General features: G+C 40.1%; 60 protein-coding genes (1 of these 60 running past the window's edge). 9 read left to right on the top strand and 51 right to left on the bottom strand.

All coding sequences use genetic code 11. The features are described 5' to 3' along the window. From cheY to fliS, 35 genes are all read right to left on the bottom strand, one after another. Positions 1-125: the beginning of a chemotaxis response regulator CheY gene (cheY, locus tag ABWV45_RS08265; RefSeq protein ID WP_502914671.1), read on the bottom strand. 250 nt of this gene lie to the left of the window's left edge; the window shows 125 of its 375 coding nt (coding positions 1-125); its start codon is at positions 123-125; its stop codon lies beyond the left edge, outside the window. 143 nt (positions 126-268) lie between these two features. Further along, positions 269-1,015, bottom strand: a complete 747-nt coding sequence (locus ABWV45_RS08260) for an RNA polymerase sigma factor FliA (RefSeq protein WP_502914670.1) — start codon at positions 1,013-1,015, stop codon at positions 269-271. Positions 1,016-1,018: 3 nt separating this feature from the next. After that, positions 1,019-1,831, bottom strand: a complete 813-nt coding sequence (locus ABWV45_RS08255; RefSeq protein ID WP_353350552.1) for a MinD/ParA family protein — start codon at positions 1,829-1,831, stop codon at positions 1,019-1,021. A 126-nt stretch (positions 1,832-1,957) separates the two neighbouring features. Next, positions 1,958-3,418 (bottom strand): flagellar biosynthesis GTPase FlhF, encoded by a 1,461-nt coding sequence (gene flhF, locus ABWV45_RS08250; protein WP_353350550.1) that lies wholly within the window; start codon positions 3,416-3,418, stop codon positions 1,958-1,960. A gap of 69 nt (positions 3,419-3,487) precedes the next feature. Next, positions 3,488-5,698: a flagellar biosynthesis protein FlhA gene (flhA, locus tag ABWV45_RS08245; RefSeq protein ID WP_353350548.1), complete on the bottom strand. Its 2,211-nt coding sequence runs from the start codon at positions 5,696-5,698 to the stop codon at positions 3,488-3,490. 136 nt (positions 5,699-5,834) lie between these two features. Then, positions 5,835-6,962 carry a flagellar biosynthesis protein FlhB gene (flhB, locus tag ABWV45_RS08240; RefSeq protein WP_353350546.1) on the bottom strand — a complete coding sequence of 376 codons (1,128 nt, stop codon included), beginning with the start codon at positions 6,960-6,962 and terminating at the stop codon, positions 5,835-5,837. A 16-nt stretch (positions 6,963-6,978) separates the two neighbouring features. Further along, a complete protein-coding gene (gene fliR / locus ABWV45_RS08235; protein WP_353350544.1) occupies positions 6,979-7,773 on the bottom strand; it encodes a flagellar biosynthetic protein FliR in 795 nt (264 codons plus the stop codon). Positions 7,774-7,777: 4 nt separating this feature from the next. Further along, the gene (gene fliQ, locus ABWV45_RS08230) at positions 7,778-8,047 is read right to left on the bottom strand and encodes a flagellar biosynthesis protein FliQ (protein WP_353350542.1); all 270 of its coding nucleotides are present in this window, start codon (positions 8,045-8,047) and stop codon (positions 7,778-7,780) included. A gap of 14 nt (positions 8,048-8,061) precedes the next feature. After that, positions 8,062-8,811: a flagellar type III secretion system pore protein FliP gene (gene fliP, locus ABWV45_RS08225; protein WP_353350849.1), complete on the bottom strand. Its 750-nt coding sequence runs from the start codon at positions 8,809-8,811 to the stop codon at positions 8,062-8,064. Then, a complete protein-coding gene (gene fliO, locus ABWV45_RS08220; protein WP_353350540.1) occupies positions 8,801-9,241 on the bottom strand; it encodes a flagellar biosynthetic protein FliO in 441 nt (146 codons plus the stop codon). Before fliO ends, fliP begins: the two co-directional genes overlap by 11 nt. Positions 9,242-9,275: 34 nt before the next feature. Further along, positions 9,276-9,803, bottom strand: a complete 528-nt coding sequence (fliN, locus tag ABWV45_RS08215; RefSeq protein ID WP_353350538.1) for a flagellar motor switch protein FliN — start codon at positions 9,801-9,803, stop codon at positions 9,276-9,278. Further along, positions 9,800-10,795, bottom strand: a complete 996-nt coding sequence (gene fliM / locus ABWV45_RS08210; RefSeq protein WP_353350536.1) for a flagellar motor switch protein FliM — start codon at positions 10,793-10,795, stop codon at positions 9,800-9,802. The genes fliN and fliM overlap by 4 nt, the downstream gene beginning before the upstream one ends. 44 nt (positions 10,796-10,839) lie before the next feature. Further along, positions 10,840-11,364 (bottom strand): flagellar basal body-associated FliL family protein, encoded by a 525-nt coding sequence (locus ABWV45_RS08205; RefSeq protein WP_353350534.1) that lies wholly within the window; start codon positions 11,362-11,364, stop codon positions 10,840-10,842. 158 nt (positions 11,365-11,522) lie between these two features. Continuing rightward, positions 11,523-12,935, bottom strand: coding sequence for a flagellar hook-length control protein FliK (locus ABWV45_RS08200; RefSeq protein WP_353350532.1), 1,413 nt, complete (start codon positions 12,933-12,935; stop codon positions 11,523-11,525). A 60-nt stretch (positions 12,936-12,995) separates the two neighbouring features. Further along, positions 12,996-13,331 (bottom strand): Hpt domain-containing protein, encoded by a 336-nt coding sequence (locus ABWV45_RS08195; RefSeq protein WP_353350530.1) that lies wholly within the window; start codon positions 13,329-13,331, stop codon positions 12,996-12,998. Between the two features lie 5 nt (positions 13,332-13,336). Next, complete coding sequence (locus tag ABWV45_RS08190; protein ID WP_353350528.1) at positions 13,337-15,046, bottom strand: SpoIIE family protein phosphatase; 1,710 nt, start codon at positions 15,044-15,046, stop codon at positions 13,337-13,339. 23 nt (positions 15,047-15,069) lie between these two features. Beyond that, complete coding sequence (locus ABWV45_RS08185) at positions 15,070-15,369, bottom strand: STAS domain-containing protein (protein ID WP_353350526.1); 300 nt, start codon at positions 15,367-15,369, stop codon at positions 15,070-15,072. Between the two features lie 90 nt (positions 15,370-15,459). Further along, a complete protein-coding gene (locus tag ABWV45_RS08180; RefSeq protein ID WP_353350524.1) occupies positions 15,460-16,506 on the bottom strand; it encodes a protein-glutamate methylesterase/protein-glutamine glutaminase in 1,047 nt (348 codons plus the stop codon). A 12-nt stretch (positions 16,507-16,518) separates the two neighbouring features. After that, entirely contained in the window at positions 16,519-17,160 is a 642-nt protein-coding gene (gene cheD / locus ABWV45_RS08175) for a chemoreceptor glutamine deamidase CheD (protein ID WP_353350522.1), read from the bottom strand. Next, positions 17,160-17,957 (bottom strand): CheR family methyltransferase, encoded by a 798-nt coding sequence (locus tag ABWV45_RS08170; RefSeq protein ID WP_353350520.1) that lies wholly within the window; start codon positions 17,955-17,957, stop codon positions 17,160-17,162. Before ABWV45_RS08170 ends, cheD begins: the two co-directional genes overlap by 1 nt. Positions 17,958-18,001: 44 nt before the next feature. After that, positions 18,002-20,710, bottom strand: coding sequence for a methyl-accepting chemotaxis protein (locus ABWV45_RS08165; protein ID WP_353350518.1), 2,709 nt, complete (start codon positions 20,708-20,710; stop codon positions 18,002-18,004). Between the two features lie 11 nt (positions 20,711-20,721). Next, positions 20,722-21,216, bottom strand: coding sequence for a chemotaxis protein CheW (locus tag ABWV45_RS08160; RefSeq protein WP_353350516.1), 495 nt, complete (start codon positions 21,214-21,216; stop codon positions 20,722-20,724). A 15-nt stretch (positions 21,217-21,231) separates the two neighbouring features. After that, entirely contained in the window at positions 21,232-23,292 is a 2,061-nt protein-coding gene (locus ABWV45_RS08155; protein WP_353350514.1) for a chemotaxis protein CheA, read from the bottom strand. A gap of 4 nt (positions 23,293-23,296) precedes the next feature. Then, positions 23,297-23,659: a response regulator gene (locus tag ABWV45_RS08150; protein WP_353350512.1), complete on the bottom strand. Its 363-nt coding sequence runs from the start codon at positions 23,657-23,659 to the stop codon at positions 23,297-23,299. Between the two features lie 16 nt (positions 23,660-23,675). After that, complete coding sequence (locus tag ABWV45_RS08145) at positions 23,676-23,957, bottom strand: STAS domain-containing protein (RefSeq protein ID WP_353350510.1); 282 nt, start codon at positions 23,955-23,957, stop codon at positions 23,676-23,678. Between the two features lie 90 nt (positions 23,958-24,047). Further along, positions 24,048-24,497 carry a flagellar export protein FliJ gene (gene fliJ / locus ABWV45_RS08140; protein WP_353350508.1) on the bottom strand — a complete coding sequence of 150 codons (450 nt, stop codon included), beginning with the start codon at positions 24,495-24,497 and terminating at the stop codon, positions 24,048-24,050. Beyond that, positions 24,494-25,840 carry a flagellar protein export ATPase FliI gene (gene fliI, locus ABWV45_RS08135; RefSeq protein ID WP_353350506.1) on the bottom strand — a complete coding sequence of 449 codons (1,347 nt, stop codon included), beginning with the start codon at positions 25,838-25,840 and terminating at the stop codon, positions 24,494-24,496. The genes fliJ and fliI overlap by 4 nt, the downstream gene beginning before the upstream one ends. Further along, positions 25,821-26,861: a flagellar assembly protein FliH gene (locus ABWV45_RS08130; protein WP_353350504.1), complete on the bottom strand. Its 1,041-nt coding sequence runs from the start codon at positions 26,859-26,861 to the stop codon at positions 25,821-25,823. The genes fliI and ABWV45_RS08130 overlap by 20 nt, the downstream gene beginning before the upstream one ends. 37 nt (positions 26,862-26,898) lie before the next feature. Further along, entirely contained in the window at positions 26,899-27,960 is a 1,062-nt protein-coding gene (fliG, locus tag ABWV45_RS08125) for a flagellar motor switch protein FliG (RefSeq protein WP_353350502.1), read from the bottom strand. After that, positions 27,950-29,692 carry a flagellar basal-body MS-ring/collar protein FliF gene (fliF, locus tag ABWV45_RS08120; protein WP_353350500.1) on the bottom strand — a complete coding sequence of 581 codons (1,743 nt, stop codon included), beginning with the start codon at positions 29,690-29,692 and terminating at the stop codon, positions 27,950-27,952. Before fliF ends, fliG begins: the two co-directional genes overlap by 11 nt. A gap of 47 nt (positions 29,693-29,739) precedes the next feature. Then, positions 29,740-30,135 carry a flagellar hook-basal body complex protein FliE gene (fliE, locus tag ABWV45_RS08115; RefSeq protein ID WP_353350498.1) on the bottom strand — a complete coding sequence of 132 codons (396 nt, stop codon included), beginning with the start codon at positions 30,133-30,135 and terminating at the stop codon, positions 29,740-29,742. A gap of 146 nt (positions 30,136-30,281) precedes the next feature. Beyond that, positions 30,282-31,679: a sigma-54-dependent transcriptional regulator gene (locus tag ABWV45_RS08110; RefSeq protein ID WP_353350496.1), complete on the bottom strand. Its 1,398-nt coding sequence runs from the start codon at positions 31,677-31,679 to the stop codon at positions 30,282-30,284. Continuing rightward, the gene (locus tag ABWV45_RS08105) at positions 31,666-32,880 is read right to left on the bottom strand and encodes a sensor histidine kinase (RefSeq protein WP_353350494.1); all 1,215 of its coding nucleotides are present in this window, start codon (positions 32,878-32,880) and stop codon (positions 31,666-31,668) included. The genes ABWV45_RS08110 and ABWV45_RS08105 overlap by 14 nt, the downstream gene beginning before the upstream one ends. Before the next feature lie 192 nt (positions 32,881-33,072). Further along, positions 33,073-34,545 carry a sigma-54 dependent transcriptional regulator gene (locus tag ABWV45_RS08100; RefSeq protein ID WP_353350492.1) on the bottom strand — a complete coding sequence of 491 codons (1,473 nt, stop codon included), beginning with the start codon at positions 34,543-34,545 and terminating at the stop codon, positions 33,073-33,075. Positions 34,546-34,906: 361 nt separating this feature from the next. Then, on the bottom strand, positions 34,907-35,356 hold the full coding sequence (gene fliS, locus ABWV45_RS08095; RefSeq protein ID WP_353350490.1) for a flagellar export chaperone FliS: 450 nt from the start codon (positions 35,354-35,356) through the stop codon (positions 34,907-34,909). A gap of 258 nt (positions 35,357-35,614) precedes the next feature. Here fliS and ABWV45_RS08090 point away from each other — a divergent pair, with 258 nt between their 5' ends. Continuing rightward, positions 35,615-37,705, top strand: a complete 2,091-nt coding sequence (locus ABWV45_RS08090) for a methyltransferase domain-containing protein (protein ID WP_353350488.1) — start codon at positions 35,615-35,617, stop codon at positions 37,703-37,705. 406 nt (positions 37,706-38,111) lie between these two features. Here ABWV45_RS08090 and ABWV45_RS08085 read toward each other — a convergent pair whose 3' ends face one another. Genes ABWV45_RS08085 through ABWV45_RS08070 form a run of 4 tightly spaced genes read right to left on the bottom strand, consistent with a single transcriptional unit; the run spans position 38,112 to position 40,356 of the window. Continuing rightward, positions 38,112-38,948, bottom strand: coding sequence for a CvfB family protein (locus tag ABWV45_RS08085; RefSeq protein ID WP_353350486.1), 837 nt, complete (start codon positions 38,946-38,948; stop codon positions 38,112-38,114). 14 nt (positions 38,949-38,962) lie between these two features. Continuing rightward, positions 38,963-39,628: a thiopurine S-methyltransferase gene (gene tmpT / locus ABWV45_RS08080; protein ID WP_353350484.1), complete on the bottom strand. Its 666-nt coding sequence runs from the start codon at positions 39,626-39,628 to the stop codon at positions 38,963-38,965. Then, positions 39,618-40,025: a hypothetical protein gene (locus ABWV45_RS08075; RefSeq protein WP_353350482.1), complete on the bottom strand. Its 408-nt coding sequence runs from the start codon at positions 40,023-40,025 to the stop codon at positions 39,618-39,620. Before ABWV45_RS08075 ends, tmpT begins: the two co-directional genes overlap by 11 nt. Positions 40,026-40,071: 46 nt before the next feature. Then, positions 40,072-40,356: an FAD assembly factor SdhE gene (locus ABWV45_RS08070; RefSeq protein ID WP_502914669.1), complete on the bottom strand. Its 285-nt coding sequence runs from the start codon at positions 40,354-40,356 to the stop codon at positions 40,072-40,074. A 143-nt stretch (positions 40,357-40,499) separates the two neighbouring features. On the opposite strand from ABWV45_RS08070, the gene ygfZ reads away from it, so the two are divergent. The 4 genes from ygfZ to ABWV45_RS08050 all read left to right on the top strand — a co-directional run bounded on the left by ygfZ (position 40,500) and on the right by ABWV45_RS08050 (position 43,520). Continuing rightward, positions 40,500-41,495 carry a CAF17-like 4Fe-4S cluster assembly/insertion protein YgfZ gene (gene ygfZ / locus ABWV45_RS08065; RefSeq protein ID WP_353350480.1) on the top strand — a complete coding sequence of 332 codons (996 nt, stop codon included), beginning with the start codon at positions 40,500-40,502 and terminating at the stop codon, positions 41,493-41,495. 39 nt (positions 41,496-41,534) lie between these two features. Further along, positions 41,535-42,362, top strand: coding sequence for an HDOD domain-containing protein (locus ABWV45_RS08060; protein ID WP_353350478.1), 828 nt, complete (start codon positions 41,535-41,537; stop codon positions 42,360-42,362). Between the two features lie 62 nt (positions 42,363-42,424). Continuing rightward, the gene (locus tag ABWV45_RS08055; RefSeq protein WP_353350476.1) at positions 42,425-43,012 is read left to right on the top strand and encodes a hypothetical protein; all 588 of its coding nucleotides are present in this window, start codon (positions 42,425-42,427) and stop codon (positions 43,010-43,012) included. Between the two features lie 58 nt (positions 43,013-43,070). Further along, a complete protein-coding gene (locus ABWV45_RS08050; protein WP_353350474.1) occupies positions 43,071-43,520 on the top strand; it encodes a GNAT family N-acetyltransferase in 450 nt (149 codons plus the stop codon). Between the two features lie 155 nt (positions 43,521-43,675). Here ABWV45_RS08050 and ahr read toward each other — a convergent pair whose 3' ends face one another. Beyond that, positions 43,676-44,680 (bottom strand): NADPH-dependent aldehyde reductase Ahr, encoded by a 1,005-nt coding sequence (ahr, locus tag ABWV45_RS08045; protein ID WP_353350472.1) that lies wholly within the window; start codon positions 44,678-44,680, stop codon positions 43,676-43,678. A gap of 235 nt (positions 44,681-44,915) precedes the next feature. Here ahr and ABWV45_RS08040 point away from each other — a divergent pair, with 235 nt between their 5' ends. Both ABWV45_RS08040 and ABWV45_RS08035 read left to right on the top strand, forming a co-directional pair. Then, entirely contained in the window at positions 44,916-46,238 is a 1,323-nt protein-coding gene (locus ABWV45_RS08040) for a DEAD/DEAH box helicase (protein WP_353350470.1), read from the top strand. A gap of 29 nt (positions 46,239-46,267) precedes the next feature. Continuing rightward, a complete protein-coding gene (locus ABWV45_RS08035; protein WP_353350468.1) occupies positions 46,268-46,687 on the top strand; it encodes a glutaredoxin family protein in 420 nt (139 codons plus the stop codon). A 42-nt stretch (positions 46,688-46,729) separates the two neighbouring features. Here ABWV45_RS08035 and bamJ read toward each other — a convergent pair whose 3' ends face one another. From bamJ to ABWV45_RS08020, 3 genes are all read right to left on the bottom strand, one after another. After that, the gene (gene bamJ, locus ABWV45_RS08030; RefSeq protein WP_353350466.1) at positions 46,730-47,200 is read right to left on the bottom strand and encodes a BamJ family beta-barrel-assembly machinery protein; all 471 of its coding nucleotides are present in this window, start codon (positions 47,198-47,200) and stop codon (positions 46,730-46,732) included. Between the two features lie 81 nt (positions 47,201-47,281). Beyond that, positions 47,282-47,821, bottom strand: coding sequence for a bifunctional 3-hydroxydecanoyl-ACP dehydratase/trans-2-decenoyl-ACP isomerase (gene fabA / locus ABWV45_RS08025; RefSeq protein ID WP_353350464.1), 540 nt, complete (start codon positions 47,819-47,821; stop codon positions 47,282-47,284). Positions 47,822-47,937: 116 nt separating this feature from the next. Continuing rightward, positions 47,938-48,876: an MBL fold metallo-hydrolase gene (locus ABWV45_RS08020; protein ID WP_353350462.1), complete on the bottom strand. Its 939-nt coding sequence runs from the start codon at positions 48,874-48,876 to the stop codon at positions 47,938-47,940. A gap of 216 nt (positions 48,877-49,092) precedes the next feature. On the opposite strand from ABWV45_RS08020, the gene ABWV45_RS08015 reads away from it, so the two are divergent. Next, the gene (locus tag ABWV45_RS08015; RefSeq protein WP_353350460.1) at positions 49,093-51,357 is read left to right on the top strand and encodes a methyl-accepting chemotaxis protein; all 2,265 of its coding nucleotides are present in this window, start codon (positions 49,093-49,095) and stop codon (positions 51,355-51,357) included. A gap of 74 nt (positions 51,358-51,431) precedes the next feature. On the opposite strand, the gene ABWV45_RS08010 is transcribed toward ABWV45_RS08015, so the two are convergent. The 5 genes from ABWV45_RS08010 to ABWV45_RS07990 all read right to left on the bottom strand — a co-directional run bounded on the left by ABWV45_RS08010 (position 51,432) and on the right by ABWV45_RS07990 (position 54,448). Next, positions 51,432-52,103, bottom strand: a complete 672-nt coding sequence (locus tag ABWV45_RS08010) for a DUF3047 domain-containing protein (RefSeq protein ID WP_353350458.1) — start codon at positions 52,101-52,103, stop codon at positions 51,432-51,434. A gap of 63 nt (positions 52,104-52,166) precedes the next feature. Further along, a complete protein-coding gene (locus tag ABWV45_RS08005) occupies positions 52,167-52,364 on the bottom strand; it encodes a hypothetical protein (protein ID WP_353350456.1) in 198 nt (65 codons plus the stop codon). Between the two features lie 81 nt (positions 52,365-52,445). Then, complete coding sequence (locus tag ABWV45_RS08000; protein WP_353350454.1) at positions 52,446-52,889, bottom strand: GNAT family N-acetyltransferase; 444 nt, start codon at positions 52,887-52,889, stop codon at positions 52,446-52,448. A gap of 106 nt (positions 52,890-52,995) precedes the next feature. Next, a complete protein-coding gene (locus ABWV45_RS07995; RefSeq protein WP_353350845.1) occupies positions 52,996-53,691 on the bottom strand; it encodes a TetR/AcrR family transcriptional regulator in 696 nt (231 codons plus the stop codon). Between the two features lie 67 nt (positions 53,692-53,758). Next, positions 53,759-54,448 (bottom strand): TetR/AcrR family transcriptional regulator, encoded by a 690-nt coding sequence (locus ABWV45_RS07990; RefSeq protein ID WP_353350452.1) that lies wholly within the window; start codon positions 54,446-54,448, stop codon positions 53,759-53,761. Positions 54,449-55,126: 678 nt separating this feature from the next. Here ABWV45_RS07990 and ABWV45_RS07985 point away from each other — a divergent pair. Then, entirely contained in the window at positions 55,127-55,435 is a 309-nt protein-coding gene (locus ABWV45_RS07985; protein WP_353350450.1) for a hypothetical protein, read from the top strand. Between the two features lie 46 nt (positions 55,436-55,481). Here ABWV45_RS07985 and ABWV45_RS07980 read toward each other — a convergent pair whose 3' ends face one another. From ABWV45_RS07980 to ABWV45_RS07970, 3 genes are all read right to left on the bottom strand, one after another. Next, a complete protein-coding gene (locus ABWV45_RS07980) occupies positions 55,482-55,859 on the bottom strand; it encodes a DUF3127 domain-containing protein (protein ID WP_353350448.1) in 378 nt (125 codons plus the stop codon). A gap of 73 nt (positions 55,860-55,932) precedes the next feature. After that, positions 55,933-56,940 carry an ABC transporter substrate-binding protein gene (locus ABWV45_RS07975; RefSeq protein WP_353350446.1) on the bottom strand — a complete coding sequence of 336 codons (1,008 nt, stop codon included), beginning with the start codon at positions 56,938-56,940 and terminating at the stop codon, positions 55,933-55,935. A gap of 165 nt (positions 56,941-57,105) precedes the next feature. After that, a partial coding sequence (locus tag ABWV45_RS07970) for a sigma-70 family RNA polymerase sigma factor (RefSeq protein WP_353350444.1) occupies positions 57,106-57,671 on the bottom strand: 566 nt, incomplete at its 5' end.

The following is a 57,671-nucleotide window of genomic DNA, read 5'->3' as shown; positions in this document are numbered from 1 at the left end:
TGTAACATGGGTAAGGCGGTATTGCCGTCGTCTGCCTCTTGAGTATTGGTAAACCCCAAATCTCTGAGCAGGTTTTTAATGATGCGCCTCATGGTGGAGAAATCGTCCACAACAAGTATTTTCATATTTTTATCCAAAGCTACCTCCCAGCGCCCTGGCCAATGACTCTATTGCCTATTTTTAGTCTAGCCAGTGTTATGAAGTTATCCAGCAGGTTCATGTGAAATATAAGACTAGGCGTAATTTAACCAGCCTTTATTCACTACCTTTAGGCCTTTTGTTCTACCCATTCAGATAAGCGAGCCCTTAATCTATGGGCCGCTTGGCTATGAATTTGGCTTACTCGTGACTCACTTACTTCTAAGACAGCTCCTATTTCTTTTAAATTTAATTCTTCATCGTAATATAGGGCTAACACCAATTGCTCTCTTTCTGGAAGGGTCCCAATGGCTTGTGCAAGCTGTTTTTGGAAATGCTCCGATTGTAGGCCTTCAAACGGCCCTGAATCATCGTGATTGATTAGCTCCCCTTCCCGCTCACCGGGTTGGGTCAAAAGGTCTTCAAAGCTGAATAGCCGAGAACCAAGGCCATCTTGGAGGTGGGTGTGATACTCTTCCAAGCTCATATCTAATGCAGAAGCAACTTCATGATCTTGTGCATCACGCCCAGTTTGAGATTCTACAAATCGAATGGCATCCGCTATTTTCCGGCTGTTTCGATGTACGGACCGAGGCGCCCAATCTCCTTTACGAATTTCATCAAGCATAGCGCCACGAATACGAATACCAGCATAGGTTTCAAAACTCGCACCTTTACTCGGTTCGTATTTGCGTGCAGCTTCAATCAAGCCAATCATGCCTGACTGTACAAGATCATCCAGTTGTACCGAAGCTGGTAATCGCCCTTTTAGATGATGACCTATGCGCTTAACTAAAGGCGCATATTCTTCGATTAGATGATTAAAATTAGGATTTTGCTCACCTGTGTACATGGCTAAACCACTTGCTACGGCCATTATTTATCCACGAGCTGTTGATACTAAACTCTCCACAAAAAACTCTAGGTTGCCTCTTGCTGTTGTCGGCAATGGCCATGAGTCCACTTTTTTTGCTAAGGATTTATAGGCCAACGAGGCCTTTGCTCTTGGGTACGCTTCTATTACTGCTCGCTGTCTTTGCACCGAGCGTTTAACACTTTCATCAAATGGAATACTGCCAACATATTGCAATGCAACATCTAAGAATCGGTCTGTTACTTTTGTCAATTTGGCAAATAGGTTGTGGCCGTCTTGGCTTGTTTTCACCATGTTGGCTAAAATCCTAAAACGAAACACCCCGTGATCACGATTCAATAGCTTAATGAGTGCATAAGCATCGGTAATACTGGTAGGCTCATCCGTCACAACAAACAGGGCTTCTTGCGCGGCTTTTACGAAACTGACAACGCCATCACTGATACCAGCCGCGGTATCAATAACCAGTACATCTAATTGATCAGATATGGAGCTAAAGGCTCTGATTAGGCCTGCATGCTCTCTTGCATCCAATTGAGCCATTTCTTGTGTACCGGAAGCCGCGGGAATAATACGAATGCCACCTGGGCCATTAACCAATACATCACGTAAGCTGACCTCGCCACTTAGTACATTGCTTATATTATTCTTCGAGGTGATGCCTAGTAGCACATCAATATTGGCTAAACCTAAGTCCGCATCCAGTAACACCACCCGTCGACCTAACTCAGCCAGTGCGATACTAAGATTAACCGAAACATTACTTTTACCTACCCCACCTTTACCACCGGTGACGGCAATTACTTGAACTGGATGCATCAGATACTCCCCTTATCTAAAAGCTTAGTGCAATTAGCGAAAATAGCCCCGTTTGATATGGTTAAAAACCGACATTTTTCCATGTAGGAAGTCTCCTGATATAACAAATAAAGCTTAGTAATGTCGCTACCAAGCACCTGCCGCCACGTCTTGATTCGGGGTATATTGTTGTTCATGTTGCGCTATTTTCACGGCCTGTTTGACCAAGTACTTGGCATTGGCAGGGTCAAAGTCGTCTGGGATACGCTGTCCGTCTGTGCTGTAAGCTAAGCTTAATTTGCACTCTAGAAGCATAGACAATGCATCACCTAAACTGCTGGCTTCATCCACTTTCGTCAGAATACAGCCATTCAATTTTGCACTTTTATAATTATGATAAACCTTACGCAATACTCGGCTGCTACTTGTAGCGGGTAAGGTGAGTAGCGTATTAACCTTGTTATTCAATTGTGAAATTTGATCCAGCTGATATTTCAGCATTGGGTGTTCAGGGGTCAGACCAGCAGTGTCGATTAAGATTAAATCACACTCTTCAAGCTGTTTAATGCATTGAGACAAAGGATGATCTTGGTCGGCCACTTGTACTGGAACCCCTAAAATTTGGCCCAATGTACGCAATTGATCATGTGCGGCTAAGCGATAGTTATCCATGGTAATCAGCCCCACTTTTGCCCCATCGTTATCTAAAGTGTATCGAACGGCCATTTTAGCAATAGTTGTTGTTTTGCCTGCTCCGGTTGGCCCAACCAGTGCAAATATTCCACCACGTTTTAAGCGATCACTTGGGTTAATTTGTATGTGTAATGCCAAGTCATGTAGGCACGTTTGCCAAGCTTGTTGCTCATCCGCATGGGATTTAATTTGATGAGTTAATTGGTATATCAGCCACTCTTCAAAACCCATTTGTTCAAGTCGCTGCCACAGTTTTGCTTGTAAGCTGTTTGCTGGGCCAAATTTCTTCCATACAAAATTCTGTGATTGAGCAGAAACCGCAGAGCCTGCGCCACTTACTAATAGGTCTTTTAGATCATTTAACTCATTACGAACTTCATGAAGGATTTTCTGGTTCTGTTGTTCTTTTAAATCCACAGAAGCGGATTGAGAATCCGTCATATTAGATTGCTGCTTGACTGGTTCATATCCTTGGCTTGGATCTTGGCGCTGTTGCTTAATCTTCTGTAGGCTATTTTGTAAATCTGATTGCGAACTGACATTTATTTGTGGTTTGGAGGCTGTGTGGTTTTCTCCCTCCCGTTGACGCTTTAATGTTTCTAACTGATCTTGTAGTTTTAACTGCTCTTCAACTTGATGGCGCTCGGTTGCATTTAGAAAAGGCCATGGGTTTTCATTTTTATTCGCCCCTTGATTCGGCTGTGCTTTAGCTGCTACTTGATCTTCAAATTCATCGTTTTCAAATACTGGCGCTGATTTTTTTGCACTAATCGGCTCATAGTTTTGCGCTACTATAATTTCCACACCACCATTTACTCGATGATTAGACAAAATAACGGCATCTGGACCCATTTCATCACGCACGGTTTTAAGTGCTTTTTGCATGCTACTGGCAGTAAAACGACGTACCTTCATAATAGTCTTCTCTTTTTCTAAGCAAGCTTAGTGATAATCCTTTATATACTTGCCATTTCCAGCAAGGCTTTAAGCCCCAATCGTGGCAGCAATGGTAATTTGTTTGTTATCAGGCACTTCTTGATACGATACGACATGTAAGCTGTCCGTCACTGATCGCGCGAAATTTGATAGTACTGGTCGTAATAATCCACTTACTAATAACACCGCTGGATTACCTGCCATTTCTTGATTTCTAGCAGCCTCAACAAATGAATTCTGTAGTTTCTCTGACATACTCGGCTCTAAGATCATGTTTTCTGCGCCATCATTTTGCTGTTTACTTTGCTGTACTGTTTTGAGCAATAACTGTTCCAAAGATGGTTCTAATGTAATGACAGATAAATCATCAGCATTGCCATAAATACTTTGAATAATTAATCGCTTCAGTGCTTTCCTCACTTGAACGGTTAACCCTGCGGTATCTTGACTATCAATTTTTGTATTCGCGATGGCCTCTGCAATAGAGCGCATGTCTTTGACTGGTACACCTTCTGTCAGTAAGTTCTGAAGTACGGATAATAATTGAGAGAGGTTTAATGTGTTGGGGACTAATTCTTCTGCCAATTTAGGTGAGACTTTTGCTAGGCGATCTAACATCTGCTGCACTTCCTCATGCCCTAATAACTCATGAGAGTAACGTTGCAAAAGCTGATTTAAATGTGTAGCTACGACGGTACTGGCATCAACAACGGTATAGCCTAAAGTTTGTGCTTGATCTTTTTTATATTCGTCAATCCAGATAGCTTCTAATCCAAATGCAGGGTCGGTTGTTACTGTTCCATCTAAAGTGCCAAAAACTTGTCCCGGATTAATTGCCATATCTTTATCAGGCTCAATGATCGCTTCTGCTACCGCAACACCCATGAGTAAAATACGGTATGCATTTGGCATTAAATCTAAATTATCGCGGATATGTACACTAGGAACCAAAAAGCCTAAATCCTGAGAGAGTTTTCGACGAATCCCTTTAATTCGAGAAAGTAATTGCCCTCCTTGATTTTTATCTACCAAAGGAATTAATCGATAACCCACTTCTAAACCAATGATATCTACAGCTTCAACATCATCCCAATCCACTTCTTTGCTATCTGAACCCGGTAATGCTTGTAGCGGCTGAGAACCCACCCCGGGCGCTTGCCCTTTTTGCCCCTGAGCAGTCGCTGATTTTTCAGCTGCTTGACGTGCGGTTCCTGCCCCCATTCCCTCATCAATAACATCAACGCCGTGCTCTCGTTTATAAATATAGTAAGCTAATATGGCTGAACCAATGCCTAACCCTAAAAAGGCTAAGTGGGGCATACCCGGAATAAGCCCCATTAAAATCAAAATACCCGATGCCACTGCCAATGCGCGTGATGAGCCAAACATCTGATCAAATACTTGACCACCCATATCCCGCTCATCATTGTTACGCGTCACGATAATGGCTGTCGCCGTTGAAAGTAGGAGTGAAGGAATTTGTGCAACCAGACCATCACCAATCGTCAATAATGCATATACCTCTGTTGCACGAGAGAAATCCAAATCATGTTGAGCCATACCGATGGCCAAACCACCGATAATATTGATTAATAAAATAAGCATACCAGCAATGGCATCCCCTTTTACAAACTTACTGGCACCGTCCATGGAACCGTAGAAGTCGGCTTCATTTGCGATATCTTTTCGGCGTGTTTTAGCAGTATCTGCATCAATTAACCCTGCATTTAAATCTGCATCTATTGCCATTTGTTTGCCGGGCATAGCGTCTAATGTAAAACGTGCACTAACTTCAGATACGCGACCTGCACCTTTTGTTACCACCACAAAATTAATAATCATGAGAATAAGGAAAACAACTAAACCCACGGCATAGTTACCACCAACCAATACTTCACCAAAGGCTTCAATAACCTTACCAGCCGCAGCCCCACCTTCATGACCTTCTAATAGCACAACCCGTGTAGAGGCTACGTTTAAAGCAAGACGAAGAAGGGTTGCAACTAATAAAACACTAGGGAATATCGCGAAATCTAAAGGACGACCAGCATAGATACTGACCATGAGCACTACGATGGCTAAAGCAATATTAAAAGTGAAAAATACATCAAGTAGAATGGTCGGAACTGGCAAGGTCATCATGCCGAGTAACACCATCAACATGAAAGGCACACCTAAATTACCTGATAACAAGGAGCGCCCTTGTTGAAAAAACTGCGCATAATTAATTTGCGGTAAGCGTGCTCGATTTACGGCCATTTACATCCCAACTAGCTTTAATTTTTTGACACTTGTTGGATTATTGCAAGAACATGGCCAGTTCGATTTTAAATGATTAAGCCTTTAAATCAGAAAACACAGAAGCTTGTGAGCTACATAACTAAAATGAATATCATCACGCTCGTAGATTTGGAGGAACAGGGAATACCGGCTGCTTAGGCCTAGGCCCTTCGCCCTTAAAGTACTGGTTTAATTGATACACATAAGCAAGTACTTGAGCTATCGCCACATATAAACCCTCTGGTATTTCTTTACCAATACGGGTGTAAGTGTACACAGAACGAGCCAACGCAGGGGATTCAATAATAGGGACTTGATGAGCCTTGGCTATTTCACGAATTTTTAACGCCACTTCATCTACGCCCTTGGCAACCAAAACAGGTGCTTCCATACCTTCACCGTGATATTTAAGCGCCACTGCATAGTGGGTTGGGTTTGTAATTACCACATCCGCACCTTGTACATCCTCCATCATACGGCGCTGGCTCATTTCATATTGTAAGCGACGAATTCGTTGTTTAACTTCCGGTTTACCTTCTGTTTCTTTATGTTCGTCCTTGATTTCTTGCAGGCTCATTTTCATTTTTTTAGTGAAGTCATATATTTGAAAAGGCACATCTATGATGCTAATTAATAACGTGCTAATCGCCAAAACAATTGCACCAAGCATGACTAAATCCACGGCATGCACAATTGCTTGTCGATCTGGTTCTTGATTAAGGTATAAAATTGAATTTTCTAACGAAAAAAATAGGAGTATCGTACATGCTGCAATTACCAGTACTTTTGCCCAACTTTTTAATAACTCCACCAGACTTTTTAAACCGAACATTCTTTTAAAACCTGAAAGCGGACTAATACGACTTAACTTAGGTAAAAGTGATTTTCCACTAAACATCCAACCACCTAAAGCCAAAGGGCCTAAAATAGCGGCTAATACAAGCGCAAACATAACAGGAGAAATTGCTAGGATAGCTTCCAATGCAGCGGAAGTTAAATGAATGACCATTTGTTTATCGTCAAAAAGTAATTCACGCTCAATAGTAAAATTTGAGGTGAATATTTTTTTTGCGCCATTAAAAATAATACCGCCAAAAACCCACAAAGATAGCGCACCCACAATAAGTACTAAACTGGTACTAAGTTCTTTTGATCGGGGAATTTGTCCATCTTCACGCGCTTTTTGTAAGCGCTTGGGGGTGGGTTCTTCCGTTTTTTCTTGACTGTTATCGCCTTCTGCCACGACTTAGTCCAACGTATTAAATTTGATAAGACCGCATAAATTGAAAGGCTTGTGATAACAATCCTGAAAATTTATCCCCATAACCTGAAAAGGTTATCCATAAAATAATTAAACCCAACATCATGGTAACCGGAAAGCCCACCGCAAAAATATTAAGCTGTGGAGCCAATCTCGCCATCACACCAAACGCTATATTCACAACTAACATGGCAGAGATTGCTGGTAGAGCTAAAACAATTGCTGCACTGAACATCCATTGAGCTAAACGTGCAATTTCGAACAATGTATTACCTGAAAGACTTCCCGCTCCTACAGGCATAGTAAAAAAACTATCCGCAATAACTTCAATTGCTACAAGGTGGCCATTCAATGTAATGAACAGTAAATTAACAAATATTAAAAACCACTGTGCAACAACTGCGACGTTAACCCCATTTGAAGGATCTACCATCATAGCCATACCAAGGCCAGTCTGCATTGCAACCAATTGACCCGACATAATAAAAATATTCATCAATATTTCTAAAGCAAATGCCAAAGCCACTCCAATTAACAACTGTTGCCCAATAATAATCATGGTTTCCAAGCCAATACCCTCTATAACTGGCATGGGCGGTAACACTGGCGTAATAACCACGGTTGTAAATATTGCCAAATAAAGACGCACTCTAGCTGTCACCAACCGTGTACCAAATAAAGGCATGACCATGAAAAATCCAGCGATTCTTGTGAAAGGCCACAGATAGCGACTTACCCAACTGGATATTTCAGCGCCATCTAAATCGAGAATAAAGCCAAGAGTTGGATCCATAATTTTAATTAATTAAATATGGAATGTTCATGTATAGATTTTTTGCATATGTGACCAGTTTATTGATAATCCATGGTCCAAAAATCAATATACACATAAGTGTGATAACTAAACGAGGTAAGAAACTTAAGGTTTGTTCATTGATTTGTGTGGCGGCCTGAAATGTCGCTACGATTAAACCCACAATTAACCCCGGAACCAAGATTACTGCAACAATGGAGATAACAACAAAAAGCCCTTCACGTAAAAAATCACCTAGATGCTCTATTCCCATGACGTCATTCCTTATTAAAAGCCATAACTGGCAGCTAAAGTACCAATCACCATTGCCCAACCATCAACCAATACAAATAGCATTATTTTAAATGGTAAAGAAATAATAATCGGCGATAGCATCATCATCCCCATTGCCATTAATACGCTTGCTACGACCAAATCAATAATTAAAAACGGAATAAAGAGCATAAACCCCATTTGAAAGGCTGTTTTTAGTTCACTGGTAACAAACGCGGGAATAAGTATATGCAGAGGAGTTTCTTGCGCACTTTGGATATCTTTCTCGCCGGAAAGTCTTACAAATAACGCTAAATCATCTTCTCTAATTTGAGCAAGCATGAATTCTCGAAGAGGTATAACTGCTTTATCTAGTGCCTCTAAGGGTTTAATTTGCTCATTTATGTAAGGTTGTATCGCAGTTTCATTCATGACTTTAAACACTGGCATCATGATAAACATAGAAAGAAATAACGCTAATCCAAGTAATATTTGATTAGATGGTGTTTGTTGCAAACCCAGCGCTTGCCTTAAAATTGCAAACACCACAATAATACGAGTAAATGAAGTCATCATAATAATAAGCGTAGGAAGGATCGTCAGCATGGACATAATGGCAAGAATTTGAATCGTCACGGTATAACGACCACTGCCATCAGGTTGCGTCACCATAGTAACCGCTGGTATGCCAAATTTATCTTCTGCTATCGCAAGACCGGAAAGCGCCATGAGACCTAAAAAACATATAATGGCTCTAGTTTTCATCATGAGGAGCCTTAACGTTTTTATCGTTTTTTTCTACTGATTGTTGAGCAATTATATCCTTTAGCTTTTGTGAAAATGATCGCTCTTCTTTAAGGCTAATATCAATGATTGGTTCATCAAATGTAGCAAGGGTATTAATATTATTGGCGGTTACCCCTAAAAGAATTTGTTTGCCACCCACCTCAATTAGGATGATTTTTTCTTTTACACCCATGGGTATGACACCAATGGTTTTCATGGGGATATTAGTAAAACCTTGAACCACTTGCTTGCGCTTTACGAACCAAGCAATGGCATAAATCATTGCAAGCACTAACGCTAATGCAATACTTACTTCAATAATTTGGTCTTGGCTATTTGGTATAACCGGATTAGCTATGACAGGGGCCGTTTGCGCCGCCGCCAAGGCTTGTGCAGAAACAGAAATCATAGCGTTACTCTTATTATTATTTTTTATATTTAAATTAGCGCAACCGTTGGATTCGTTCGCTTTGGCTTATGACATCCGTAAGTCGAATACCAAATTTGTCGTTAACCATTACCACTTCACCATGCGCGATTAATGTTCCATTCACCAATACATCTAACGGCTCGCCAGCTAGGCGATCTAATTCAATAACAGAACCTTGGTTGAGCTGTAAAAGATTCCGAATTGGAATTTGCGTATTACCAACTTCCATTGAAATCATTACCGGTATATCTAGAATAACGTCTAATTCTGGTGCATTTTTATCAATTTCTTTAGGTTCAACGTCATTTTCAAATTCTTCCATAGGAGCCGGTTGTACAGGATCATCCTCTTCGGTTTCACCTGCTTCCTCCATGGCAGCAGCCCATTCATCAGCTAGAGCTTCATCCTCTGAATCGGCCTCTTCAACGCCATCTGCCACTTCATTGGCCAACGCATCAGCGTCTAATGCCGACTCTGAAGATGATTCACCTTCACTTGGCTCTGTGGTTTCGTCTGTGGTATTTTCTTCGTCATCACTCATACTGGTAATCCGTCTTTGTGATTGTTACTCGCTTTGCGTTTTATAGGCTCGACAATTTTAATAGCCAAGGCTTCATTTGAGACACCTAATTGACCACGGAAAATTGGCGTACCATTAGCTTGCAAAATAAAATGTTCAGGCAACTCAACTGGAATAACGTCACCTGTTTTAAATGCAGCCACTTCCCGAAGTGATATCTCTCGTTCGACAATGGTTCCATGTACCGGAACTTTGGCGCCCTGTATATCTTCTTGCAAAGAATGCACCCATCTTTCATCAACTTCATCCACATCAGATTGTACACCGGCATCAAGAACTTCACGGATGGGTTCGATCATAGAATATGGTAACGCTACATGTAGGTCGCCGCCGCCGCCATCTAGCTCGATGTGAAAAGAGCTCACCACAACCACTTCACTGGGGCTGACGATATTAGCCATAGCAGGGTTAACTTCACTGCCATAATATTCAAAATCTAATGGCAAAACGGCATGCCATGCTTCTTTCATATCTTTAAATACTTGAGCCAGTATTAACTGAACAACTCTTAGTTCCGTTGGCGTAAATTCACGACCTTCTATTTTTGCATGCCGTCCGTCACCACCAAAAAAATTATCTACTAATTTGAATACCAGTTTTGCATCGAGTATAAAAAGTGCGGTTCCGCGAAGAGGCCTTGCCTTAACCATATTTAAAGATGTAGGAACATAAAGTGTGTGAATGTATTCACCAAACTTCATGATTTGGATGCCGCCACTAGCAACATCTGCGCTTCTTCGCAGAAAGTTAAACATACTAATGCGGGTATAACGTGCAAAACGCTCGTTGATCATTTCAAGTGTGGGCATACGCCCACGAACTATTCGATCCTGACTAGAAAGGTCATAGGCTTTTACGCCTTCGCTATCAGCTGGATCTTCCGGCTCTATGTCCCCGTCATCAACACCATGCAGCAGCGCATCGATTTCGTCTTGACTTAATAGATCTTGCACGTTACAGCGCCCCTTTTAAATCCCAATACACCCGCAAAATCGCGTTATTGCATGACATAATTTGTAAATAGTATTTGCTCTAAGCCACCTTCTATTCCAGTTTCTTGAGTCAATAATGTTTGTAGTTCTTCTTTTACTTTCATACGAATGTCATTACGGCCCTCTGCACTTCTTAAATGCTCGTAGGACTGTTGGGATAACAACGAAATAATGGCACTTCTTAACATTGGACTGTGCATTTCAAGTGCTTCAGCAATACCTGCATCACGAGTCATGGCTTCCATATAAACTTGTAAGTAACGTTGACGCGGTCCCACTTGATAATTAATTATGAATTCAGGTTTTAATTTAATGTAAATTGCAGGCCCTAATTCAGGGTCGCCCATTTCTTCTGTGACTTCTTCAGCTACTTCTTCCGGTTCTGCGTCGTCTGATCCTAATAGTAATAATGCAGCAGCTACACCGATTGCAACGACCACAATAGCGGCAATTATTATGATCAATAATTTCTTATTACTTTTTGGTTCATCTTCAGCTGCATCTAATTGCAGTTCTTTTTCATTTGCCATTACGTCACCTTTTTGATGCTATTAGGAATTCTGCAAACCTTATGCCACGGTTTTTTAATTCGACTAGGCAAACCATGCCAATATTTGGGTATATGATAAGTATAGTAAAAATAAGAATTAAAGAAGCCCCATGATTGATCTCATGAGGCACTATCAATTTATGCAAAGTAATCCACTAAAGAATCACTTTCCATTGATATCATAGACTCTTGTCGATTGATTTCTTCGTTACTAAGTACATCATTAGACTCACCCTCTTGTGAGTTTCCTTGCTCACTATTTTCACCTTGTTGATTAGAGTGCTCAGACACATCTACATCGGCAAGATTAATACCCTGTTGATCTAACATCTCTCGTAGTCTTGGGGCCTGTGCTTCTAAAGCATCCCGTACCACTTGATGATTACTACCAAACGACACACTAACCTGATCGTGCTGTACTTTTATTTTTATTTCCAACGCACCAAGCTCTGGAGGGTCTAGCTGTATGCGAGCACTTTGCATGCTTTCATTTGCCATTATCATCACTCGCTTAGCCACTTGATCATTCCATTGAGGATGATTAGGCGGTACTTCAAGCTTACTAAATGAAGATTGGGGCTTATCAACATTTTGATTCGCTGCAGGCAAACTACCGTTTAAGGCTAACGATTTATTACCTAATTGGGAGTCCTTCATTGAGCCTTGAATTAAATCACCACTAATCTGTTTTGTATCTTCGATCACTGAACCTTCAGAGCTAATAGCCTGTAGATTCGTCATTTGTGTAGATTCTTTTGCTGCGGTCAAGGTTATCGGTTTTTCATGTATAGACTGTGCTTGAGATAGTTTTGAATCAATGGTGTCTAAATCCATTAACCCTTCTGAACCTTCAGATACCATGTCGTTATTTTGCGCTAATAAACTGGAAGTTTGTGACGGGATTTTGTTCCCTATATCACGATGCATAAATTGAGACGTTGAAGCCTGTTGTGATGTTAATGTTTGATAACCCGTTAGAGGGGATTTACTTTCTTCAAGTGATTCATTTACAGGTAAAGCCCCAGCTTGAACGAGGCCATTTGATTGTGAGGCAGTTTGTACCAACGTTGGATCAATATCTATTTTGTCAAAGCCGTCATAATGTTGCATATGAGGTTGAGCATTACGTAAACTTTCAAGATACTGCAACCCTTGAGGAGATTGAGCAAATACATCTGCTTGCTGTTCTGTATTACCTTCTGCTAGATCTAATCCACTTAAATTAATATTGGATAATTCAAAATCAATATCGAATTCGATTGATTCAGCATCTAACTGGTCTTGATTAGTTGATAACTCCTTCGGCAACATGGGACCAACAAAAGCGGCAAGCTCTTGCCCGACTGGCAATAAACTATTTTCACTTTCAGTTTGTAGTTGTTGCCAAAATTTTAACCCAGATTGATTGATAACAGCCGGATCTGAAGCAGCTTGAGTCGTGATATTGCCCGTTAAAGCCGCGCCATTATTGAATTCTGATGACTGCAAGGGATTGGCTGATTGCCCTGATGGTGTAGGCGCAACAAACGTAAAAAAAGGTAGTGCTGGCATGAAAGTAACCCAATTCGTTGTGGATATTGGGAAATTGCAATCGACGGGCCAAGTTTTGTATTAGGTTCGCGCTTCGGAGAGTTGGAGTTTAACTTGTTGGAATTCTTCCAAAATTTGATGATAGTACTCAGGCACTTTAGCTAATTCATCAGCACGACCTGAATCTTCTACTTTTTTACAAAGTTCAGCTAAGTCAGTTGCACAAATATTTGAACTGGCCCCTTTAATACTGTGAGCCAATTCTGCAATTTTATTACTTTCACTATCTTTTATAGCTAGATCTAAAGAGGATAATTTTTGCTCACAATCATGAAGATAAGTGATCACTAAATCATCAAATGCATCTTCCATTATGTCTTTTAATTCTTGTATTTGTGCCATATCTAGACAGGGCATGCTTTTTATTCCTCAATCTGTGCGTCCCAAGAAAGGCGCACTTCTACTTTATTACCATTTCCATGATAAGTAAGACTATCGCATAAACTGTAAATAAGTGGAATCCCCCTTCCACAGTAAGCTAAATTAATCTCTTTTTGGCCATTGATTCTTTTATGATCAAACCCGTCTCCACTGTCTTCAACTACAATGGTAAGGGTGCCTCCATCCTGACTAGGTGCCAGATCAAATTCAAATTTAACAAAATCATCTTTCATCATTTTCATGGCTGTTTCACGCTGTTTATAATACTCAGCAAAGCCATCTGCACTGCTTTTTAAACTTGAATCTAACCCCAATACACCATGCTCGAAAGCATTTGAAAAAAGCTCAGCCATTAATGTATAAAGCTGTCCGCTAATGCTTCTAAGCGATGGGACATCATTTAATATATTCAACATCATAGGCAGTGGATTAAAAGTTTTTAATGTATCATCTCTTAATGTATAAGATAGGTGCCAATCTGTAGGGCCAGTAATGGCGCCACTTGATAAATCTATATCCACTGTTCCTACAACCGATTCATTTACCATGGATAGCTCTAATAAAGTAGTATCATCATCCCGCCCGCTTTCTCCGGCAAACGTATCCATTGAATCTAAGATATTATCAAAGAATAAATCTGGATTTTTCCCGTTAAAAATCGAGAATAATCGCTCTTCTCCAAATAACTCACCGCTTTCATCTCTAGATTCAATAATACCGTCAGACCACATATAGAATTTATCACCAGGTTTAAATGAAAACTCTTGGGTTTCTGGATTAAACGCGCTACTTGATAATACACCTAAAGGTAAATGCTTGGATTTAATATGTTCAACTATGCCACTTGCTTCTCGATATAAAGCAAAATCAGGTAGGCCTCCCATCCATACCTCAATTTGTTGACGCCTAAAACTTAGATTTACCATACAAGTGCAACAAAAATAGCCCACAGGAAGAATGTTTTTTAGTTTGGCATTAATTTCACGCAGGATGTCGCTCATTAAAAAGCCTTTAGCGGTCATCCCATAAAATATCTCAGCTAAGGGCATCGCACCAATTGCGGCTGGTAAACCATGTCCGGTAAAGTCACCTAATAAGATATGCACACTGCCAGACGGCCTTCTAGCAGCCAATAGAACATCACCGTTAAAAATTGAAAACGGTGATAATAGGTATTTGATATTAGGTAGATCTAAGCAGCCACTATGCGCCACATTGTCGTAAACTGCTCGTGCGACCTGCTGCTCATGTCGCATATGCTCATTATTTTCACGAATGACATCACGCTGCTCTTGCAGCGTATTGTGCATTTTAAGCATGCGACTAAAGGCGTTAATTTTTGCTTGGAGTATAACCTTGTTATATGGCTTAGATAGAAAGTCATCTCCACCACTTTCAAGGCAAGCCGCAAGGTCACTAGCATCCTGAAGAGACGTTAAGAAGATAATAGGAACCATATCTTCACCTGCCAACTGCTTAATTTCAATTGCAGCTTGCTGCCCGTTCATATTGGGCATAAGTACATCAAGCAGGATAATATCTGGCGATTGGTTGGTATACTGTTCAATGGCTTCAAGACCATCGGCAGCTTCACAAACTTGGTGCCCCATTTTTTTTACAATGGCAGATAGAATCATACGATCAGACTGATTATCATCTGCTATTAGGATGTTAAGCTGTCCCTCATCCATAGCCGACCCCAAATCTAAATGACTTATTCTATAGTGAACAATTGTTCAAAATTTGAAATCGTTAGTATTTTCTTCACATCTGCATTACAGCGAACAATGCGAACATTGGCGCTGTCACCACCTGCATGGTCCCGTAATAATAGAAGCATACCTAATGCAGAACTATCTAAGTAGGTTGCTTTCGCCATATCTATTACGTATTTGCAAACACTGGCTCCTGCTTCTTCATAGGCATCGCGAAACTCTTGGTGTGCACTAAAGTCAAAACGACCTTCAACGACCACTGTAAGCTCTTCACCGTTAACTGAAGTATTTATCGACATGTCATACCTCTTTGTATCCCTGTCATATTTATTACTGCTCTTAAATCAGCATAGTTCATAAAAAAGTGTTTAGTAAAGCAACCCTATCGCTTATTTCTTTAAACGATTCACTATATGCCCAGCAATGGTATGAAGTGGTAAAATACTGTCACCTGCACCAAGTTCGGCAGCCGCACCTGGCATTCCCCAAACCACAGAGCTGTCTTTATCTTGGATGATATTATAACAACCTGTTTGTTTAAGTCTAAGCATTGCGTCAGCTCCATCAGCTCCCATTCCAGTTAACATGATTCCTATGGAGCTTTTAGCTAATTGCGGCAATTTAACGATAGAGTCAAAAAGCACTTCTACAGATGGTTTATGAAGATTCACTCGCTCACCATCATATACACTACAGTAGTAATGAGCACCCTTTTGCACCACTTCAAAATGTCGGTCTCCGGGTGCTATATAAATATGACCTGCTAGTATTTTATCGCCATCTTGAGCTTCACTAACCGTTTGAGGAATCAGGTTATCAATGCGTTTGGCAAATGAGGCACTAAACACAGGAGGGATATGCTGAGTAATCACAATCGGCGGAGTATCTACGGGCATCATGCAAAGTAGCTCTCTTATGGCCTCTGTTCCACCTGTTGATGCTCCAATAATAATGAATCCATCTCTCTTTAAACCTTGCTTAGGTACAGGTTTTAGTGATTTGACGGGGGGTCGATTGGCTTGCAATTCTAAGCGATTAATATTGGCGACAGATGCCATGCGTACTTTTTCAACAATTTCTTCCGCGTATTCAGCCAATAGCTCAGGTTTATCAGCACTTGGCTTACCGATATAATCCACGGCTCCTAACTCTAACGCCTCTAAAGTTGATGGCGCACCTTTTTGTGTCAGTGTTGAAATCATCACCACTGGCATTGGCCTTAATCGCATTAAATTACGTAAAAATGTAATTCCATCCATTTTAGGCATTTCAATGTCTAATGTAATGACATCAGGATTCAAAGTTTTGATTTTTTCTCTTGCTATCAAAGGATCTGCTGCAGTACCGACAACTTCAATATCCGATTGCTTTGAGAAAACCTCAGTTAGTACTTTTCGAATTAAAATGGAATCATCCACTATGAGTACTTTAATCATTCATCACCCGAATTAATCAAACAACTCAATATCTGAATCGTCTTTTTGTTTACGAATACTATCCAGATAACCTTTTTCACGCTGGATAATAGTTTCATTTTTAGTAGTGATTATCCGCCTGACTTTGACTGAACCCGTATCAGGAAAATATAAAATCTTACGAGAATATATATCACCTACATCTGCAGCTTTAACATTGAGGCCCTCTTTCCTTAGAAAGTCATATACAAATAAGATATTTCTTTGCCCAATATCCGTCATACTGGCTAAAACCTGACCACCACCAAATAATTTCACTTCTAGATTCTTCTTAGTACAACCCAGCTTGTATAAGGTATTTAACAAGTATTCCATTGCCCAGTTTCCATATCGGGTTTCAGATGTATTTGCATTGCTTCCCCATTGGGCTGAGCTATGCTCATTTTGTAAAGGCAACATGAAATGATTCATGCCTCCTATACCAAGTTTTACATCTCGAACACAGGCGCTAATACAAGACCCCAATACCGTGCTGATCATCTCCCCATGCGCCGTCACATAAAACTCACCGGGCAATATCTTTGCACACCAAACTCCTAACTTTGAGTCATAATATCGATTTACATGCTCAAAGCACTTTTCCGGCTCTGGTTGATTCGTCGGGTTATGTTCCATCACCGTACCTTTTGATAAATAGTACGCCCTTTTGATTCAAATCTGGTGGACATTCCATGTAACGTTTCACTGTGCCCAATGAAAAGGTAACCACCATCAACCAGTTGATCTGCTAAACGCTCAAAAAGCTCTTTCTGAGTGTCTTTGTTAAAATAAATAACGACATTACGACAAAAAATCACATCAAATTTTGCCTTCATTGGCCAAGAACCTAATAAGTTCAAGCGATTGAATTGAATTAACGATTTAATATCTGGCTTCACCATTCCTACACCTGTCGCTTCTTTACGTTGGAAGCAAGACAAATAGTCCCTAGGTAATTGCTCTATGTCTGACAGCGGATAAATCCCTTCACGCCCTTTTTTTAGCACATCACTGTCTAAATCTGTGGCTAGAATTTTTAAATCGTAGTCACTAACAGACATGTTTTTTTTAATTGTAATAGCGATGCTGTAAGGTTCTGGGCCCGTTGAGCAAGCAGATGACCATATTCGAATGGGTTTTGAACGACCTTGCTTTTTCCACTGAGGAATGATTTCTTTCGCTAGGTATTCAAAGTGATGTGATTCGCGAAAAAATGAGGTTAAGTTAGTGGTTATCGAGTTTACAAACTCATTCACTTCCGTTGCTTGATTAGTCTCTAGGTATTGACAGTATTGAGAGAAGTTCTCTAAACCGAGCTTACGTATGCGTCTAGAAATCCGGCTGTATACCAGTTCTTTTTTATGATCGCCTAATACGATACCACTTATATCGTAGGCCATGGCAGTGAGACGTTTAAAGTCCTCTTCTGCCATGGGGAATTCCTTCTCCGAAAAATCCATTGCCATAGTGTTATCTTCTAAAATTCCTGCCAATCATCATCATCATCAGTTACCGTAGGGCGACTTACCGCAGGTGGTTTAGAGGGGTGCGCGGTTTTCGAAATAGAACTTACATTTCCTGAAGATACAGAAGTTGAATCCGTTGTCATCCTAGATTGTGTTGGCATATGTCCAATATCAGAACCATTGGCCATTTTAAAGAACCCAACCAAATCAAGCATACTTTTCGCTTGCTCTGTCATCGTCTCACTGGCAGCAGATGCTTCTTCTACTAACGCCGCATTTTGCTGTGTCATTTCATCCATTTGACTAATGGCTTTGTTCACTTGCTCAATACCACTGGCTTGCTCTTCTGAAGCGGCACTGATTTCTTTTATCATAGTGGTAACTTTTTCAACTGCCCCCACAATTTCAGCAAGTGTTTGGCCTGACTTATTGACAAGATCAGTACCGTTATCAACTTTTTCAACACTATCGCGAATCAAGTCCTTGATTTCTTTTGCAGCACCCGCAGAGCGTTGGGCCAAGTTTCTTACTTCTCCTGCTACTACTGCAAAACCTTTACCCTGCTCACCTGCTCTTGCTGCTTCTACTGCTGCGTTGAGTGCTAATAAGTTTGTTTGGAAAGCAATTTCATCAATCACTCCGATGATATCCGCTATTTTTTTACTGGAAGAATTAATTTCTTCCATGGCCCCAACCGCTTTACTAACCACTTCACCACCTTTTTGAGCCTTATCTTGCGCATTGGCAGCAAGGTCATTCGCATGAGATGCATTTTCAGAGGTTTGACGAACTGAACTGGTCATTTGCTCCATACTTGATGCCGTTTCTTCTAGGCTTGAAGCTTGCTCCTCAGTACGTTGACTTAAATCTATATTACCTTGCTCTATTTCATTAGAACCTGTGCTGACTGTGCTTGCGGATTCGCGAATACGACCAATAACATCGGTTAAACGTTCTCCCGTGGCATTTGCATCCTGTTTAAGCTTGCCAAAGATACCATCATAATCAGCTTCAATTCTCTCATCTAACTTGCCGTGAGCCATGGCATCTAATACACGTGCCGTGTCATTAATGACATTCTCTGAGATACTCATCAATTGATTCAAACCCATGCATAGGTTTTTAAAGAAGCCAGATTTATCATCCATGGCTGCACGTCGGCTCAGGTCACCTTTCCCTGCGCCTTCAATGATTGCATCCACTTCTTTTTCAACTGCTACCTCTTCTGTACGATCATTCCATTCGACAACCGTTCCAAGTCGCTCACCTTCTGCGCTTATAATTGGGTTGGCAATTAGCGAGAAAGTCCGTCCACCTACAACAATTTGAGTACGATAAGTATCTTTTAATGCATTCAACATTGAACGCTGATGGGCTGGGTTTTTATGAAATATATCTATATTACTACCCAAGACTTTTGTAGCTGAGAAATTAGGCAGGTCTTTTTTCACATCTGACTCGGCTATCTGTAACATTCTTGAAACAGCCTCATTGGTATAAATCACGTCTTGGTTATTATCCGCAATCATTGTATTAGATGAACACGCATCTAGTGCTAAACGAACACGGGCGTTTTCATCTGCCATACGTTTTTGCTCTTTTTCAAATGACAGTTGTTCCGTTTTATCTGTCCACTCAACTACGGTTCCTATTCTTTTTTGATTTTGATCAAAAATTGGATTAACAATTAATTTAAACGTACGTGCGCCTAATTCAAGCTGGGCGCTATGACTGGAATGTAAGTTATCTAGCATTCCTCTTTGATAGCTTGGATTTTTATGGAAAATATCAATATTCTGACCCAGCACTCTATCTGAGGAAAAACTCGGTATTGATTGTTTAATATCTGATTCAGCATCGATAAACATGTCTTGTACACCCTTATTTGTGTAAACAAGGTTGTAATCTTCATCAGCTACCATCAAACAGGATTCTGCGCACGAATCAAGAGCACGTCTAATCCTAGCATTACTCATGTTATCTATTTTTTGTTGTGTGATATTAGTTGCATATTTAACTACTTTATATGGTTTTCCTGCTTCATCAAAAATTGGATTGTAAGATGCTTGTATCCAAACCTCTGCTCCATTCTTACCAAATCGTTTATATTCTGAAGATTCAAATTCGCCATTATTTAATTTCTGCCAAAACATCTTATAGTCATGACTTTCCTTATATTCAGAATCAACAAAAATACTATGATGCTTACCCTTTATTTCATCTATTGAATAGCCAACTGTTTTCAGGAAGTTTTCATTTGCATGTAAAATTGTCCCATCCATATTAAATTCAATAACGGCTTGAACCTTATCAATCGCATCAACCTTTGCTGAATTTTCTTTTATTAAGGCTGTATCAGTATCAGTTACGTTCTCTTCTTTTTTATCTAAAAACAAACCTTTTACTGTATTGCGCAAATTAACCATGGTATATATTAATTTTGCTAATTCATCTTTTCCTTTCATTTCTGGCTCATAGGAATAATCTCCATTTGCCGTCGCATTAGCACTGCGTGTTGCAAAGGCTAATACCATTAAAAACCGATGAGCATAAACCCAACTGGAAATTATCCCCATTGCACATAATAAACTTAATACTAATAAAGCATTTCCTGAATACTCTGATGGTATGCTTATAAAGGCATAAATCAGCCCTACAACAGGAAATAACCATGGTGCGATAAATTTATACTGTATACTCATCCGCTTTATACTATCCATTTCAGTTCCGCCTAATCTTCAATCGTCAAAAGGTTTTCAAGTTCTAACAAAATCACCATGTGTTTATTTACTGTTACGAGTCCTTTAATAAAATTTGAATTTTGGTTGTCACCCATCCCAGTATTCCGTGCATCGCCAATAGGTACGTCATATACATCACTGATTGCATCGACAATGATCCCCATGGTTCGAGTTCCATTTTGTGTATATATTCTTAATACAACAACGACGGTCTCATCACCATATTCAATTTCTGCCAAATCAAAGCGTTGGCGAAGATCTATTATTGGAACAATCGTCCCCCGTAGATTTATAACACCTTTAATAAATTTCGGGCTATTGGGAATAGGAGTAGCCGACTCCCATCCACGAATTTCTTGAACCGCTAAAATATCGACACCATATTCTTCACCCGACATAATAAAAGTCAGATACTGCTCAGTTAATATGCCATCATCTTGTGCGGAAGATACTTCTGTATCGATTATTTCGCTTACTTCACTCATACGCTCGATATTCCGTTATGCGGCTTTATGGCTGCCATCTATAATTTTTGATGAAGCGCCACTCATTTTAGTTAAACTGCTAATATCCACAATTAATGCTACTGTGCCATCACCTAAAATGGTGGCACCTGATATTCCATCCACTCGTTTGTAGTTTTCTTCCAAACTTTTAATAACCACTTGCTGTTGGCCAAGAAGTTCATCCACCACTACGCCAATTTTTTCCCCGTCTGTTTCAACTACAACGATAATGGATTCTTCAATTGGTCGTTTTTCATTTGCAATATTAAAAATATCGTCAAGGTGTACGATGGGCACATACTCATCGCGTAATTGCAATACATCGCTATGGCCACCGACATTATTAATTGACAGATCATCGAGTTGAATAGATTCAACAATACTGACCAGAGGGAAAATATATATTTCTTTCCCTACTTGTACGAGCTGACCATCTAATATGGCCAGTGTTAAAGGAAGTCGAATCACAAAACGTGAGCCCTTTCCTCGCTCTGAACTTACTTCTATGGAACCATTTAGTGCTGCAATATTTCTACGGACAACATCCATACCTACACCACGGCCTGATAAATCGCTAACGACATCTGCGGTTGAAAATCCTGGTTGGAATATCAGATCAAATATTTGCTCTTGGGATAAATTAGCCCCTTCTGCGACCAATCCATTTTCAATGGCTTTTTGTAATATACGATCAGTATTTAGGCCGGCACCATCATCTTTAATTTCTATAACAATGTTACCACTTTGATGATAAGCATCTAACTTTACAGTGCCTGTTTCTGCTTTTCCTGCAGCAATTCGATCTGCAGGCATCTCTATTCCATGGTCTATGGAATTGCGTATTAGATGAACCATTGGATCACCTATTTTTTCCATTACTGTTTTATCTAGTTCTGTATTTTCACCAGACATTTCAAGATTGATTTTTTTATCTAATGAGATGCTGACATCCCGAACTAAACGAGGGAATCGGCTGAATACAAAGCTAATGGGCATCATGCGAATCTTCATGACGCTTTCCTGTAATTCGCGGGTGTTATGCTCTAACTGGGCAAGACCTTCTTGTAATCTTTGTACACGGGTAATATCAAAATTTTGGCCTAGTTGACCAAGCATGGATTGAGTAATTACCAGTTCGCCCACCATATTTATCAAGCTATCTACTTTATCTATACTCACGCGAATGGATGAACTTTCTTGTGTTTTAGCGGGTTGTTTCGTCGACGGTTTTTCTTTTTCTACTGGTTTACTAAGCGTTTTTTCTTCTTTAGGTTGTATTGCTTGCGGTACAGGCTCGACAACCTCTTTAATTACACTGGATTCACCTAAAGGAGTAATAATAATTTCAGCATCATCAATCACCCATTCAAATATTTCATCAATGACAGACCTATCAATTGCTTTATCAACTTGCACTTCCCAGACTAAATAACACATTTCTGGGTCCATACTGGTAAACACTGGCAATCTTGTAGTGTCCACTGATATTTTCATTTGGCCATCACATGCGTCGGCTAATTGGCGAAACATGCGTACAGGTTCATTACCCGTTTGTAATAAGGTTAATTCAGGAATAAATCGTATATGCCAACCACTGCCACCTGTCTCTTCTTCCACGGAGGTTTGATTGGTATCAATAGTCTCATCACTAACATCGGCTGGTGTTTCATTACTTAATATGGCTTCAAATTGTTGCTTTAAGTCGTGAGCATCTGTTAGATCTGCCTCTGCACCTGATTGTAATCCTTGCATTAAGCCACGAATACAATCCACACTAGTGAGGAGTAAATTTTGAATACCTTGGCTCATTGCTCGCTGTCCTGAGCGAATTTGATCCAATAGGGTTTCTAATACGTGAGTAAATTCAGCGACATGCGTAAAACCAAACGTACCCGCTCCGCCTTTCATTGAGTGAGCCGCACGAAATATTGTATTGATAACTTCAGCATCTGGGTCCACTAGATCAAGATCTAGCAAGCCTTGCTCCATGGCATCTAAACCTTCGTAGCTTTCCTCATAGAAAACTTGATGAAACTGGCTGAGATCAATACTCATTGGCTTAACCTAATACTTTTTTAATGGTAGTCAGTAACTGGTCTGGGTTAAATGGTTTTACAATCCAGCCTGTTGCCCCCGCACTTTTACCTTCCATTTTTTTATCACCCGCTGATTCAGTGGTCAGCATTAAAATAGGTGTAAATTTATAATTAGGTAATTGACGCAGATTTTTGCAAAGCTCTATACCATTCATGTTTGGCATATTGACGTCGCTTAACACTAAGTCGACCCCTTGTCCTTGTGCAATTCTTAAGGCTTCGCTTCCGTCACTGGCCTCTACAACGTCATGTCCGGCACCTTTTAGTGTAAAACTCACCATTTGACGCATTGAAGCTGAATCATCCACTGCTAATATTTTTGCCATAAGTAGGTCTCCTGATTTAGTTTCCGCTAATGCCAATATGAGCGTCTATACCCAATAATTTTGCCGTCGCCACTACTTGCTCAGACGGATCTGGCCAAGTCACCTTACGGTGGTCTTGTTCTAAAGCCTGATGAAAACTATAGAGAAGCTGCAAAGCGGAAGTATCGATTTGTTCAACGTTAGAGGATTGAATTTCAACATCAACACCTGATTGGATTAGACTTTCCATTTGTACATGCAGCTCCTCTGCTTTGACTATGGTACAGCGGGTACCTAAGTCTATTTTTTCCAAGTCCATTATTTTAACTGCCAAAGAGTCATTTAAATTAATGTTAGACCCAAAATTTAAGGTTTGATAAGAGAGTAATGAAAATATTTAACTAAATATCTATGAGCTATGAAGCCGATGCTGATGTGCGCTAATTTCATCTAAAAACTTTTGTAACTGTTGGTTTTCTGACGCTATCGCTTGGGCGTTGAGTCGGTTTTCCAACTTTTCATAACTCTTAAGCTTTTGATTTAATGTTTGATAAATTGACTGAGCTTTTTTTAGTTGCTCTTTAACTTGAAAGATATGATTGTTTTGCTGAGAAATAGCATCATCAATTTGTACCATAAAGGATTCAAATTGTTGAATTTGCAGCCCTGAGACCTTGATGCTTGCCTGAGTCTTGAAGTTTTCTTGATATTCCTGCTGGTATTGTTTGAGGGTGTCGCTTTTTTGTTCTTCACTATTGAGCTTTTGTTGTAATGCTCCCATGTAACTCAGTGCTTCATTGACAGCATTTTTAGCTATTTGTATAAGAGGCTGTAGACGCTTGGCCCGTTCACGACTCACTGGGCCACCTCTGGTTTTCTGCCAAGGGCTTCATTTAATATCATGTTGAGTCCGTCTAAACTTTCTTGTAATGATATGGATTGATCCAGATCTTGAGCAAGGTATGCCTTCATAACAGGGTTTAGTCGCACCGCCATATCCAATTCAGGATTACTACCCGGGTTATAAGCACCCACACTCAGCAAATCTTTATTTTGTTGGTATAAACTGTACAAATATTTGAATCGCTGCGCGTCCTTGAGCGTATTAGGGGCCACTATTTGTGGCATTGCCCGACTAATGGAAGCTTCTATATCAATTGCTGGATATTGCCCTTCTTCTGCGATTCGACGACTAAGAACCACATGTCCGTCTAAAATAGCTCGTGCTGAATCTGCAATAGGGTCTTGCAGGTCATCTCCTTCTGTTAGTACCGTATAAAAGGCTGTTATGGAGCCTCCACCAACAGGGCCATTACCTGTACGTTCAACTAACTTTGGAATTTTAGCAAACACTGAGGGCGGATAACCTTTTGTTGCAGGAGGCTCACCAACAGCAAGCGCAATTTCACGCTGCGCTTGACCGTAGCGAGTCAGACTATCCATTAGCAATAATACATCCTTACCTTCATCACGAAACGATTCTGCAATAGCTGTACTGAGTGAGGCTGCTCGCATTCGCATAATAGGGCTATCATCGGCTGGACTTGCAATCACAACCGCGCGTTTCAGTCCCTCTTCACCTAGAATATCTTGAATAAATTCTTGTACTTCTCGTCCACGCTCACCTACCAACCCAACAACCACGACATCGGCTGTGGTGAAACGAGTCATCATGCCCAGCAACATACTTTTACCAACACCAGAACCTGCAAATAACCCCATGCGCTGGCCTCTTCCCACTGTTAATAACGCGTTAATGGCTCGAATGCCCACATCCATTATTTCGCGGATAGGTGCACGCTGCATTGGGTTGATTATTTTGCCTTCTAAAGTTAAATGTTGATCGCTAACGATTTCGCCTAAGCCATCTAGTGGTGTGCCTGCGCCATTCAATACCCGCCCTAACAATCCATCTCCCGCAGGAATTTGGTCACCATCTAAAATAGGGGTGACTCTTGCCCCTGTAGACAACCCTTGCACAGGCTCTATTGGCATCAAAAAACATTTATCACGATCAAAGCCAACCACTTCAGCTTCAATTTGTTCTCGGCCTTGCTCGACCCAGCAACGATCTCCAACTTTTACTTTGCAGCCAACCGCTTCCATGGCAAGGCCTACCATGCGTGTTAATTGACCAGACACCACAGGTTGGCATTGGTATTCACCCTTCTCTTTTAACCAGTTAAGTGTCTTTAGGCTCATGGTCTTCACTATTTACATCCAATGCTTGATCAGAAGTGTTATTGTCTAAGTTGGAGGGACTTGCAATGTCGTCCGGTGTTGAATCATCAGCATTTTGTGTTTCGATTTTACTGTTTTGGGTATGTTCTATTTCTTCTTTAGGCGAGTCTTCGTTCTCAGATACTTGTGTGACTTTTTTCATAACCTCAGGTTGTTCGGATTTTTCATCAATTAGAGTATCTTCATCATGGTTTAGCGATAATTGAACTTGATGGTGGTATTGTTTTTCAATGGTTTTCCAGCGCTCACTTAACGTGAAATTGACAGTACTGTAGCGAGTATGAACGCGGCATCCTCCCGCCTCTATGGCTTCTTTTGAAATGACTTGCCCTTCAAATTTACCTTGCTCTATGGCCGCTTCAACAAAAGGTAGGTCTTGCGGGTTTACTTCTATTTTGATTTCACCACAATCCAAAGGTAATGATTGCAATGCTTGATCAACCAACGAAACAATGTGCTCACTACCTTGTGTAAGTTCTTCGGTAATGACCGCCTTTGCAATCGCCAAAATAATATCAGGTACCGTGTTTGATAATATCGTTTTCTGCTCAGTTAACTCTTGTGTTAATTGTTCTAAAACGGCTTCATAGCGTTTTGAAATGGCTTCTTGTTCTTTTGTCGTATTTGTTAAGGCTTGTTTCTCACCCTGCTCAAATCCGGCGTCAAAGCCTAACTTTTGACCTTGTGTTTCACCCGATTTTTTTCCTTCTTCGTATGCTTCATCGTATCCTAACTTTTCCCCTTTTTGCCGACCTTCTATTAAGCCTTGTTCTAACCCTTCGTTATAGGCTTCTTGACGAATGCATTCGAGTTGCTCAGCAGTAAGCGGTTCAACTTCAATTTCCTCTTCTTCAATAACTACTTCTTCATTTTCAGGCTCTTCACTATGAACCACATTTTTGGGTTCTGTCCAAAATGGTAAGTTCCATCGCTTAGAGTCTTTCACTTCATCAGCAGGTATTCTTTGACGACGCTCTGTCATACTTACAACACTCTTTTTATAGGCTCGACACTAGTTGCTACAGCATTTGTTCGCCGCCAGCGCCGCCTAATACGATTTCTCCTGCATCGGCCATTCGTCTTGCAATAGTCAATACTTCTTTTTGTGCATTCTCTACTTCACTGACCTTCACAGGGCCTTTCGCTTCTAAGTCATCACGTAGAAGTTCTGCTGCTCGTTTAGACATATTTTTGAATATTTTTTCTTTAAGATCTTCATCTGCACCTTTAAGCGCAATAGTAAGCAAGTCACCCGATACTTCTCGAAGAAGTACTTGTATGCCTCTATCGTCTACTTCAATGAGGTTCTCAAACACAAACATTAGATCTTGAATTTGTACGCCCATTTCTTCGTCCACTTCTTTAATTTGATCAAGAAGTTCGGCGCTTAATGTACTGTCTAAATTATTAATGATGCCAGCAGAAACTTTGACACCACCCATTTGTGTGGTTTGCTGACCTTGATTACCAGAGAATTGTTTTTCAAGAATATCATTGAGTTCTTGTAAGGCAGCTGGCTGCACAGCTTGTAACGATGCAACTCGCATCATGATATCTAATCGCACTTTTTCATCGAAGTTGCATAAGATTTCAGCGGCTTGATCCGACTCCAAATAAGCAATTACAATGGCTTGAATTTGTGGATGTTCATGTCGAATAACATCGGCAACCGCACGGCTCTCCATCCATTTAAGGGTATCAAGACCGGTAGTATTGCCCCCTAGTAATATTCGATCTATTAAGCCGCCGGCTTTATCTGCGCCTAAAGCTTGGGTAAGCATGCTTCGGATGTATTCATCTGCTCCTAAACCCAAACCTGTTTGCCCTGAAAGACTGTCTAGAAATTCCGCCACAACCCCTTCCACTTGGGACTGAGTAATGTCTTTTAATTGGGCCATAGTAGCACCCACTGCTTGTACTTCTTTTGGTCCAAGATGTTTTAACAGCTCTGCGGCATCTTTCTCCCCTAAACTCATCAACAAAATAGCAGCGCGCTCTTTGTGGTCTAAGGTAGAAAGTTCACCTTTTGGCGCAGGTGCTTGACCCTGATCTACTGCTTGTTTTGCATCATCATTCGGCATTGTTCACCCATTTCTTAAATGCTTGCGCTACCCTAGCTGGGTCTTCTGCAATTAATCCACGTAGAGCATCCAGTTGACGCTCAAAGCCTTCAGAGGCACCCGGTAAAAGAAATTCATCAGCCCCAGCCAAGGTCACTTTGTCATCTCCAAATAAATCATCACTGCTTCCGAGTTCGTCCAGCTCACCTTCGATTTCAGCATTTTCATCCATTTTGCCGCGCTCAATAAGATTTCGAACGATTGGGCGAATGACACCGAATATCACTATAAGTAGAAATAGACCGGCTAAAACTTGTTTAACGATTTCCCAGAACCATGGCTGACGCCAGAATTCAGGCTCACCTAGTTCTTGTGGGCCTCCTAGGAAGGCACTGTTCACAACACTGACGCTATCGCCACGGGCCGCACTAAAACCTACTGCATCCTTCACTAGTAATTCGAGCCGAGCTAGCTCTTCAACAGACCACGGCACTGCTTCATTTACCCCCGTTTGTGGGTTAACACGACTACGATCATTCACCGCAACCGAGACGGTAACGCGGCGTACTTTGCCTACCTGATGCTGAGTATGGCTCAAAGTTCGATCAACTTCATAGTTTCTTGTGGCTTCACTTCGACGCTCAAGCGGCTGACCTGTTCCGTCAGCACCAGCTCCAGCCACCTCTGGAGCCTCAGCGGCCCCTGGTGGCTGATTTGACAATGCTCCAGGCACTCCACCATCTGGTTTGTTTATGCTTTCTTCGTCTAATGTCTGCTCGCTTCGTAATGCGATTAAGTCTGGGTTATATAGTTCTTGTGTTTGTTCGACTGCGGTAAAATCTAAGTCGGCTGTGACTTCTGCTTGAAAATTCTCAACGCCCAAGACAGGTTCTAAAATGCGTTGCACACGTGATGATAGGTTGTCTTCAAGTTTGCGGGTAAATTGGTATTGTTTAGCCGCTAGGATATCTTCGTTTGTTTTGTCATCCTTGCTGAGTAAATTCCCTTTTTGATCAACTAATGTGACGTTTTCAACAGGTAATTGTGGAATACTGCTGGCCACCAAATTGATGATGGCCTCGGCTTGTGCTTCTTTTAATCCTTTCCCGCCATATATTTCTAGAAATACAGAAGCCCTAGGTTCTCGATCATCCCTAACAAAGACAGATTGTTTAGGTAAGGCTAAGTGAACACGTGCATTTCTAACACTTTGTAAACTAGAGATGGTTCTAGCAAGTTCCCCTTCTAAGCCACGGCGATAGCGCGCACTTTCTATAAATTGACTGGTGCCCAAGCCCTGTTCTTTATCAAGTAACTCTAAGCCTATGGTATCTTCAACTTCGGCTAATACCGGTGCCAATGCAAGACGTGCTTCATGAATATCTTCTTCCGGAACGGTAACAATACCTGTGGTGGGATTAATGCGATAATCGAGCCCTGATTCATCTAATATGTGAAGTATTTCTTTAGCGTTAAAATCTTCTAGATTGCTGATTAAGGGACGGTATAGTGTTTCTTGTGACCAAATTACAACCCCTATTCCTAACGCCAGTAATCCCGCAAACCCCATCAGTAGTGCAATTTGACGTACGATTGTGAGCTTATTAAAGCCCATCATAATAGGGTTTATTTCACTGGCATCCATTGCATCTGGCAGAGTCTCATTGAAAGAATCGGCAGTTCCCTCGGCATTAGGGTCCGATTCCATTGGCAGGCTTCGTCCTGCTTCTGCCGGTACGTTCTCTGTGGCCATGTTAGATAACCTTAACTGCGTAGACGAATGAATTATTCAACATATTATTAAACAGGCATATTCATGATGTCTTTATATGCTTCGACCAGTTTGTTTCGCACTTCCTTCATTGCGTCAAAGGAAACACTGGCTTTTTGCGCGGCAATCATTACCTCTGGTAAGTCCACCATAGGGTCACCTTTTTCAAACCGTGTGCGTAATTCAGAGCTTTGCATTTGCTGCTCATTAACATTATTAATGGCGTTGCCAAACATGGTTTGAAAGTCAGGGACATTGGGATCAGCTTCGATATTTGGGTAATTAGCGCTTTGATTTTGCAGTTTATCTACTTCTTGCGCTAAACGATCCGCTGCTGAAGTAGGCACTTCATTGGGGGATTTTATTTGAGAGCGCACCTCTCGTAATTGTGAAAGTACGCTATTAATATCTGCACGATCAACCATATATACCTCGATAAACCCAATCGTAAGCCAATTAAATGCCACTGGGAGGTGGCTTCTGTGCCCTACTTACTTAAAAGACGTCTTCCTGACATTTTTTAATTACTGTTCGTATTATTTGCATAACATAGGCCAATTCCATATTTCGCCTAAGTTAGTAATTGCCTTTGTATATCAATTCCTTGTTCGCGCATTTTGGCCATTTTGTATCTTAGGGTTCTGGGGCTGATGCCTAACTTTTCAGCGGCTCGTTTTTTATTTTTTTCATGTTTCAAAGCATCCAAAATCAATGTGTATTCGGTTTGCTTTAAATTATCTCCTAAGGCATCTTGTGGTACTGATTCAACCAATGATTCACTGGGCACTTCCATATCCAAACCTGAAAAATGGCTAGGCACATGAGTGTTGCTCATGGGCTCCATATTCAAAACAATGTCACTTGCCGTAATACTATGGCCAGTTTGAATAATCAGCGCTCGCTGGATAACATTATCAAGTTCACGCACATTACCGGGCCAATTATGTTGTTGTAATTTATACTGGGCACTTTCATCAAATATTAACGTGGGCTTATTTTGCTTTTTGCAATGCTTAGTTAGCAGGCGTTCAGCGATTGGCAATAGATCTTGAGGGCGTTGACGCAGCGACTTCCACTGTAATGGGAAAACGCTTAGTCTGTAATATAGGTCTTCACGAAATTTTTTCTCACTGACATATTCTAATAAATTACGGTTGGTAGTAGCTAAAATTCTCACGTCCAATGGAATGGTTTTTCGCCCACCGAGACGCTCAACTTCACGCTCTTGCAGGACTCTTAATATTTTTGCTTGCAAGCCAATTTCCATCTCACTAATTTCATCAAGTAATAAGGTGCCACCTTGAGCTTGCTCAAACTTGCCCGGCATGCTGTTATAAGCACCAGTAAAAGCACCTTTCTCATAACCAAACAATGTGGATTCCAACATATTTTCTGGAATAGCTGCACAGTTTATTGCAATAAATGGCCCTGACTTCCTTGGACTATTTTGATGAATATAACGTGCTAATACTTCTTTACCTGTTCCACTTTCACCACTAATTAATACAGTTGCTTCGCTATCTGCCACTTGTTTTGCTAATTTTAAAAGTGCTTTACTTGATGGGTCTTGGGCTACTGGGTCATTGCTACTTCCAGCGTCACCATTTTGATTACGGAATTGATTGACGGTTTCCACTAACACATTAACTTCAAATGGCTTAACAAGATAATCCATTGCCCCTTGCTGAATAGCCTGTACTGCTTTTTCTACCTCTCCGAAAGCAGTCATAAGTACCATAGGGGTAGTAGGATATTGGCTTTTTACGTGATTAAGTAAATCAAAACCCGACAATGCTCCCATGCTGATATCTGATAGCACCATGTCAACTGACTGGTTTTTTAACAACTCTATAGCCGATTCTGCACTATTGGCTTCCAGCGTTTTAATACCTTCTAATTGCAAGGTATCGACGATGGCTTCTCTTAATTGAGAATCATCTTCTACCACTAGCATCTTAAATAGTTTCATTATCCACCTCCTTATTAACTTCTTGATGGCTAATAGGCAATGCCATAACAAAACAAGCCCCCCCTTGTTCACGATTAAAGAAAGTTAATTTACCGTAATGGGCACGAACAACGGCATTAACAACAGGTAAGCCCAAACCCGTTCCATTACTTTTTGTTGTATAAAATGGCTCGGTAATTTTTTCACTAACATTGGCATTTAATCCTGGGCCGTTATCGCAAACCGATATGTACAAATAATTTTCTTTAACACAAATATGCACTTGAATTTTGGCTGAATCACAAAACTCTTCAGCTGCTTCTATCCCATTTGAAATCAGATTTTGAATTGCTCCGATTAAACTTTCTTCATGGCACTGAATTTGGCTATCCGAGTATTCACTTGATATATCAATTTCTGCCTGATATTGCTTATGCAAGATATTTTTTGCCTCCATAACCAGCTGAATTAAATCTTGTTGATTAATTCGTTGGTTTAAAGGCGCACTGCCACGAGCAAATATGAGCATATCGCGTACTTGTGCCTCTATATTTTTTAACTGGCGACCCAATTTTTTAGAAAACTTAATGCGAGTTTCACTTTCCAAGTTATCGTTAGCTAAATGTTGGCTATACAACATAGCTCCCGCTAATGGTGTTCTCACTTGATGGGCAAGGCTAGCCACCATTTTTCCCATGGCCATGAGCCTTTGGTGACGAGCCAGTTTTGCCTGTAATTCCCGTGTTTCTGTTTGGTCTGTCATTAAAACAATTTGACCTGGCTCATTTTCTAAACTGGAAGTTTGGATACTTAAACGTCGACCATTTATTAATGATACTTCGTGTCCATCGTCTTCTCTTGGTCGAAAATACTGACTAATAACACTACGCCATAACTGACCTTGCAAACCATCATGATTTAACATTGAGTGTGCAGCACGATTACTTTCTTGCACTCGCCCATTTCCATCTAACACAACAACGCCACCTGGTAATAACTGAAGCAAACTATGTAATCGGTCCGCTAGGCGTTCTTTTTCTTTGAGTTCTTTAATACGTGCAGCACTGACCTCAGCCAGTTCACCGGATAATGTATGCACTTGATTTTCAAGTTTGCTATAACTATCGGTTAGTTCTTTTGACATTTGATTGAATAATTCAAATGCTTGACGCAAACCCTCTTTGGGCTGGACTTCTTGGGGGATCTCAATATAAGCCGTCATATACTTCACACCTAAAGTCGATCATTGAGCCAAATTAATGGCTAATAGGAATAACTATAGGGTTAATGGCAAATAGTGTGCCGTCTTATTTTTTTATAATTAGATAGTATATAAATGACATATCACGTTAGAAGTAATGAGATTATAAGGGGGGATTAGAGGCAAAAAAAAAGCCCTTTCGGGCTTTATAAATTATTCATCAAGTTCTTCGGCGTGTTCTTTTTCTTTTCGTTGTAAGCCATATTTACGCATCTTTTCGACTAAAGTCGTTCTTCGTATGCGTAATTTTTCAGCTGCTCGCGCCACTACACCGCACGCATCATCTAATGCTTGCTGAATTAAGGAGCGTTCTAGGTTGGTTAAGTAATCTTTTAAATCTATTCCGTTAACCGGTAGCAATGCAGGTGTATCTAAACCAACAAGGCCCGGCTCACTTGGTAAGATAACAGGCTCTTGCATACGGCTTTCATCTTCATCTCCGTCATCTACATGGCAGAATTTTTTCGGTAATTCCGGAATCCCTATTACACCATAAGGATGTAAGATAGCTAACCGCTCAACAAGGTTCGCTAACTCACGAACATTACCATGCCAATCATGTCGACATAGGGACATGATTGCAGCACTATTAAAACGAATAGAGCCGCGTTTTTCATTTTCCATCCGCGAAATTAATTCATTAAGTAATAGAGGAATATCTTCTCTGCGATCACGCAATGCTGGCATTTCTACTGGAAATACATTTAAACGATAATACAAGTCTTCGCGAAAAGTCTCATCTGCCACCATGGCATCTAAGTCTTTATGGGTGGCGGCTATGATTCGCACATCGGTATGCAACGTTTTTGTTCCACCCACTCTTTCGTAAGTGCGTTCTTGCAATACACGTAATAATTTCACCTGCATATTTAAAGGAAGGTCGCCTATTTCATCTAAAAATAGTGTTCCACCTTCCGCCATTTCAAAGCGACCGCTTCGTGATGTAATGGCCCCTGTAAATGCACCTTTTTCATGACCAAATAATTCACTTTCAATTAATTCATTTGGAATAGCCCCACAATTTACAGGGACAAAGGGCGCATCTCTACGAGTACTGTGATAATGAAGGTTACGCGCAACAACTTCTTTACCTGTTCCACTTTCCCCTGTAATTAAAACGGTGACGCTTTTGTCCGCCACTTGATGCATGAGTTCTCGGACATATTGAATTTGGCGGCTTGTTCCAACAAGTGAACGAAATAGCTGAACAGGGCGACGTTCTCCTCGCACTCTGTTTTGCGAAAAGTGTTCACGGTATATTTGCGCCCGATGCAAACTATCTAATAATTTATTATAACTTGGTGGGGTTTTAACTTGCGAAATAATACTTCTGCGAACATCATCGGAAAGCTCTGAAGGTAGATCTTGATCCCCGATGTAAATGATTGGCATTCCCTTATCCCATTCATTTATTTCATTAAATAAACTGGATAATGTTTTTTTATTTGAGTCACCAACTAAAAAGGCAACTATACGACTAGGATCATCATTCCCCTCGACGACTTCTCGCCAATTTGCAGTAGCACTACTAAATGATTCTTCGCCCAAAAAATCTAATAAAACGCGCATGTCATGTTGACGTTGCTCGTTATCATCCACCAACAGGACTTTAATTTCTCGCCACATGGTGCACCTTTTCCTTGAGTTTTTTCATCATTTTAAAGCCGATTTATCGTCGATAATTTGACTAGTTAGTACTAGTAAAGTCGATGTGCTTGATTAGGTCAAATAAATGACGAAAAATAGTCTTATTATTTTTTTTATTGAATCAATTAAAGCAAAATGTTCTTTGCTTTATTGACATAGTTCATTTGTGACAAAATTTCTATCACCTGTAAACCCCTTTTTATTAATTTTTTTCTAGAAACTCAACTGTCATATAAGTGTAACGATTAGTTTTTAAAAAAAATCTTAGAGGGAATCTATATAAAATCAAAAAAGGGCCTTAATTAGACCCTTTAAGTTGGCTGTATTCATCTAAACAAAATTAAACCGATAAATGACTACTTTGCACGCTTGTATCGATTTTCCCCTGACCTTTAATATCTTCATAGCTGGCTCGTATACCTTCCCAGCCTGATTTTATTTCTGACAACAGCCCCATTACTTCATTGATTATCTCTGCATCATTATTGCTATTAGCCTCAAAAAGGCGCCTAGACATATAATCATATAACCTTTCTAGGTTTGCACTGATTTCACCACCACGCTCATGATCAAGGGATTCTTGTAACGCACAGATGATATCTATGGCCCGACCTATCTTTTCATTTTTTGCGGCAAAGTCTTTTTTCTCGATATAGTTTTTAGCCATGGATAATCGAGTTAAAGCACCTTCTAGTAGTAGTTGAATCAATTTATGGGGGTCTGCTTCCATGACCTCCGTTTGCAAACTGACTTGACTGTATTCCTTTGCGCCTTTTGTATACATACTCATTGCCTCCGGTTACTTCTATTATGTAAACGGCTACTCATTCAATTTCTTTAATAATAAATTTAGTTTGTGTGTGTTTTTACCTCCTCCCCACTAAAAAAGCGGATGACATCCTTAAATCAAGCGGCAATCACTTGCCTAAAAAAAACCTAAAATTAACGTAAGCTATTGATTTTATTGTGATTTTATATATGGCACAAGCTGTGCTTGTAGCTAAGCATCATTTTCATCGCTTTAAATTAGGAGCGAAAGGATTGAGCTATGGCTTTAAGTAATCAGACTTCTGACAAACCATTACAGAAGATTAGCAAACACGCACTTAAGCAATTATCTGAATTAAAAAAACAAGCATTTGTTTTATTTAATGACTCTGTGTCTTCTCATGAGGACCCTGTTCGCTCAGAGTCATTACAACAAGCCAGATCAATCATTAAACAGGCACTGGAACTTTATTCCGCTGAGACGGAGTGCTTAAACCTATTAACCCGAATTGAGCTTGAATCAGGTCAGTTTGAGCTAGCACAAGCATATATCAAACAAGCTTTAGTGTTAGAGCCAGAAAATGCTGGCTATTGGTATAGCGCAGGGCATGTAGCCCTTGCATTGCACGACCTTGAATATGCTGAAAAGGCGTTCAGAAAAGCGATTGAGCTTGCACCTAAACAAACACGAGCAGATGTCAGTTTAGCCTATACCATTGCCGAACAAGGTCGTCAGATTGAGGCTTTTCAGCTTTATCGCCAGCTTGTAAAAACGCAAACTCAAGATATACAGGTAAAAAGTCGATTATTAGAAAGCGCTAAAGGCTTAGTGGCTGATTATTATGATAAAGAGCTTGAGCAAGACCTCATTACCTACTTGTCATGGGATGACGTCAACTTAGATAATTTGTCACATCTTTGTTGCAGCGTACTAATATTTAAATTTCAGCTGAATCATCAGGGTAGCGCAGCCTCGTTTAATGATATGGCAAGCTGCACCTTATTATTAGATACACTCAGAAAAACCATCATAAAAAATGAGTTACTTGAAAAATTAATCATTGCCATTCGACAAGAACTTTTGACTCATGCAAGTAAAAAAGGTCGATTAATTAATCAATACATTCCGTTATGTGAAGCCATCTGCCAATATCAGATTAAGAATGAGTTCCTGTTGCCTTATTCTGAAGCAGAACGCTCTATGATTTTGGCTTTGAAAAACATGGTGGACCAATCATTAGAATTATCAGGATGCACGCCAACTGATATTTCTGGTGCACTGATGTTGTTTTCTATGTATGAATCTTGGTACTCATTAGGGCAATATAAAACCTTATTTTCTTTTTCTGATGATAGTTGGCCTGCTATTAGTTTTGAAATTAAGCTTGCTCATGACAGCTTACTCTATGAAAAACAACATGAATTTAAATCATTGACTAAAATGCCATCAGTCGATCACCACAAAGTAAAAGGGCAGTATGAACGCTTCCCCTACCCTAGGTGGCAAAGTTTAGACAACAGAAACATGACCAATTACGGACGTGCTCTTCAGCATGAATTTCCGTGGATTAATATTCCTGAAAAATTATTAACTCAACCATTAGATATATTGGTGGCAGGCTGTGGCACGGGAAGACATGCACTGAATGTAGCCAAATACTTTTATCAAGCCAATGTTACGGCTATCGATATTAGTCAAACTAGTTTAGATTATGCTTATAAAAAATCCGCAGAGTTTGGTATCGATAATATCGATTTCTATTTAGCTGATTTAACTCGACTAGGAAAACAACAAAATGCATTTGATATTATTGAATGTTCCGGGGTATTACACCATATCCCACAATATCATTGTGCTCTTGAAAACTTACTAATGAATTTAAAACCCAATGGCTTTATGAAGCTATCTTTATATAGTCAGCGGGCGCGTCAATCCGTTTATGATATTAGGGATCAATACAAACATGGCGGCATTGAAAATAATGAGCAAGATATTCGTATCTTACGTCATGTCATTTTCTCAGAGAATAAAATCAAAAATAAACACTTAATCACTGAGTCAAATGACTTTTATAGTATGAGTGGGGTGGTAGATTTATTGCTTCATGAATTTGAAGTTGGCTTTACGCCTAAAACCATTAAAACTCTATGTTCCCATCATCAATTAACATTTTTAGGATTTTCAAGTTTAGACAATATGCTTAAACAAGCTTTTAAAGATTTTATTGGTGAAAATTATAACTTTTGCGATTTAGATCAATGGGAAGATTACGAGAAATCACACCCAGAAACCTTCAGTAATATGTACCAATTTTATTGCCAGTACCAACCTCAATTAGCTTTAAAGCCACTTAAAAAGCCCCATGAATAAGGATACTCATGGGGCTGTTATTCAAGTCATTAATAGGCGATGTTATCTAGGTGACCCCATATCTAGCCACTTTGCAATCATCTTTCGCTTTTTTATGAAGCTGGAGGCCGCTTTAATTTCCCTGGCAATGATGATTTATAGGTTTTCATTAACGGAAAACTCGCCATTGATCTCGGCGGCATTCACTGTGTCGAATAAAAAGTAGTCTATTTAGATGATATTGCCGATGAACTATGTATTGAGCTAGGTAACAGTTATTCATTCGATTTATTTTTTGCCGTACGGCATTTAGTCCAGTCTAATTTCCAATTTCAAGCCACGTTTGAGCTGCAGTGTTTATAAGCAATCAAATTATTCAGACATAAAAAAACACAAACCTTGGTTTGCGTTTTTTTATATGGTTAATTTACTCAGCTAAGTAAATGCCATCTTTTTCGATTCGAATCAGCCTTTGTTTATATAGCGTCCCTATGGCCTGCTTGAAACTGTTTTTACTGCACTTGAACATTTTTTTAATGTCGTCAGGTGCGCTTTTATCGCTTAACGGAATAAAACCTTCTTTTGCTTGCAATGCTTCCAACACCTCACCAGCTAAGCCTTCTACGCGGGCAAAACCTGGCTTTTGAATAATAATTTCAATTTTTTGATCTTCGCGCACACGCTTAATATGAGCTTGCAGTTTATCTCCACGGTTAAGTGGCTGAAATACATCCGAGTGATAAATCAATCCCCAGTAAGTTCCATCTACAATTACTTTAATACCCAAATCAGTTTTAGGGCCAACAACTATGCTGACTTCTTCTGCTGTTTTATAGGCATTTGTTTCATCAGTATCGTATAAAAAGGTATCCAGTTTGGTTGATGCGGTTAAACGCTCAGAGTCATCTAAATAAATGCGCACCAATACTTTGCGGCCTTTTTCTAAGCGATTATTTTGTTCAGAAAATGGCACTAAAATATCACGTTGCAATCCAATATCTAAGAAGGCCCCTACAGGGCTTTCGTCTACAACATTTAAGTAAGCAAAATCGCCGACCATGGCAAGTGGTGTTTGTGTGGTGGCAATTAAGCGGTCTTCGCTATCACGATAAATAAATACATTCACCGAGCTACCCACCTCCATTTCGTCGGTTAGGTATTGCTTAGGTAGTAAGATTTCACCGTACTTTCCACCGTCTAATTGTAAGCCACGAGGCAATTGGCGTAACACGTTTAATTGGTTGAAACGGCCGATATTTAACATAATACATTCACTCACTAAGGGTGTGATTTCGCCGTTAAGCGATACAGACCTTGCATTAAATAAGGCAAGCCATTCTGTTTAAATTTGGGTTCGTGCTCGATAATGTCATTGTGCTTAATTGGCTCAATGTCATAGTTATTGGCGTAATGTTGTTCCAGCTCTATTTGTGTGACCGAAAATGGTGGGCCACTCATAAGTGCTTGATCATAATCCAATGTGATCACGCACTGCTGGGCACCCAGTGTTAACGCCATAATATGTTGACTATAATCTTTGCGCATAAGAGGCGGCAGAGCAATAATCGCAGCGCGATCATAAACCACATCAATATCATGGATGTGACGTTCATCTAACTTGAAAAAATCACCCACATACACGGTAATATTTTCGGCTTGATAACATAAACCGCCAGCCCACTTGGTAATACTAGGCGAAAGCTGAATCCGTTCAAACATTGCTTTGATAGCATCTTCGCTTAATTCATTCGCTGTTATGTTATGACCTTTTTGCAGCAAGTAATCAATATCAAGGGTTTTACCGCATAATGGAATAAATACATTTTTAGCCGTTGAATCTTGGGTAAACCTTGGCCAGAACTCAACTAACCAAGGATGAGGCTTAGCTAGGTGAAAGCCAATCTCATTTTTTTGCCATTTGCTTAACCAGAATTCAGTTTCCATTTTTTTGCCTTTCTTCTCGCCCTAATGTTGTACGTAACATTGCTCTTAATTGTCTAAATGACTCACCTTCACACGCATCAAAAGCAATCACATCCCAATGGATAAGTGGCAGCCATCTTTGATTGTTGTCCATTAAATATTGGAATGTGAGTATCACACAATGTTGATACACTTGAGCGTTGATCAGTTTGACATCATGCCATTCATCATCCACAAGCAACGAGGTTTGCTTGTGTTCAAAACGCCACTGGCGAGACTTACAAAATAAAAATTGGCCTAGACGCAAATGAATCAAGAAGTACCACTGTATAAGCAATACAGGCGCAATCCATATTATTGCTTTAATGCCCACCACAAACATACTGTGCGCACTCGCTGATAACAGCAAAATATGCACAACATAGTGAACCTGCACTAAAAGTGCAGATCTGCGTATTGAAAATTTATTTGGCGCGTACACGGTTAATAATCATATCAACCATGTAGCCATGATCTTCATCTTCTGGGCGACCATTCTGCATAAACCACTTAAATAGATCTGGGTCTTCGCAATCAAGTAACCTGCGATATTTGGCTTGATCTTCTTCGCTTAAGTCACTGTAGACTTCTTCAAGGAATGGTAATAGCAAAACATCCAGCTCTAACATGCCACGACGGCTATGCCACCATAGGCGTTTCTTTTCTATGGCTAAATCTTCAGCTGTCATTTGTGAGCGATCTTCAGACACACGCACCTCTACATCAATCTGGATAAAATTTGCCGCGCAGTATACCACTGACCCACTCAGAATGGGATAAACTCTCTTAATCAGGGATTTCCCTATTCCGTAAACCCGAGTAAAATAGTCGGACTATTGGTTAGGAGTTTCCCATGTCATCTTTTTGGTCTGATATTGCATCGTTTCCCAGTGCTAGTTCTCCCCTAGAATGCATGTTGCACCCTATTGAAGATCAAACCGTATTGTCGGTATCGGGCCCAGATAGCCACAAATTCATGCAAGGTCAGTTTACCTGTAATTTAACCGATATCACCTCCAGCCAATATCGTAACGGAGCCTGTTGTAACGCCAAGGGGCGTATGGTCAGTAGCTTTCAGCTACATCAACAAGGACAAGACCAATACCTTATGGCTTTACATGCCAGCCTAGCCCAAATAACCCAAGAGCATTTGAAAAAGTACATGGTCTTTTTTAAATGCAAAATGATGACGACAGATTATGTTTTAGCAGGTCTAAGTGGCCCTCAATCTGAACAGTTATTAAGCAGCGTGCTTGGGGCTTGCCCTCATTCAGATTTTGAACAATCCCAGATAGATGGCGGTTTTTTAGTTAAACTGCCCCACGGTGCAGGCTTTCAATTATTTTTGAAGGCAGAACAGGCTAAGCAGACCATAGAGCCCCTTTTAAGTAAGTGCACACTATCAAATAATAAACTATGGAATCAGAACTTAATTCATCATGGTATTGGTTATATTACAGATAAAACCAGTGACGAATTCATTCCTCAAATGATCAATCTTAACCAAAATAACGGCATCAGCTTTAATAAGGGCTGCTATACAGGCCAAGAAATTGTGGCTCGTATGCAATACCTTGGGAAGCTAAAGCGCCACATGTATCGACTTTCCATTGACCCAAGTTCAACCGTAACTGCCGGCGACCACGCATTTATTGAAGGTAAAAACAGCCCTGTGGGAATGGTGGTAAATGCCACTATAACTAGCGAACAGCAATACGCACTTGTGGTGCTAGAAGATAAAGTATTACCTGAAATATCATCTTCCAAACTTTACCTAGGGGACAACCAAGGCATTGCTCAAGAGCTGCTATCCTTACCTTATGATGTAATCGATGCCCAGCCCGAATAGGCCTTATAAACTAGGCTGGCACCTAAACAAGGACAGCCCATGGCAAGCTTACTTGAAACAGTCGCTAAAGACTTAATTCAACAAATCAAAGACGACACATTGGTACTGCCTAGCTTGCCGGAAGTGTGTTTAAAAGTGCGAGACTTAGCAGAAGACATAGAGTCAAACATTCCACAGCTAGCTGATCTCATTATAAAAGACGCCGCACTGACCGCTAGAATTATCAAAGTCTCCAACAGTTCGTTGATCAGAACCCCATCCGAAGTCACTGACCTTGTGACGGCCGTTAGCCGTCTAGGCATCAACTTCACATCCAACCTCGCCATGGGGTTAGCTATGGAACAGCTATTCCAAGCCACCAGCGATGTGGTCGACAAACGTATGCGCAGTATCTGGCAGCAAAGTACGGAGGTAGCCTCCATTTGCCACGTATTAGCCAGCCATTACACCAAGCTTCATGCAGAAGAAGCCTTATTAGCAGGCTTAATTCATAAGATAGGGGCGCTACCCGTATTAAAATACGCTGAAGACAATAGCGCCTTGCTCAATGATGGCTTTGCATTAGATAAGCTCGTGGAGAAACTGCACCCTGTCATTGGCACACACATCCTTAAAGCGTGGCACTTTCCTAAGGATATTTTGAATGTTCCCAGTCAATATCTTAAATTTGACCGTGAAATAGAACAAGCGGATTATGCTGACCTAGTCACCGTGGCCGTTTTACAATGCCACGCCAATACCGATCACCCCTACGCCAAACTCGATTGGAGCACGATTCATGCTTTTGATCGTGTAGGATTATCCCCAGATATGGATATTGCAGAGGCCATTGACCTGAGCGAAGACATAAGTAGCCTGCTAGAATAACGCCCCCATCAAGTCGTTTTTTTCGTCTATACTTTAATCAGTCACACTGACAGGGAATCATCATGGCTGAAAAAAATGAACGACTGATTGATCGCGATCCAAACGCCGAAGATGACGAGGATGCTGTAAGTACTGGGCCTTTTTATAAAAGCTCCACATTTTTAATGGTTTTAAAGGTTAGTCTAACATTGGGCCTGATTAGCACACTGGTTACTGGGCTTCTGATCACCAACTCTCGCCTAAGCGCAGTGGAAACCCTATTTAAAGACACATTAATCAAAACCTCTGAAATTTCAGAGCAGCAAGCTGTGATTATAGAAAACGTGAAAACACTCACGCAACGGCACAACCGTTTAACATCACAAGTAACCACCCTTGACCTTGACAGTGCCAAAGGGGAGTTAAGCCAAGCACTACAAATTCTCGACACCCAAAGCCAAGCCATCGACAAACAATTAGCCGTCACACGCAACGGCCTCGTTAGTTTATCCCGTATGATTAAGGGCAGCCGAGTATGGCAAGAGGATTACAGTAATCAATATAAATTGCTATTTGAACGAAACAAAGAAATTAAAAAGATGATTCAAGACCTGCGCGGAATTCAAGAAGAAAAACATGAAGACCTTAGATATCTTGAAATGAACTTTTAATTCCAGAGTGTACTAAATTTACTTACAATGGCCTCGATACCTAAACGACGGCCAAGCTATGACACTGGTTGAACAATCAACTGATTTCCAATTTTCTTTATGGCAGGGAGAAAACTTTCGCCCTGTAAATCAGTTTTATCGAACTCAAAAACACAAAGGCAGCGCCAGTGGTGACGACAAAGTGTTTATCATCCAGCAAGAAAGCGTCATTGTAGGCGCCGTAAGATTAGTACCATATAGCGGTTATTACTGGTTAAGAGGTTTATACATTAAAAATGCACTGCAAGGTAAACGCCTTGGCAGTCAATTACTGGATTGTGTCGCTGCACAAATAAGCCTACCTATTTACTGTTTCCCTTACCCTCACCTCGACCATTTTTATAGCCAAGCCCATTATCAACACGTTGATGAAAACCTATTACCTGATAACATCGCTACGCTATTTGAACGTTATAACCGTAAGGGTCAAGGAGTACTGGTCATGGCCACCAACCTTGCCGTTTCTTAGTAAATATCCCGCTTAATGCGCCATACACTCCGTCATACTTCTTACAATGAAATACGAAAGCCAAGGCTCGCTGTTCTTAGTTTCGAAAACCAATAACCCAGAAACATAAAAGGCGCGATTTCTTGCGAAATCGCGCCTTTTAGCATGTTGAGTAATTATTTAAATTTAACCACAGCTCGATAACGGGCTTTACCTTCACGAACGTGATCTAACGCTTGGTTAATGTTCTCTTTATCAAATATTTCAACCTGAGGCTGAATACCATGACGCACGGCAAACTCTAACATTTGAGCAATGATAGCTGGGCTGCCTACAGGGCTAGATGATACGCTACGTTGCGCTAACATCATTGGGAACACGCTGATGTTCAGTGGCTCAAGTACCGCGCCAACAAAGTGTAGACGCCCTTTAGCACGCAATGTCCCCATGTAAGCGTTCCAGTTTAATGACACATTCACTGTGGAAATAATCATATCAAAGCTACCAGCAGCAGCTTCAAGTTGCGCAGGATCTTTAGAATTAAGGGTTTTATGGGCACCTAATGCTTTTGCTTCCGCTTCTTTATCTGAACTAGAAGTAAACGCTGTCACCTCACATCCCCAAGCATTTAAGAATTGAAGCGCCATATGGCCTAAACCACCAATACCGATAACCGCCACTTTAGCCGTTGGTTTAAGGTCATACTGCACCATTGGGTTATAAACGGTCACACCACCACAAAATAACGGCCCAGCATGACTCATATCTAAGCCTTCTGGTAATTTAACAACCGCAGTACTTTGAGCACGTACCTTATCGGCAAAACCGCCGTGACGTCCAACAATGGTTTTTTCTGAAGTAGCACAAAGGTTATGATCCCCCTCCATACAGCAACCACAATGATTGCAGTACGCACTGTGCCAGCCAAGACCAACACGATCGCCAGCTTTTAGGTGATTAACCTGATCACCTACTGCACTAACCACACCCGCCACTTCGTGACCGGCTACTAATGGATAACGGCTAAACCCCCATTCGTTATCCAGCATACTCACATCACTATGGCACACACCGCAAAAATGAACGTCGATTTCCACTTCATGGCCAGCAAGTTCACCAGGTTCATACTGAAACGGCTCTACAGGGGCTTTAGCTTGTAGAGCTGCAAATGCGTTGATCATGATCAATCCTTATTATTTTATGACGGGCCCTATTTAAACCCTTGCTACTACGAATTACTACAAATCAGCCTCAGAACGGCTTGTTTCATTCATTGTACCTAATGAATACAACAAAATCTGTCATATAAGCTCATCCCTGCTCAAAAACAGCTCTTTCAAACAGATACATTCTTATGCTCACGACCTAGTGTGTTTTCTGGTAGAATCCGCACAAAATACATGCAGGTAACTCATCTTGTTTACAAAGTTTGACCTTCAAGCACCATTATTAAAAGCCGTCGAGCGGCTTGGCTTTGAGCACGCGACTTCCGTGCAAGAGCAAGCGATTCCTCCAGCTTTAGAAGCTAAGGACATCATGGTATGCGCCCAAACCGGCAGCGGTAAGAGTGCCGCATTCTTGCTGCCCATGCTAAATCACTTGATCACTCAAGCCGCGCCCAACTCAAAAACCCGAGCGTTAGTGTTGGTGCCCACTCGTGAATTAGCACGCCAATTATTAAAACAAACAGAAACATTGGCTAAATTTTCACGCATCCAAGCCGCCATGATCACTGGTGGGCAAGAATTTAAATTCCAAGCCGCCTTATTGCGTAAAAACCCAGAAATCATCATTGCCACACCTGGGCGTCTGCTTGAACACATAGGCAAGTCTGAAGGTTTAATGGAAGACGTTGAGATACTTGTGCTGGATGAAGCCGATCGCATGCTCGACATGGGGTTTTCTGAAGATGTATTAAAAATTGCCGGACAATGCTCCCTTGCAAACAGGCAAACCATGATGTTTTCAGCCACGCTTAAACAACGAGGCATGAGGGACATCATCGCAACCGTACTGAATAATCCACAAAATATATTAGTAGATGATTTTAAAGGCGAGCATGAAAACATCAGTCAAGAAGTCATGTTGGCTGACAATGATAAACACAAACAACGGTTACTGACTTGGCTACTTGCCAATAAAAGCCACCGCCAAGCCATTGTTTTTGTAAATACAAAAATAAAAGCAGAAAGCCTATACCATTTTTTAGATTATCACTCCATCAACGCAGCGGTACTCCAAGGTGACATGACACAAGACGAACGCAATTACGTTATGCAACGTATGAAACAAGGTAGCGTTGATGTATTGGTGGCTACAGATGTTGCCGCTCGCGGGCTGGACGTTAAACAAATTGATTTAGTTATCAACTTTGATATGCCTAGAAGCGGTGACGATTACGTTCACCGTATTGGTCGAACAGGGCGTGCTGGTGAGCAAGGCTTAGCTGTTTCTCTAGTGGAACATACCGAATGGAATCTTAAATGCGCCATTGAGCGTTATTTACGTATCGAAATGACACCCAAAAAAGCCAAAGGATTAGAAGGCACTTATAAAGGCCCCAAAAAAATGAAATCTAATGGTAAGCCAGTAGGGAAGAAGCCACCTAAGAAAAAAGATGCTAAAAAAGTATCGGCAAAAAAGTCGCCGAAAAAATCAACTAAACCAGCACCTAAAAAACCCGCCACACCAAGGCTTGGGGATGGTAGTGCACCATTTAAACCTAAACGCAGCTCATAATAATGCTCAATTTTATAGGTAAGTAGATAATGAAATATTTTTGGATGGCCATTCGTTTTATTCTCGCTCAATTCATTCTGTTGGCGGATTTACTTTATCGACCGAAAAAAGTGAAACGCAGCCAAGAGAAACAAACCGTATTGAATGAACAGTGTAAGCAACTGGCCCTATACCAATACAAAGCATGCCCATTTTGTGTAAAAACTCGCTGGTCCATGCGCCGTAACAATATGTCTATAGAATTGCGTGATGCGAAACGTAATCCAGAATTTGCCCATGAGTTAGAAAGCCAAGGTGGAAAGTTAAAAGTTCCTTGTCTAAAAATCACTCAGCTAGATGGTTCAAGCCAATGGATGTACGAATCCAAAGACATTATTGCCTATTTGCAAAACATTGCCGATGGCACCAGTAAGATTGAAATAGAGCCTAGCTTAGCTAAGGCAAGCTAAGACAAATAAAAGGCCATGCTAACACCATGGCCTTTTTTATTATTAGTTGATTGCAAATAATTCCACATCAAAAATAAGCGTCGAACCGGGTTTAATCGCCCCCGCACTACGGTTCCCGTAAGCGAGATTACTGGGAATATAAAACCGCATTTTTTCACCAACCACCATCAACTGCACCCCTTCAGTCCAACCCGGTATAACTTGATTTAACGGAAAAGAGATTTTATCACCACGATTTACAGAACTATCAAACACAGTCCCATCTAATAACGTTCCATGATAATGAACCGTCACCGTGCTGCTTGCACTTGGGTGTTCATCGCCACTACCAGCTTGTAACACTTCATACTGCAGGCCGGAATCCGTGGTGATAACACCCTGTTTATTGGCGTTTTCTGCTAAAAATTGCCTACCCTGTTCAATATTTCCCCCTGCGGCACGTTTATTTTTAAAATGACGCCAAGTAAAAAAGAAAACAACACAAGCAACAGCAAGAAGAAATAACGGAGGCATAACTGACCTTAATATCAAAATGATTAAAGTCAGTTTACCTTAAGAGGGAATGACACCAAAGGGTTTGGTGTCATTTGCGTATTATTCGTCGTCGAACAACACGCCAACTTTTAATTTTTCTGCACGGTAAATTTCTTCACCATCAACTTCAACAATACCAGACGCAACCGCAATCACCATCTGCTTGTTTTTAAGACTACGATCAATACTGACCTTAAAAGTTACTTTTTCAGCAGTTGGGCGAACCTCTCCAAAGAATTTTACTTCGCCAATACCCAGCGCACGTAATTTACCGTGATAGCCTTTTGCCGCTAAAATTGCTCCAATACTTTGCCACATACCTTCAATACCAAGACAACCGGGCATAATTGGATCACCAGGGAAATGACAACGGAAAAACCAAGCGTTCTCATCAATAGGCAATTCTGTTACTACACTTCCTTTACCGTGCTTACCACCATTTACATCTAAATGACGAATGTGCTGAACAATGCTTAGCTCATCTACAGGTAATTTAATTTCGATACCTTGAGCGGCATAGTGATCAAGTAATGCCTGAATAGGCATGTCTTCAATAACATCCATGGTCATAGGTTCTGCCTGATTAGAAGACTGGGTCATACACCACGCCTTAATATAAATTGAAAGTGGCGGCACTGTACGGACTTTTAGCGCCCCAAGCTTAACTTGGAACACCAGCCATTTGACTTATTGTAACAGCAAATGAGAAACATTAATTATTTAGCAAGCCAGACCTCTAACCCTTGAGCATTAAGTTTAACGTCTGTTCCGATGATGCCACGATATTCAATTGGAGTTAGGTCAGTTCCATGATTGGCCAAATCACTTAACAATAGTTGATATAAGCCTGCTTCTAGATACTCGAACCATGTATCTTCAGCGTGCTCTTGTTTAATTTTCAGCGCCATCTCTACATATTTATCGACCATATTTATAAGTCGATCCGCTAAAGGAAGCAGGTTTTCAATCATCCCGTAATGGGTTAAAAACATACGCTCCGGTCGGTAGCTCATTAAGCGTTTAATAGATGCTTTCATGGCATCTGGATCAAACTGCACTGGTGTAGTGGTAGGGAAAATAAACGGGCCTTTTTCCGTGGTTAATTCTTGATAAGCAATGCCAAATGTATCCCCTGTAAAAAAACCCGTGCTTTTATCATCATGGATACAAACATGATGTCTGGCATGCCCTGGGGTATCTAAAAACGTCAAAGTACGAACACCCAACTTTAGTGTTTGCTCATCTTCAATCATAATCACTTGAGCAGGGTCCACCGGAATTAAATCACCATAGACCTTTTGAAAAACCTCCTTACCATAAACAGCTGTAGCCCCTGCTTGCAATTTAGAAGGGTCTATCATGTGTCGCGCCCCCTGCGGGTGTACCACCAACTGAGCATGAGGTAATACCTGCATAAGTTTACCCACGCCACCAGCATGATCTAAATGAACATGTGTTGGCATCACATATTTTACCGCTGTTGTGTCTAAGCCTTGGCTAAGCAAAAAATCAAGAATAAATGGTACAGTATCTTTTGTACCAGTTTCGATAATTCCAACCTCACCGTTATCAACCAGAATATAACATGCCGCCATTTCTGCTCTTTGGTGTGCGGTATCAAGCAGATGTATTCCCCAACCTAAATCTTGTGCCATTAAATCACTCATCATTTTTGTAAAGGCTCACTATGCCCAAATATCGATTGAAACTCTATGTTAAAAATACCGGCCCTTTTAATAGAGCTGATTAGCCGATGGGCCTATATTTAAAAAAAACATAAGATTTTACCGCAAAATGGCGCACTATATCCAAGAACGACTGTAAAAATTAAGGTTTTCACCTATAACTAAAAGATAGATAGGGAAATTCTAATGTCACAGACTATTACACTCGACAATCAAACGTTACGCCATGACATCATTTGGCCCATGGTCGTACTATGTATCTGTTTATTACTCATTAGCTCACTTGCTGTTCAACAGGTCTCTTCTCATTCCGAGAACAAAACAGAAAGCCTGTCACAAGCCCAAAAAGAAAAAAGGGAATTAAAGAAAGCGATTGATGCTGTATATGTTGAACAACTTAAGACAATAACGGCGCAAAAAGAACAACATATTCAACAATTCCTAACTCAACTTAATAAACAACTATTAACACTAGCTAATTCATCCATGAGCCAAGTGGCATCACAAGCATTTAATGTGACTTATCATAGTTATTTAAATGAAAGAGCCCCCCTTGATATCGATATAAATAAAACACTTGAACAACATTATAAAAACACAAATGAGTCTGCATATCTCAATGAATTAGGACAAGTTTTACAATATGATTTTATTATCAATAATGACAATTTAAATAAAGAAGTACTAAACGAGTCTAAAGGTGGCGCAAGCTATAATCGAGTCCATGGTTTATATCACCCAATATACCGAAACTATATCGAGCAATTTCCATTTGATGATCTATACATCATAAATGCCGTATCGGGTGATGTCATTTACAGTGTTAAAAAAGACACCGAGTTTGCTAATAATTTATGGTTAGAATCCGCATCTAAATCAAGCTTGGCAATCAGCTTTAAACATGCATTAGAATTAAAACCAGGGCAAAGTTTATTTAGTGAATTCGTCAATTACCCCACTTCAAATAAAAGTTCTAGTGCCTTTTTAGCCACACCAATTACCAGTCAAGATCCTGCTAAGAAAGCAATTGAAGCCGTATTAATCATGCGTTTACCTGCAACAGCATTCTCATCAATTTTAAATGTTAAAGGTTCAGATAATACTCAAATTTATATGAGTAATAAAAGCCAGTCCATTTGGGTTTCAAGCTCACCTGTAACAAACGAAAAACAAACTAAATTAAGTCTATTAACAAGTGAGAGCAGCCAGTCAAAAGCAGATAATAGCGAAGAAAATCAAAGCAATATTAACTACACAAACTATCAACCAATTAAACTATTTGGATTAGACTGGTATATTTATGGTGAACTCCTAAATATCAACAAATCATTGACGCGCCCTTCAAAATCAGAAAGCAGTGACACAATATCTCCGCCGGCTAATGCATTTAAAAACCTTTGGATAGGTATATTTACCAGCTATGCTATCGCCTTCGTAATTTGTGTTGGGTTTGGACTTGGAATATTTAACTTTTTATACCGAAACAAAGGGTTTAAAATTTCAGATCATATTAAAAACAAAAACATAGTCGATGAATTTAATTCTCTTGATTTTAAAAAGTTAGATTCTATTAAGAGTGTCAATCGAGAATTGTCGATCGGAACACTACACCCTATCATTTCATCTATAAAAAAACCGATAGATGTTATAGAAGAAAAGATCCAAACGCTAAATCAGAAAAAAGACGATTTAGATCATTTTCTATCGTCATACACCCAAGAAGATACTCCCTCAGATACGACTTTTGTTGAAATTAACCAAACAATTGATGACTTAAAACAAGCCTATTCTACCAATATTGAAGAAAGTCAGAATAATGAGTCCATTAAAACATTCGATTCCCTTTCACAAAAAAGTCACACTCTTTTAGATAATAGCCAGCAACAAGTTAAACAATTAAGTGAAGTACTACAGAACGCAAGTCAGGAAGTTAATAACCTTGCAAATAGCAGTAGCAACATTGTTAGTGCTCTTGACACCATTGCTAGTATTGCTGATCAAACTAATTTACTGGCGCTTAACGCAGCAATTGAAGCCGCTAGAGCTGGCGAAATGGGGCGCGGATTTGCCGTAGTTGCAGATGAAGTACGAGCACTTGCCAATCGAACCCACGAAAGTACCAATGAAATAAAAACTGTAATCGATCAACTAAACAAAGATTCAAAAAGTTCAGTGTTAGCCATGAATGAAGCGAATGCATTAATTCAAAATAGTGAAGGGTTATCCGAACAAATTGCAGATATTTTTAAAGAGCTTGAAGCCGTTATAAAAGTGAAGCAAAATTTAGATGAGCAAACACCCCTATTTGATTCAATTAAAGGCAAACTTCAAGCCCTAAAAGAACAAGCCAACCAACAAACAGCTCTTTTAAATACAACTCAAGCGTTTAGTTTGTCTCTCGAAGAATCTAAAAACGCCATAACTAATAGTCTTACTCAATTCAAATGGTAAACTCACAGGGCTGAATCATCAAATATACCCTACTTAAATAATGAGCACGTGTAATAACCTGTGCTCCTTATATCTTATTTTTCACTAAAATATATATCGCCATAATAAGCTATTGCCTTACCTTTACTGTCGTCAGTATCTGTCATGATGGCAACTACATCAATATAACGATATGCGTCTTCATTCTCCTTCTGAGAGCCTTTATCACCATATAGGGCTATCATATCTTCAAATACATTGCGTTTTTCACTTACCCATTGATTCAAAGGATCATTAGCTGAACGCACAGCTAACATTCGAGCGTTGCTTCCAGCATAGGCATTATCCCATTTTGCACCTGTGGCTTGATTACTTGACCATACATAATTAAGCGCTTTTGTTTTCCATATAAAAAATCCACCGCTTTTCACAAGGTATAATCTGGCAACATAGTCATCACCCTTTTTCTTTGTTTCATCTAAACCACTTAGATAATTCTCTATACGCCACGACCAATTAATAAATGGTGTCTTTTTTAAGTCGATCCTAAGTTCTTTTGCAATTCCAGAGGCGGATTGGTCCGCGACCGCCTTCAAAACCGTTTTCTGATCTAAATCCACGAGGCTATATTTGGTTTCACCCACAAACGATTTATTTTGCCATTTATTAAGAGGCTCATGAGAAAAGTCGGCAATGATTAAATCATCCGAATAAACAGAGGTACTGAAGAAAAGGAGAAAAAAATAAGGAAATTTTTGAAACAACATAGTGGATCTCGCTCTTAAATACATAGCTAAGAACAAGATAGTAAAGAAAGGTTCAGAAGATGCCTAGCGAATCAATACTTCTTTCAAGTTTTGTAGGGTTAATAATGACTCTTCACTGTGGGAGGTTAAATTGCTTTGTAAAATATGAACAACCCCTCTTAACTCATAATCATCTGCGAAAGCTTGTTCCATTAAAGGTAGGAGCTCTAATGCTTGTGCATATTGCCCCCTTTTTACGTATTGTTCCATCTGCGAAATCATGAGTGTCCCTTTTTCACATTCACAGATTTAAAAATAGCGGGTGATTAAAGATTATGCAACCTATTTTGATCAATTAGCGTCCTAAATTAAGACTAAACGACTTATTTTTACTGAAACCCCGTTATAAAGAACCTTAGTTTCATGATCAAAACAAAAACCCAGCGAATAATATAGACTCATAGCCGCTTGATTAGACGTCACAACCTGTAAATAAACAGGTCTTTTCATCTTGTTTAAAGCAAATAGTAGTAGTGATCTCCCTAGTCCTGTTCCTCTCGCTTCACTTAATACGTTCAGTCCAACAATCTCTTGCTCATTAAAAGCAACGTATCCTAAAGGGTTGGAATCACCGGAAAAGTAAATAGATGAGTCTAAAAGCGCCTTTTTTCTCACCTCATCTGAGACCAGAGGCACCAATTGAAACTGTGCGCCTTCGTATATCAGCTCATCCAACTTACAGGCATCATAAATAGAAGCCAATTGATGAAAGTATTCTGAATAATATGGATAAATTTTGTTACGCATATACCAAATTAACGAATAGTGGGTCGATTTAATAAAAAGAAGCTAGAAAAATAAAATGTTTTAGAATACTTGACTGATCTATGGGCCAAGTATTATTAAAGAAAATTTAAAAGCCGCTATTATCGATAGACAAATCACCTAACTCAACTGAATTGGTATTCAGTATTTTTGCAAGCCGTACGCAGTGATCTGCAAAATCATCAATATCCACATGTGCATATTTCCAATCTCGGATATTAAAATCTTGGATGATAGTACTCACATGGGAGGATATGGCTAAATTCCCTTTCATATAAACGGCTAAATCATTTAAAAATGATAACCGAACATCGACCACACGCTCAAAATTTTCTTCAGTCATGGTTCTAAATTCCATAGCTATAAAATAATACCAAGGTTTAAAGATGCGGCCTAAATATATATAAATCCGAATAGTTAAGATCAAACGTTGCTCGTGGTCCAAATCAAGTGTAATACCACGCTGAGATGAGGAATGCGCAATGAAACTGACGCCCTCGATAATCATACTTTCTAATCGCTCTTTACTACCAAAACAATTATATAAGCTCCCCATACTAATTCCGGTTTCTTTTTGCAGGTCTCGAACCGTCATTTTCGAAAAACTCATTTTTCTTGATAGCTTAAATGTGGCCTCTAGAATTAGTGTCAAATTATGCTTAATAAACGAAGCCTGTTTGACGGATATTCCAGAGTGGTACTTAGCAATAAGGTGATCAATAATGTCCTCTTGGGAAAGAGGAAATCTCTTAGCATAATTTGAGTAATTTAAGTCAGATATCATTGTATTTTTATTATTATGAACTTGGCACGCCAAGCTTCTTCCTAGTGTCAGAACCATAGCTGACATTCTAAGCAAATTTGATCACTAAATCATCCAAATAATCCGACTTCTCTTTTATAATCTTCGCCATTTTAAAGCAATGCTCGGCAAACTGATCAACGCTCACATTTTGGTATTTCCAGCCTCGCAAATAATAATCATGTACCAGTAAACTGATATCAGAGGCTAAAATATGGCTACCATTCATATAATGGGAAAAATCCTTAAAATAATTCTTTTGAATATTTTGCAATCTTTCAATGTTTTCAGGGAGAAAACTACCTGCTTCTTTGAAGACTAATTTATACCACTGATCAAAATACTGACTAACGTATAAGTGTCCTTTAACCGCTAGTTCTAAATTAAGCTTACCTGATTGCCTATCTTTATTTAGCAACCTGTTAGAGTAATCCGAAATATACTCAATTGCCTCAAGAAGCATGCTTTCTAATACTGACTTCGCTGTAAAGTACTTATAAAGGCTGCCCATACTAAGCCCTGTTTCCTTTTGTAGCTCTCGTACGGTTACCTTGTTATAGCCCATAGACTTTGACAGTTTTGCAGTAGCATCAAAGATAAGGGTTAAATTATGCTTAGCAAGGGTCTTTTGTTTAATGGTATTGGTAGGGAAATACACTTCAACAATGTGATTAAGCACATCGTCATGAGTTAATTTATAAAACTGTAGGAAGTATTTATAACTTAATGGTTGATTCATATTAGGCATAACGCATTTAGAATATATTTAGCTAGAACTCAAATCCGACAAAATAAGCCACCAGCATTTAAGTGTCGTATTATACCACAATCAAGCTCACTAGAAATGACTGAAATTCATACACTAATATTATATAGACTACATTTAATGAATCTGCATTGAAGCATAAGCCTTACTGATTGATACAAAAAAACGAAATAGAATTAACCCTAAGCCACTCAATAGATATCTAGAACGCTGTTATCTAAAGGCTCGCTGCTGTGTTGAGGTATCATTATATGGTGAGGATACATTCAGTATTCTGACACTTGTTGTTCCTGACTTACAAGATTTTTATTGTCAGATAACAATAGAGCGTAAGGCACAATTCCCACATCATTGTACTGTAAGACTGCTTAAACAAAAGCTCAGTAGTGCTCATTGATAACAAATAAACTAAACACCGCTTGTACAATGAATATCAACTATTTACTAGATGAAACGTTCTACTGCTACACTAATACAGCCAAGTTCACCACGGAACTCCTGCTAACTGGTAGATAAACCGAACTGATAATCTTTAAATTATAACCAGTTAAGCGTATAGAAAACCCCTTGTTTTAATAAAATAAAAGGGTTGTTGTTTATACCCTAACAATTTATCGCTACAATTCCTTTACTCTTGCTTGTAGCTATTCTATGAAAATCTCTAAAACCATCAAAAAACTAAACGACCGGCTCAACTTAGCGGTGAAATCAATAGCAACCCAAGCTAAAGAAGAATTCAATGGCCTGCATGATGTCACTCATACAATCCAATTTGATTTATTTCCGGGCAGTTTATTAGTGACATTCATGTTTGAAACCCATGATGACTTAGATAAAGCCATATCATCACAAAAACGCTATCAAAAACGCTTACAAACGCTACTACTTAAACAAGGAGTACGCTTAAAAGAGCCAAAGCACAACCTAACCTTTACCGTATTAGAAAAGTCAGCACTGTAAAATCAAAAAAACCAGCTATAAGCTGGTTTCTTTTACATAAGCAACCTTAAAACGGCACATCGTCATCAAACCCTTGCTCAGGGAATGGATCATCTTGTGGGCTGAATTGCGGCTCAGAAGCTCCTAGACCCTCAACACGCCAAGCCTGTAAGCTATTAAAGCACTTCTCTGGCTTACCCGGTGGATTCCAAAGACGGCCAGACAGATTAAAATGCACGTTTATCTCATCACCCATTTGAAAGTGATCCATCAAAGCACATTTATCTTTAATCAGCTCAAGTGCAATATAATTAGGATATTCAGGATTTTCGCCATCACCTGTTAACTTAATGACAAACTCACGCTTAGTGAATCCGTTTGAACCGTATTCCGTTGTGGCACCAATAGAGTGGATAACCCCTTGGGCCTCAAAACTTTTAGACATACTTAAACCTACCTAGATATTCATGCGCTGGCATGATATCAGGTTTAGTTAATACGATTAAGTCAGCTTCTAATTAATGCGTTATAAACCACTTAGACAAGGTGAACTCCATAGGTGCCCTAGGTAAAAAACGCCCTGTAATGATGTCTGATGCCTCGTTAGGCAATTGACTAAATGTTTGCTTAGCCTTAAAAAAATCTAAGTATTTATCCGCCACAAAGTTGATAGATTTCATTCCAGACTGGCTTGAAAAAGCGATTTGATTATCTTTTAAGGAGTACAGTTTTATGCCTTTTAGACTTAAGGAGCCAGGAATAAGCAACAAATTTTGCTCAATGATCTGATCCCCTAATGCTCGGTTATCCTGCCACCACTGAACCCCTTTAAACCATGCAGAAACAAACTTTTTTAAAGCCTCGGGGTGATGCTTTATAAATTGGCCATTTGCCAGTAACGCATCTGGAATTAAATTTGGTGTTTCGCCACTATCAAACACCACCTGAGCCCCATAGTATTTGGTAATATCAGACACATATGGCTCCCACGTATGAACAATATCGGCTTTTCCGCTTCTCAAATATTCCATGGCTTGTGACGCCTCTTGCTGAACTAAAACCACATCTTGAGGAAAGTAACCGCTTCTTTTTAGAAACTCACGAACAAACAGCTCACCAAAGCCCTGTAAATTCGTGCCAATTTTCACTTTGTGGCCAGGCTTTGGAAGTGGCCCTTTTCTCAAAAGAGCATCACCGCCATTAGATTGATCTGTAATCATCACCACCCGAAAATCGCTATCCTTCTCATATAAAGCAAAGGCATCACCCATGGCAACACATAATAGATCAATACGATGCTCGCTAAACATGTTAAGCAAATTATTGGTTTCTTCAGGTAGAACATAGCTTACATCTAGATCGGCCTCAGAAAAGAAGCCCTGATGTTTAGCAATGATGATGGGGTAATAACCAGGCCAAAGGTCAATACCCACTTTTATTGACGTTTTAGCAAGGCTTAAAGAAGGTTGTACTAAGGTAAGACTCAATACTACAAGAAGCAACCGCCTCATTAACGATTTCACCATGGTCCACCTACTGCTTAATGATCCCCATTAATCTAAGTATAGGTAAGAATCCGCCAACTGCTTGTTTCAAAATGTAATGTTTTGTTTAAAGCTAAACACCACAGATATAAAAAAACCCGCCAAAGGCGGGTTTAAAATACTCGAATCGAAGGGAGTATATTCGGTTTAGGCTTCTTGCACGCCAAAGATAGCACTTGCATTTAAGCCTTGTTTTTCCATAATTTCACGCATGCGTTTCAATGCTTCTACTTGAATTTGGCGAACTCGTTCACGGGTTAAGCCAATTTCATGACCCACTTCTTCTAGGGTACTGGTTTCATAGCCACGCAAGCCGAATCGACGAGCGATGACCTCACGCTGCTTTTCAGTTAAATCGTCTAGCCACTGGTCTAGGCTGGTACTGATATCATCATCTTGAAGTACCTGACAAGGGTCCGTTAAGGTTTCATCTGCAATGGTATCCAATACCGATTTTTCTGAGTTATAACCTAACGGTGAGTCCACAGAAGTCACACGTTCGTTTAAACCCAACATGCGCTTAACATCGTTTACTGGCTTCTCTAAAAGCTCAGCTATTTCCTCTGCTGAAGGTTCGTGGTCCAGTTTTTGGGTTAATTCACGGGCAGCACGTAAATAAACGTTTAATTCTTTCACCACATGAATCGGTAAACGGATTGTACGAGTTTGATTCATGATGGCTCGTTCGATAGTTTGACGAATCCACCAAGTGG

This window comes from Oceaniserpentilla sp. 4NH20-0058, assembly GCF_040371755.1.
GTDB lineage: Bacteria > Pseudomonadota > Gammaproteobacteria > Pseudomonadales > Oceanobacteraceae > Bermanella.
Note: the sequence above shows the minus strand (reverse complement) of the source record. Positions and strands in the feature narration are given on the sequence as shown.

Coding starts and splice junctions, on each gene's coding strand:
- bamJ (WP_353350466.1), bottom strand. CDS start 47,200: ATGCCTCCGTTATTTCTTCTTGCTGTTGCTTGTGTTGTTTTCTTTTTT.
- fliN (WP_353350538.1), bottom strand. CDS start 9,803: ATGAGTGATGACGAAGAAAATACCACAGACGAAACCACAGAGCCAAGT.
- ABWV45_RS08205 (WP_353350534.1), bottom strand. CDS start 11,364: ATGGCAAATGAAAAAGAACTGCAATTAGATGCAGCTGAAGATGAACCA.
- ABWV45_RS08050 (WP_353350474.1), top strand. CDS start 43,071: ATGACACTGGTTGAACAATCAACTGATTTCCAATTTTCTTTATGGCAG.
- tmpT (WP_353350484.1), bottom strand. CDS start 39,628: ATGGAAACTGAATTCTGGTTAAGCAAATGGCAAAAAAATGAGATTGGC.
- fliR (WP_353350544.1), bottom strand. CDS start 7,773: ATGGATCCAACTCTTGGCTTTATTCTCGATTTAGATGGCGCTGAAATA.
- fliS (WP_353350490.1), bottom strand. CDS start 35,356: ATGAGTATGTATACAAAAGGCGCAAAGGAATACAGTCAAGTCAGTTTG.
- cheD (WP_353350522.1), bottom strand. CDS start 17,160: ATGGAACATAACCCGACGAATCAACCAGAGCCGGAAAAGTGCTTTGAG.
- ABWV45_RS08200 (WP_353350532.1), bottom strand. CDS start 12,935: ATGCCAGCACTACCTTTTTTTACGTTTGTTGCGCCTACACCATCAGGG.
- ABWV45_RS08255 (WP_353350552.1), bottom strand. CDS start 1,831: ATGCATCCAGTTCAAGTAATTGCCGTCACCGGTGGTAAAGGTGGGGTA.
- fliG (WP_353350502.1), bottom strand. CDS start 27,960: ATGCCGAATGATGATGCAAAACAAGCAGTAGATCAGGGTCAAGCACCT.
- ABWV45_RS08100 (WP_353350492.1), bottom strand. CDS start 34,545: ATGTGGCGAGAAATTAAAGTCCTGTTGGTGGATGATAACGAGCAACGT.
- ABWV45_RS08085 (WP_353350486.1), bottom strand. CDS start 38,948: ATGTTAAATATCGGCCGTTTCAACCAATTAAACGTGTTACGCCAATTG.
- fliO (WP_353350540.1), bottom strand. CDS start 9,241: ATGATTTCTGTTTCTGCACAAGCCTTGGCGGCGGCGCAAACGGCCCCT.
- ABWV45_RS08105 (WP_353350494.1), bottom strand. CDS start 32,880: ATGACGGCTTATATTGAGATCCCCCAAGAAGTCCAGCCCAAAGAGGGT.
- ABWV45_RS07995 (WP_353350845.1), bottom strand. CDS start 53,691: ATGATATCTGACTTAAATTACTCAAATTATGCTAAGAGATTTCCTCTT.
- ABWV45_RS08185 (WP_353350526.1), bottom strand. CDS start 15,369: ATGTCGATAAATACTTCAGTTAACGGTGAAGAGCTTACAGTGGTCGTT.
- ABWV45_RS08180 (WP_353350524.1), bottom strand. CDS start 16,506: ATGATTAAAGTACTCATAGTGGATGATTCCATTTTAATTCGAAAAGTA.
- fliP (WP_353350849.1), bottom strand. CDS start 8,811: ATGAAAACTAGAGCCATTATATGTTTTTTAGGTCTCATGGCGCTTTCC.
- fliQ (WP_353350542.1), bottom strand. CDS start 8,047: ATGGGAATAGAGCATCTAGGTGATTTTTTACGTGAAGGGCTTTTTGTT.
- ABWV45_RS08020 (WP_353350462.1), bottom strand. CDS start 48,876: ATGGCACAAGATTTAGGTTGGGGAATACATCTGCTTGATACCGCACAC.
- fliE (WP_353350498.1), bottom strand. CDS start 30,135: ATGGTTGATCGTGCAGATATTAATAGCGTACTTTCACAATTACGAGAG.
- ABWV45_RS08130 (WP_353350504.1), bottom strand. CDS start 26,861: ATGACAGAGCGTCGTCAAAGAATACCTGCTGATGAAGTGAAAGACTCT.
- ABWV45_RS08090 (WP_353350488.1), top strand. CDS start 35,615: ATGGCTTTAAGTAATCAGACTTCTGACAAACCATTACAGAAGATTAGC.
- ABWV45_RS08010 (WP_353350458.1), bottom strand. CDS start 52,103: ATGTTGTTTCAAAAATTTCCTTATTTTTTTCTCCTTTTCTTCAGTACC.
- ABWV45_RS08190 (WP_353350528.1), bottom strand. CDS start 15,046: ATGGATGAGGGACAGCTTAACATCCTAATAGCAGATGATAATCAGTCT.
- ygfZ (WP_353350480.1), top strand. CDS start 40,500: ATGTCATCTTTTTGGTCTGATATTGCATCGTTTCCCAGTGCTAGTTCT.
- ABWV45_RS08005 (WP_353350456.1), bottom strand. CDS start 52,364: ATGATTTCGCAGATGGAACAATACGTAAAAAGGGGGCAATATGCACAA.
- ABWV45_RS07980 (WP_353350448.1), bottom strand. CDS start 55,859: ATGTCTAAAAGTTTTGAGGCCCAAGGGGTTATCCACTCTATTGGTGCC.
- ABWV45_RS08260 (WP_502914670.1), bottom strand. CDS start 1,015: ATGGCCGTAGCAAGTGGTTTAGCCATGTACACAGGTGAGCAAAATCCT.
- ABWV45_RS08165 (WP_353350518.1), bottom strand. CDS start 20,710: ATGGATAGTATAAAGCGGATGAGTATACAGTATAAATTTATCGCACCA.
- ABWV45_RS08110 (WP_353350496.1), bottom strand. CDS start 31,679: ATGAAACTATTTAAGATGCTAGTGGTAGAAGATGATTCTCAATTAAGA.
- fabA (WP_353350464.1), bottom strand. CDS start 47,821: ATGACCCAGTCTTCTAATCAGGCAGAACCTATGACCATGGATGTTATT.
- ahr (WP_353350472.1), bottom strand. CDS start 44,680: ATGATCAACGCATTTGCAGCTCTACAAGCTAAAGCCCCTGTAGAGCCG.
- ABWV45_RS08060 (WP_353350478.1), top strand. CDS start 41,535: ATGGCAAGCTTACTTGAAACAGTCGCTAAAGACTTAATTCAACAAATC.
- ABWV45_RS08055 (WP_353350476.1), top strand. CDS start 42,425: ATGGCTGAAAAAAATGAACGACTGATTGATCGCGATCCAAACGCCGAA.
- ABWV45_RS08155 (WP_353350514.1), bottom strand. CDS start 23,292: ATGAGTATTGATCTCAGCCAGTTTCATCAAGTTTTCTATGAGGAAAGC.
- ABWV45_RS08170 (WP_353350520.1), bottom strand. CDS start 17,957: ATGGCAGAAGAGGACTTTAAACGTCTCACTGCCATGGCCTACGATATA.
- ABWV45_RS08000 (WP_353350454.1), bottom strand. CDS start 52,889: ATGCGTAACAAAATTTATCCATATTATTCAGAATACTTTCATCAATTG.
- ABWV45_RS07975 (WP_353350446.1), bottom strand. CDS start 56,940: ATGGTGAAATCGTTAATGAGGCGGTTGCTTCTTGTAGTATTGAGTCTT.
- ABWV45_RS08195 (WP_353350530.1), bottom strand. CDS start 13,331: ATGCCCTGTCTAGATATGGCACAAATACAAGAATTAAAAGACATAATG.
- flhF (WP_353350550.1), bottom strand. CDS start 3,418: ATGAAGGTACGTCGTTTTACTGCCAGTAGCATGCAAAAAGCACTTAAA.
- ABWV45_RS08035 (WP_353350468.1), top strand. CDS start 46,268: ATGAAATATTTTTGGATGGCCATTCGTTTTATTCTCGCTCAATTCATT.
- ABWV45_RS07985 (WP_353350450.1), top strand. CDS start 55,127: ATGAAAATCTCTAAAACCATCAAAAAACTAAACGACCGGCTCAACTTA.
- flhA (WP_353350548.1), bottom strand. CDS start 5,698: ATGGCCGTAAATCGAGCACGCTTACCGCAAATTAATTATGCGCAGTTT.
- ABWV45_RS08015 (WP_353350460.1), top strand. CDS start 49,093: ATGTCACAGACTATTACACTCGACAATCAAACGTTACGCCATGACATC.
- ABWV45_RS08145 (WP_353350510.1), bottom strand. CDS start 23,957: ATGGACTTGGAAAAAATAGACTTAGGTACCCGCTGTACCATAGTCAAA.
- fliI (WP_353350506.1), bottom strand. CDS start 25,840: ATGAGCCTAAAGACACTTAACTGGTTAAAAGAGAAGGGTGAATACCAA.
- ABWV45_RS07990 (WP_353350452.1), bottom strand. CDS start 54,448: ATGAATCAACCATTAAGTTATAAATACTTCCTACAGTTTTATAAATTA.
- ABWV45_RS08150 (WP_353350512.1), bottom strand. CDS start 23,659: ATGGCAAAAATATTAGCAGTGGATGATTCAGCTTCAATGCGTCAAATG.
- fliF (WP_353350500.1), bottom strand. CDS start 29,692: ATGGCCACAGAGAACGTACCGGCAGAAGCAGGACGAAGCCTGCCAATG.
- ABWV45_RS08160 (WP_353350516.1), bottom strand. CDS start 21,216: ATGAGTGAAGTAAGCGAAATAATCGATACAGAAGTATCTTCCGCACAA.